The organism is Chryseobacterium sp. SIMBA_029 (assembly GCF_046535275.1).
In the GTDB taxonomy this organism is placed as follows: domain Bacteria; phylum Bacteroidota; class Bacteroidia; order Flavobacteriales; family Weeksellaceae; genus Chryseobacterium.
The window spans coordinates 460,434-518,104 of record NZ_JAWRXA010000001.1 but is presented as its reverse complement, the minus strand read 5'-3'; the positions used below and the strand labels follow the sequence as shown (position 1 = coordinate 518,104).

Sequence of the window (57,671 nt, the reverse complement as noted above, 5' to 3'; positions counted from 1 at the left end):
AAATGGATATATTTATGTTCATAAAAAAGCTATAAGCGAGGTAGCCTCGCTTAATTTTAATTTTACTTTAACTGATTCTGGGGGGCTTCCTGTTTCCAATTTTACATTAAATGATAAACCAGACGGGTTTAATTCATTTGATTTAGGAAACAGCCATGGGACAGGAGAAGGACAGTTATGGACTGTGGTTAATAACAGCATTAGCGTACCAGAAGTACATACTGTTGCAGGAACACTTTATACGAGGCCGGTGGGCAGCTCTGCCTGGCTCGCTACCACAGTTACCAATGTAAAATCTGTAGATGGTATAGGACAAAATACCGCAGTATATTCTGACGCATCAGGTGCCGTGGGATTATATAATAACGGGAGTTCTGCAGTGATTTGGTCACCTGCGTCCCATTCTAACGTGGCAATTCTGGATGTTGCTTCTGGAGGACCTGGGGGAATTATAGTTGCCGTAGGGAATGATGGAATGATTTATAAATATACAGGGAATGGAATTAATGATTCCTGGGCCGTTTTTTCTAATGTAATCAACAATGGAACGAATCTTCCGTTTCGGTTAGATGTATATCCGAGCACGGGAGATGTTGTTTTCATAAAAACTAATGGAGATGGAAATGTGTATAAAGTTGCTTCTTCAAACCCGGCTTCGGCAGTTCCGGCTATAGTAGCCAACGGATCTGCAGGAAACCCTCAGGATACTGCCCGTGATATTGCTATTAGCAATAATGGAAGTATATATGCAAATTATGGGGCAACCATTTATCAGTACAGCGGTAGTACATGGACTACCAGCCCTCAGTCAAGATTTTTATTCGGTCTTACTGCGGGAGCAGGTGATCAGGTCTGGTCTATTAATAAAAACAACCCACAAATTATTCAGCATACGATTTATGCTAGAACATCTACAGGCGACTGGCTGGATGATGAAAGAGTAAGAACCAGTGAAAATGGCAATTCTATTATGATTCCGGTTCCGGCGGGAGTTTACAAATTGTCTGAAATAATCCCTTCAGGATGGAATAATAGTGATATCAAATTATATGATCCCACGAATAACAGTTCTGCCAATCTGGCTAATTATACCTCTACAGTTAATGTTTCTGCTAATGAAGTGGTTAATGTAGTATATAGTAATGTTTTAGAAAATTCAATAGCAACTCCTGCTGTGTGTGCTACAAATTACATATTGTCCTTTGGACAGGGTTCCGGTACCTATGGCAGTCCAATAAATGGTTTTACAGCATACCATTATTTTAATAACGGGCAGGTTGCAGATGGTTATTATACCTTGGCTAAAACTAGCGCCGGTTGGTTTGCGGGCGGACCGGTACCTCCTTTATTAAACCATACTCCTAATGACCCTAATGGCTATTTTGCACTCTTTAATGCATCCTATGCAACAGACGATTTCTTTAGGCAAACGGTTACAGGACTGTCTGTAGGGACAAAGTATGAATTTGCCTTTTGGGTGGCAGATTTGGCCCCATCCTTCAATATACGTCCTAATGTTACGATGGGGATAGTAGATCCTGGTACGGGAACATTATTGGCTTCTATTAATACAGGGGATATTTCCTCAACTATCTGGAAGAGATATAGCTTCACATTTACTGCAACTTCAACAGTAGGCGAAATCTTTTTAAAGAATAATTCAATTGGAGGCGATGGAAATGATATTGCGATTGATGATATAACATTTGCACCGGCCCCTCCAACAATACCGGGCATTGGAATGGTAGGCGGTGTAACAACCATGTGCAGTAATATGAGCAGCAATCCTACACAGTATCAGTTTACCAATTCTCTGGCCGGAGGAATTTGGAGTTCAGATAATCCCAGCTTAATTACGATTAATCCTAATACAGGACTTGCTACTGCTGTTTATGGAGCAGTGGGTACCGCAGAAATTATTTATAATTATACAGATGTAAGCGGCTGTGTCAGCGAAGCAAAATTAGATGTAACTGTAGGAAACTGTTCTTGTTATAATCCTGCAACCAATATGACTACGGGCATAGATACGAAATATGGTATAACCCTACAGCAAAGAGCTGGAGCAGACACCGGAAATTGGCCCATGATTAGAAAATCAGCACATGCTGTTTTAGAATCCAATACCAAAGGGTTTGTAGTGTCGAGAGTTTCTACTGCCGGATTATCTGCGATCATTGCTCCACAAGAAGGAATGATGGTTTATGACACAACAGCAAAATGTCTGAAAATCTACAGTGATGGTGCATGGAAATGCTTTTCAACCCCATCTTGTCCGTAATTAACCTTTTAAATTAACAATAAACCATTACACATATGAAGAAAATAATAATAGTAAGTTCGATACTTCTATACAAAATATTTTTTGCCCAAGTTATTATAGGTGATGCAATAGGGACGGCAACTGATAAAACTTCGGTATTATTAGAATTTGCAAATACAAACAATAAGGGTATTATTTTACCTTATGTAAAAAGTCTGCCTGCCGGTGTGACTCCCGGAACGATATTACTGGATGCCTCCAATCCTTCACAGGCCAGAATTAAATATTACAATGGGATCTGGCAGGATTTAAGCGGGAGAGATGGCAATATCAATACGGCTCTTGCGCAGCAAACAAATAATAGTGAAAATGCTAACGCAAAAGTTATTATAGGTTCAAATACGAGTTCTGCAGACGGCGTATTGGTATTAGAATCAACAACACAGGCTATGGTTATTCCTGTTGTAAATGATGTGAATAATATTCCCAGTCCTTCTCCTGGAATGATGGTATACGTCAATAAAACAGGTGCTAAAAGGTTAGCTTTTTTTAATGGTTCTATTTGGTCTTTCTGGGCATCAAATTAAAGATTTACCATCTATTGTAAGAGCTTCGATTAGCAAAATCATATGATTAATATCTCTGCTGCTTATGAAGTGGCAGAGATAAATAAAAAATTAATTGCCTTCTTTTTTTTTCGTCAACATCTAAAAACACAACTTCAAATATAAATTAAATAAAGAAGGCAACATTTTAAAACATTAAGAGATTATAGTATCCTCATGAAGTTTAATAATTCTAAAAACGCAAGAACATTTTTATTAATAAACAGTTTTTTATCAATATTTACTTTTCTATGCCTCACTTTTTTTGTTGTTTTCTTTAATGCATCAGAAATAGTATTACTGCTTATTTTTCTTTTTTTAGTAATGGGATGGCTGCTCAAAAACCTGGTCGTTACTCATAAAATTGAGATTGATAGCACAAGTGAAGTTCTCAGTATTGTTATTTCGCATCCTCTCATTAAAAAACACATACATCATTCAAAATTATATACTGAATTCCCCAAAGCAAGACTTGTCAGATACAATATGAAAAGAACTTTTCTTACCACAAATCTTAAAATATCATTTAAACGAAGAGGAGCGATCACAGATTCAGTTCATAACCAGTCATTCATTTTCTACAGATTAAATAATGTTCAGCAGGTATGGCTGGAAAATGAGTTAACAAAGATTATAGATCAGAATAATGAGTTTATATAAAAACATACATATAGGAAATCTTATTCATTTAAGAGTTACTGAAAATCAGATAGAAATGACGAGGATATGTAATTTTTTCAACTTAAGTGCGGAAGAAATTGAATATATGTACACTCAGCAATCTTTAGATGCAGAAATCCTTCTTAGATGGTCGAAACTTCTTGAATATGATTTTTTCAGACTATACTCTCAACATCTTATATTATATTCACCACCAGCCTCCCTTAACCGAACTGAAATATCTGGTGAATATTCATTGCCTGTATTTAAGAAAAATATTTATACAAAAGAGATCATAGATTTCCTCGTAGAACTGGTAGAATCAGGAGATAAAAGTATAAAACAGGTGATAGAAGATTATAAAATTCCCAAAACCACATTACATAAATGGATAAGCAAATACAGAAAAAAGAATTAAAACCTGATTACAAGCGTATTTATAATGACCTGATTGACAGAAAATATCCTGAGAAAAGGGAAGAATTTAAATCTCTGCTGGAAAAGGATGCATTGTCTGTTTTAGATGTTATAAAATTAAATCAAAAAATTTTTGGAAAAGCAAGCCATGTTATTTTAAATCAAAGACACCGGTCATATGATAAAAAGGCCGTTTTGCAAATCCTTGATTACCAGAAAAAAAACAAGCTTAATAATAATCAGGTAGCATTAGAATTTAAAATGAGTCGTAATACCATTGCAAAATGGAAAAAAATATTTATGTAATTTAAAATTTAAATTCATTTAGAATTGGTGAATTTCTTTTACTACGCGATGGGAGTTTCCTATTTCTACAATACATCCGTTATTCATGACAACTATATTCAGCATGTTGTTAATGGTGGAGGTAGAAACGTTTTGTCATGGACAATTTTCAATCGCAGTAATAACGGTATCGTCCGTGATGTTAAACGACGCCATGTGGCAGTGTTTGGCTTCACACGGCGTTCTAGTAGCCCCGCCAAGAATCGAACTTGGATCTAAAGTTTAGGAAACTTCTATTCTATCCATTGAACTACGGGGCCGTTTCAATTCTAAAAATACAAATAATTTATAATAAATAAGAGTTTGGTGTATCCATCCTGCTGTTTTTAACCCAAAATAACAACAGATTATTTTGTTTTTTAAGCCAAAATAGGGTAATTCCGTTTTGGCTACATCTTTGTCCATTTTGGCAACTCCCGGCTTTTGTTGATTGCAGACCTTTGCTATGTAAAATGTAAACAACAACAAAAATGAAAACAATTTTTATAACAGGTGCTTCTACAGGATTGGGAAAATCAACCGCAAAATTATTTCAAAGCAGAGGATGGAATGTCATTGCAACGATGAGAAACCCTGAATCTGAAACGGAACTTACTGCATTAGAAAATGTAACCGTTCTTCCTTTAGATGTTACTAATATCGAACAGATCCAATCAACAGTTACAAAAGCTATTGAAAGCTATGACATCGATGTGGTGTTCAATAATGCCGGGTATGGTTTGATTGGACCACTCGAAGCATTAAAAGATGAGCAGATTGTAAAACAGCTGGACACTAATTTATTGGGAGTTATCCGTGTGACGCAGGCTTTCATTCCTTATTTTAGAGAAAAAGGAAAAGGAACGTTCATTACAACAACTTCAATTGGAGGATTGATCGCATTTCCATTAGGTTCTACGTATCATGCTACAAAATGGGCACTGGAAGGCTGGAGCGAAAGCCTTGCATTTGAGCTTAATGCCTTTGGAATTGATGTTAAAACAGTTTCTCCGGGAGGTATTAAAACAGATTTCGTAAGCCGTTCACTAGATTCAGCATCAAGTCCTGCCTATGATGGAATGGTCAATACCTTATTTTCTAAAATGGAAGGGATGATGGATGCCGCCTCAGCACCGGAAGTGATTGCTGAGGTAGTATACGAAGCTGCTACCGACGGAAAAAATCAATTACGATATGTGGCTGGTGAAGATGCAAAAGCATTGTATGCCCAACGTCTGGAACTGGGTGACGAGGCATTCAGACAACAGTTTGGAAAGCAGTTTATGTAATTTTTGAAAAGATCATAAAAAGTAAGCGGGCGGTTTTACAGTCTGCTTACTTTTTTAATAAAATTCTTACCTTTATAATCATGGAAAAGAAAGAAAATACCCCGTTGAAAATTTCATCCATATCAGAACTGCACCAGTTGCTGCAGCTTCCCAAACCCCTTCATCCCTTGGTAAGCCTGGTGGATAATACAGAACTGACGGTTAATAAAGAACTCCTTAACCGGAATTTTGTTTTGAATTTTTATAAAATTTCCTACAAGTTTTCTGAAAACGGTAAAATGGGCTACGGACAGGGATATTATGATTTTAATGAAGGCGGGATGATGTTTACAGCGCCCAATCAGATCCTGTCTACCAATGAAGAAGCAGAATACCATGGCTACACCTTATTAATGCATCCCGATTTTATCAGAAACTATCCTTTAGCGAAAAATATCAAGAAGTATGGATTCTTTTCCTATGATACCAATGAAGCCCTGCATTTGTCCGATAAAGAAAAAAAAGTAGTCATTGGACTTTTAAACAGTATTATGGAAGAACTGAATACCTCTATTGATGAGGTCAGCCAGGATGTTATCATTTCCTATATTGAAGTCCTGCTGAATTACAGCAACAGATTCTACAAACGCCAGTTTATCACCCGAAAAGCCGTAAGCAGTGATCTACTTTCTAAAATGGATTCTATTCTGGAAAATTACTTTAATCAACAGGAAACATTAAATAACGGTCTTCCTACCGTAGAATTTTTGGCATCAGCGCTTCATTTATCACCTCATTATTTAAGCGATATGCTCCGGAATATAACAGGCCAGAACGCCCAGCAGCATATTCATGAAAAATTAATTGAAAAAGCAAAAGAATATCTCACCACTACCAATTTTTCTGTCGCAGAAGTTGCTTACCAATTAGGATTCGAGCATTCACAGTCTTTCAACAAATTGTTTAAAAAGAAAACCAATACCACTCCTTTAAGCTATAAGCAGTCATTTAATTAATAAAAAAAGAAGCTTTCTTTATGCTTTGAATATAAATAAGTCGGAGAAATATTTTTTGCAATACTATTTTTATATAGTTTATCGTTATATTTATCGAATTATTTTTAATTCACTGAAAACGAATTGAAAGATTATAACTTTTAAATGACAAGCAAAATCATCGGAGTGGGTAATTATATCCCATCAAAAACCATTACTAATTTATTTTTTGACGAACATCATTTTATTAATAAAAGCGGAGAGTCATTAAAAGAAAGCAATGCAGTTATTGCGAATAAACTGAAAGATATTACAGGTATTGAGGAGAGAAGATATGCTTCCGATCAGCAGGTAACTTCCGATTTAGGTTTAATAGCAGCACAGGCGGCTATAGAAAATTCAGGAATTGATCCTGAAACACTAGATTACATTATATTTGCCCATAATTTTGGAGATGTCCGTGCAGGCACAGTGCAGTCGGATGCCGTTCCAAGTTTGGCTGCAAGGGTAAAGCATCTCTTAAGGATCAAAAATAATTTTTGTGTAGCGTACGATGTATTGTTCGGATGTCCGGGATGGATAGAAGGAATGATACAGGCGAATGCGTTTATCAGATCGGGTATTGCCAAGCGATGTTTGGTAATCGGTGCAGAGACTCTTTCCAGAGTTGTGGATGTTCATGACAGAGACAGTATGATCTATGCGGATGGAGCAGGAGCTGCCATTTTGGAAATGAGCAGTGATGAAAGTGGTATAAAATCCCATTTATCAGCTTCCTATACACTGAACGAAAAAGACTATCTGTATTTCGGAAAATCATATAATAATGATAAATGCCAGGATACGAAGTACATCAAAATGGACGGCAGGAAAATATACGAATTTGCACTTGTCAATGTTCCGGATGCGATGAAAAAATGTTTTGATGAAAGCGGATATACCATTGATCAGCTGAGTAAGATCATTATCCATCAGGCTAATGAGAAAATGGATGAGGCTATTGTAAAACGTTTCTATCAGCTGTATGATCTGCCAATGCCGGAAAATATTATGCCAATGGTGATTAGTAAATTAGGAAACAGCAGTGTAGCTACTATTCCAACGCTTCTTAAAATGATTCTGGACGGAGAATTACCGGCTCATGAAATCAAAAAAGGAGATATTCTTTTATTTGCATCTGTAGGAGCGGGAATGAATGTTAATTCATTTGTCTATCAATTCTAGTATCAGATTCGAATCTCTTTAATTACATTTAGATAAATTTCTTAAAGAAATTAATAATATTAACCTCTGCCAGATCTTGGCAGAGGTTTTTTATAATATACCATTTTATCAGCAATAGAGCCATTCTTCAGATGTTTGAATTATTTTTTTTGAATGTTTCATCCTTAATATTGTGTTAAGTTTTAATATTTCACGATTCTTGCTTGGGATAATATAATAAAATGATTATTTTTATAAGGATGAAACAATGCAGAGGTGTTTTAGAATTCTAGAATATTGATGTATTTTATTGTATACACAAATTTTAATATGATAAAAAATAGATGTGTCCTTTTCATTTCACTCATATTACTTTCATGCAGTGGAAAAAAAGAAAAGCCAAAAGAAAATGCTGTACAAAGCTATCAGGTTCTAACCCTGGTTCCCAAACAGGTTACTGTTTACAATGATTTTCCGGCCTCCATACAAGGAGAAAATGTAGTAGAGATTAAACCGATGGTATCTGGTTATCTCCAGGATATTTATGTGCCTGAAGGTGCTTCTGTAATGAAAGGACAGCTATTATTCCGGATTAAAAATCCCCAGTATGAGCAGGATATCATTACGGCAAAAGGAGCCATAAAAATCGCAGAAGCTAACGTGAATACCGCAAGGATGAACGTAGAAAAAGCAAAACCTTTGGTAGAACAGGAGATTGTGAGCAAGTATCAGCTGAGTTCAGCCTTATATGCATTACAATCACAGCAGGCGGCTTTATCACAGGCAAAAGCCACTCTTGCCAATGCACAAACCAATCAGGGATACACCTATATCAGAAGTCCGCAAAATGGAACGATCGGCCTTATTCCTTATAAAATAGGAGCTTTGGTAAGCAGTACAGCTACCGATCCGCTTACTACATTATCGAATACCACCAACGTATATGCTTATTTTTCTCTCAATGAAAAGCAGCTGCTGGGTTTTATGAATACTGTGAAAGGAAGCACAACGCTTGAAAAATTAAATAATATGCCTTTAGTAACATTGGTATTGGCTGATGGAACCGTCTATCCTGAAAAAGGAAGATTGGAAACAGCCAGTGGAGGGATCAATAGCAGCACGGGGACGGCAACTTTCAAAGCAATATTTAATAATAAATTAGGACTCATTCAAAATGGGGCGAGTGCTACGATCAGGATCCCTGTCAATATGGATAATGCTTTACTGGCTCCGCAGACTGCCATTTACCAGTTACAGGATAAATCATTTGTATATCAGGTGATGGGCGGTAATAAGGTCATGAGTACAGCTGTAATGACTACCCCTACAGATGACGGGAATTTTGTCGTGATCAAAAGCGGGGTGAAAGCAGGTGATAAACTTGTGCTTAACGGGCTTAATATCAGTGACAGTACCGTCATAAAGCAGATGCCGGCCAAAGCTGATTCTATCTACAGCACTATGAAAACCAACTCTAATTAATAGGTCATGCTAAAGCTATTTATAAGAAGACCTGTATTGAGTACCGTGATTTCCGTAATCATTGTTGTTCTTGGTATTTTAGGAGTAAGCAGTTTACCGGTCGCCCAATATCCTGATATTGCACCACCTACCATCCAGGTATCGGCTTCCTATCCGGGAGCGAATACAACGACATTAATTAATAGTGTGGTATTTCCTCTTGAACAGCAGATCAATGGGGTAGAAGGAATGACTTATATGACTTCTTCGGCAAGCAATACAGGTTCTGCGAGTATCAGTGTTTATTTTGCAGTAGGAGTAGATCCTAACCAGGCTGCTGTGGATGTACAGAACAGGATAAGTACAGTGTTGTCCAAGCTTCCGCAGGCGGTAACGCAGGCTGGGGTAACCGTTAGAAAACAGCAAAGCAGTAACGTACTTATTGTAGGATTATACAGTGAACGTCCACAATACGATCAAAAATTTTTACAAAACTATACTTCAATCAATTTAGTTCCCCAGCTGCAGAGAGCAAAAGGAGTTGGTGGGGCCAACGTATTTGGAGGCGCAATGACTTATGCCATGCGTATCTGGCTGCAACCTGATAAAATGGCCGCGTATGGATTAGTTCCTGCAGATGTCACGACCGCTCTCAATGCCCAGAATTTTAATGCAGCTCCGGGTAAGATTGGGGATAATATGGGACAGGCATTTCAATATGACCTTACATATTCCGGTACCCTGGCTTCGCTTGATCAATTTCAGAATGTTATTATTAAATCAATAGGAAGCGGACAATATCTGTATTTGAAAGATATTGCACGGATCGATTTAGGAACGCAGACTTATACCAGTGCCACAGCAATTAACGGAAAACCGGGGGTTGCCATTGCAATCAGTCAGACGCCGGGTTCTAATGCTCAGGAAGTGATCTTAGGAGCTCAGAAAGTAATGGCTGATGCTTCGAAGAACTTCCCGTCAGGAATTAAAATGATTGAACTTGTTAATATCAATAACTTCCTTAGTGAAAGTATTACCAAAGTACTTCACACGCTAGTCGAATGTTTTTTACTGGTATTTCTGGTGATTCTTATTTTCCTGCAGGATGTCCGGTCTACGATTATTCATGGGGTTTCGGTTCCTGTATCCATTATCGGGACGTTTTTCTTTTTATACTTATTCGGATACAGCCTCAACCTGCTTACTTTATTTGCATTGGTATTGGCCATCGGTATTGTGGTAGATGATGCGGTAGTGGTGGTAGAAGCGGTGCACAGTAAGCTGGAACATGGATATACTTCTCCTCGTAAAGCAGCCATTGACGCTATGGGAGAGATTGCTCCCGCTATTGTTTCCATTACCCTTGTAATGGCTTCCGTATTTCTTCCGGTAACGTTCTTAGGAGGTTCAGCGGGTGTGTTTTATAAGCAGTTTGGGATTACATTGGCGATAGCTATTATGATTTCCGCAGTGAATGCGCTTACTTTAAGTCCTGCTCTGGCGGCTATGTTTTTACGGCCTCCCAAACATGAGGAAGAAGGAAGTAAAAAAGGATTCTTTCAAAAGATAAAAAACGGATTCAATTCCAATTATGAAAAACTGATTAATAAATATACAGATTCTGTTGCCTTTCTAATCAGAAGAAAATGGCTCACCGCCTTTATTGTACTGCTTTTTGGCGGACTCTTTTACATTACCATTAAAAGTGTGGCTTCCAGCTTTGTTCCTTCAGAGGATATGGGAACGATTTTCGTTAATGTAACTCTTCCTCCTGCCTCCACGAAAGAAAGGGTACAGGCTATCAATCAACAGATCGATAAAATTGCCCATACCATTCCGCAGGTACAGGCAACCATGACTACATTGGGACAAAACCAATTGGGAGGAAGCGGAAGTTCTTATGGGATGCTTATTTTAAGGCTTACCCCCTGGAGTCAGCGCCCTGGTGTTACCGATAAAGATGTCATCAAACAGCTTACGGAAAAAACAAAAAATATACAGGGAGCTTCCATTAATTTTATGCAGCAGCCTACGATCAGCGGCTTCGGAACGAGTGGAGGATTTACCTTTCAGATAGAGGACAGAGGTGGGCATTCCATCAGTGATTTTTATGCAGTCGCACAAAATTTTTTAGCAGCATTAAATAAAAGAGGTGAAATACAATATGCTGCAACAGCATTCAACCCTAATTTTCCGCAATATGAAGTAGATGTTAATATCGCTAAATGTGAAGATAACGGAATTCAGCCTTCAGATATCTTAAGTCTGATGAATGTTTATTATGGTAGTTCATATGTGAGCAATTTCACCGAATTTGGACAGCAGTATCAGATTATTCTTCAGGCTGATAATCCTTACAGAGGAAATATAGAGCAGATGAATAACATTAAAATACGTACCGGAAGCGGAACAATGAGCCCCATTTCAGAGTATATTACGATGAAAAAGGTGTATGGACCTTCTTCGATATCACGTTTTAATATGTATAATGCGATTTCAGTGAACGGTTCACCCAATATCGGTTACAGTACAGGCCAGTCTATGGAAGCCATCAATGAGGTTGCTGCCAATGTTTTGCCCCCCGGTTACAGTTTTGAATACAGTGGGATAAGCAAGGAAGAGCAAAGTTCGGGATCTCAGGCCAGTATCATATTTTTATTAAGCCTTTGTTTTGTATATCTTTTGCTCAGTGCTTTATATGAAAGCTATATTCTTCCACTTGCAGTAATTCTTTCGCTGCCTGTAGGACTGAGCGGTATATTTGTGTTTGCAAAATTATTTGGAATAGATAATAATATATATGTACAGATCTGTATGATCATGCTGATAGGGTTACTCGCGAAGAATGCCATTTTGATGGTAGAATTTGCTTTAGAAAAGAGGCATGAAGGGATGGATCTCCTTGAAAGCGCACTCGCCGGAGCCAAGATCAGAATCCGGCCTATTTTGATGACGTCACTGGCTTTTATTTTCGGTTTGATGCCTTTAATGTTTTCAACAGGTGTTGGGGCTAATGGGAATAAGTCGATTGGTATCGGTTCCATCGGTGGAATGTTGTTCGGAACCTTACTCGGAATATTTGTAATCCCTGGACTTTATGTAATTTTTCAAGGATTACAGGAGAAAATCAAAGGAAATAAATATGACGAAAATGACGAGTTGATTGTAAATGAAAAAAAATAATAGTACAGTGGAACGTATAACACCTTGGAGAAAACGATATCATTTTTTTGTACAGATTACAGCTTTTTCACTTGTACTGTACAGCTGTGATGTTACGAAGCCGTATACAAACAAGCAGACTGTTCCTGATCATTTATATGGTGATACAGCAGCGGATGCAAATGCGAACATGGCTGTACTTTCATGGAAAGAAATTTTTAAAGACCCTTTGCTGCAAGATCTTATTACTGAAGGAATTGAAAATAATCTGGATCTAAAAACAGCTGCTGCCAATCTTAAAGCTGCAGAAGCTAATTTTGTGCAGAGCAAGCAGGCATTTTTACCCTCACTTTCAGGGAATGCCTCAGCAGGCGCCTACCATCCCTCTGATGCACAGGCTTCCAATACACAGGTGTATCAGTTATATGCACTTTCATCTTGGCAGGCTGATATCTGGGGCAAACTAAGAAGTACAAAAAGATCTATGTACGCCAGCTATCTTGCGAGTGAAGCGTATCAACAGGCGGTGAAAACCCAGCTTGTTGCCAATATAGCAGTTACCTATTATCAGCTTTTAGCGTATGATGAGCAGCTGAATATTGTTCAGCAGTCTTTAGAAGTGTATTCGAAAGATACCGAAACAATGAAGATACTGAAGAACAGCGATGTGGTTACAGGTGCTGCTGTAGTACAGAGTGCAGCGAATTATTATGCCGTAAAATCTACCGTTCCGGATATAAAAAATAATATCCGCCAGGCTGAAAACACAATGTCTTTGTTATTGGGCAGAACTCCGGGAACCATTAAACGGGATTCTCTTTTTAATGAGCAGGTCTATAGTGAATTATCGACCGGGCTTCCTGTACAGCTTCTGGCCAACAGACCTGATGTAAAACAGGCGGAACTGCAGCTCAGAAGCTATTTCGAACAGGTAAATGTCGCTGAAACTTCTTTTTATCCGGCTCTTACCATAACAGGACAGGCTGGTTTATACGGGACGCAGTTAAAAAATTTTTTCAGTGCAGGAGCTTTTCTAGCTAATATTGTGGGTGGTTTAACACAACCGATTTTTAATAACGGACTTAACAAACAAAAATTGAAAATAGCACAGGCTAATTACGAAGCCGCCGAATATAATTACAGTAAAGTATTGCTTACTGCAGGACAGGAAGTTTCCAATGCCCTTTATCAATACCAGATGGTAGATGAGAAAGCGCTGTCCCGGCAAGAGCAGATAGCGAATCTTGAAAAAGCAGTGCATTTTACCAAGGAATTATTAAAATATACAAGCGACACCAACTATACCGATGTTCTTACTTCAGAGCAAAGTCTTTTAAGCGCCAGACAGAGTGCAATTACCGATAAGCTTCAGCAGCTGCAGGCGGTAGTTAATTTGTATGCCGCTTTAGGCGGTGGCTGGAAATAAAAGTTTGAAATTTCCAATGTTCTTGAAGAATAAATGCTATCAAAGAATATTGGATTTTCTATCATTAAATTTTTTAGGATCTGGATTTTTATACACATATCCTAAATCTGATTCTAAGTTTTTAGAGGATATTATTCTTTGGGACCTTTTGTCAGCAGATGATATGTTAGCAGTAATATTTTTTTGGTAATTGATGACTTCCTGCTTGGTTGGATGTTCCGGGGCAACAACATTATAGGTTTTGGAGTTGATATTCATGTCGATCATCTTTTCAATAATGAGACAGATATCTTCGTAATGAATATGATTCACCACCTGATCAGGATCTGAAATGGTGTAATTACTGAATACTCTATTGTCTCCCATAAGTCCGCCTAATCTTAAAATATTAATTTCCGGGTAATTGGACTTCATTACTTTTTCTATTGACAGGAGGGTAGGTTCCAGGTGCTCTTCTGGGGTATAGCTTTCATCCATAGATATATTCATCTGGGGATAAATACCAATAGAGCTCATTAGAAAAATAGGTTTTTTACATTCACCGATAAACAGGCTGATGTTTTCAAACCGGTTTTTTAACTGGTTAATAGGAGTTCTTTTAGAAAAAGGAACTGTAATGATTAAGGCATCCATTTCCTGGATTGTATCATTATTTTTAAGTTCCTCCGTAACCTCATCATCTGAAAATTGAACTGTGACGGAATTTAATCCCATTGCAATTAATTCTGATTTCTTTTCCTCAGAAGTAGTTGTTGTATAAATCTTATATCTGGGCTGCAAATGTTTTGAAATGCGTATTCCCAACCAGCCGCAGCCAATAATTCCTATTTTTTTCATGATATTCACTTAGATAAGCTTAAGACTCGTTTACTGTTTCCCGCATAATTCAGGGGAATCCAGACTTATATTATTGGGCTACAAATATAGAAGGATTTCTTTTACTGTAGAGAGAATTATAGATTTAGTATTTTAATTATAGGGGTAAATGATCTAAATAATCTGGCAACAAAAGAATCCGCTCTTTAGGAACGGATTCAATAGATAAGACATCTCATTTTTTTAATTAGACAACAATAAAAAGCACAGCCGACAATGCTGTGCTTAAATTTTTATTTCAAATTTAATTGCAATTTCTGGTCTGAAAAAAGCAAAAAATGATTTCATTTCAGTTCTATTACATAGTAAATTTAGGAATTAATTTAATACGAAGTATGAATTAAATGTTAAAATTCACAAGTTATCCACATTTTTTTGTGGATAACTTGTTGGTTAGTGTTGATCAAGATAACTTACTATAAAATCATTCAGCGTTTTTCTCTCTTCAATACTGCCTTTATCATCCATTTTTCCATGATTGATTGCAGTGTTCTGGATCACTATATGATATTTTTTCTGTTCTTCAGCAGTGGGTAAAACCCCTTCATCGGCAGGGTAGTCGTTAGATCGTAATGTATAGACTTTCGGAATGGCAGTTCTTGGAAGATACATTCTGCGGTTATCCATCGTGATAATCTTATAAACCAGATTCGGATATTTGTTGGCAAAAAGTGCTGTCATGTCACCACCGTTTGAATGTCCTATTAATGTCAGATGTTTATAATCCAGATCAGGTCTTGTTTTTTTAAGTTCGTTTAAAACAAATAAAATATTTTCAGCGCCGCTTTCCCAGAATGGCATTCTTACCATTTGGGGTTTTCCTTCTTTCGGAATTAACTGATCGGTAGGGAGCTCATGCTGTATACTCACGGTAAAATATCCTTTTGAAGCCAGATTTTTTGTCAGATACGAATAGATCATATAATCGCCACCCTGATTAGCACCATATCCATGACTGAAAATAACAATCTGTTGAGATGGATTTTTTGTTACAGGAATATAAAAAGCCACTGGAATCTTGCGGTTTCTGCTTTGATCAAATAGAGTCAGAGTATCTATATGTACTTCATTACTTGCAGTTGTACTGATATTCTTTTTCAATAAGCAGCTGCACAAGGATAAAGCAATAGGAAAAATGAATAGAGCGCTATATTTCATTTAGATTAACAGGTTGTTTAGGATTAAAAAGAGACTATTTTTTCTTTCGAAGATAAAAATTTAAGCTCTAAAAATGAACGGTTTGTATTTTAAAATAAATGTATATATTTGGCTCATTAATATCTCTTTATAAATAGTATCCCATTATCAGGCACGTTTCTAACTGCCTGAAATCTTAAGGTTCACATGTTCTGAACCTAATTCAACTATTAAATAAACTGTAAACCTAATTTGACAATGTACATGAAGTACTCTTGTTCATTATTGGCAATACATTTTCACAAACAAAAGAGATCATTATGAAAACAAATACAATTGCCGTGATAGGCGGCACAGGAAAATCCGGGCACTACCTTGTTCAACATCTTCTGGAAAAAGGACTTTCAATGAAATTATTACTGCGCACTCCTGAAAATTTCACTTTGAAAAATCCTTTAATTGAGGTGATCAAGGGAGATGCAAGAGATTTTGATGCTGTAAGCTGTCTTATTAAAGATTGTAGTGCAGTCATCAGTAAAATAGGACAACCTGTTGGAGAAAAATCAATATTCACGGATGCTACCAATAATGTTATCCGGGCGATGCATTTGCATGGAATCAAAAGATATATTGCCATTACAGGCTTGAATGTAGATACCCCTTTTGATCATAAAAATGATAAAGTAAAAGCAGCCACAGACTGGATGTATCAGAACTATCCCAAAACAACAAAGGACAAACAGGATGAATATGAAATTCTTGTCAACAGTGATTTGGACTGGACGTTGGTAAGGCTTCCTTTGATTATCCCAACTTCTGAACATTGTAAAACAGAAGCCAATCTAACAGACTGTGTAGGGGAAAAGATCAGTGCTGCAGACCTGTCAGAGTTTCTGGTTGCTCAGATTCTTGATGGAACCTATCTTAAAGCAAGTCCGTTTTTGTATAATATCTAAATCCTGGTTTTTAAACGAGTAGATTTTAGAAATAAAAAGAATAGAGAGTCAAATACTGACTCTCTATTTATATTTAGCTTTCAAGCTTTTCTTTAATGTATTTCGCGGTATGCGATTTTTTATCTTTCGCCAGTTCTTCCGGTGTTCCTGCAAAAACAACTTCGCCACCATATTTTCCAGCCTCGGGACCAATATCAATAATATGATCTGCCGATTTGATAATATCCGGCTGATGTTCTATAACAATTACGGAATGTCCAAGCTCAATCAAAGCCTGTAACGATTTTAGTAATTTTTGAATATCATGGAAATGAAGTCCGGTTGAAGGTTCATCAAAAATAAATAAAGTTTTATCTGTAGTTACCCCTTTTACTAGGAATGAAGCCAGTTTCACTCGCTGTGCTTCACCACCGGAAAGGGTAGAAGAGCTTTGTCCCAGCTGAAGGTATCCCAAACCAACTTCCTGTAAAGGTCTGAGTTTGGTTACAATTTTCTCCTCATTATTGTCTTTAAAAAATGCCAATGCTTCATCTACCGTCATATGAAGGATATCGGAAATGCTTTTTTCATCAAATCTTACTTCCAGGATTTCATTTTTGAAACGGGTTCCTTTACATACTTCGCACTCAAGTTCAATATCAGCCATAAACTGCATGGAAACATTGATCACTCCTTCACCTTTACATTCATCACATCTTCCGCCGTCTACGTTGAAAGAGAAATGCTTGGGTTTGTAGCCCATCATTTTAGACATCTTCTGCTTAGCAAAAAGATCCCTGATGTCATCATACGCTTTAAGATAGGTAACAGGGTTTGAACGGGAAGATTTTCCGATAGGGTTTTGATCAATCAGTTCAATATGCTTAATGAGCTTTTTAGGAAATTCTACCGAATCATATTCTCCTTTTTTTCCGCCCATTCCCAGTTGGATCTGGATGTCATTGGTTAAAATCTCCTTCATTAAAGTAGACTTTCCACTACCGGAAACCCCTGAAATAACGACAAGGCTTTCCAAAGGAACATCTACATCGATATTTTTAAGGTTATTTTGCCTCGCTCCCTTAATATGGATCCACTCTTTTGCTTTTCTGCGTTTGGCGGGAACTTCTATTTCCAGCCTTCCGGTAAGGTATTTTGAGGTCAGTGTATCAGCATCCTTTAATTCCTTATAATCACCGGCAAAAACCAATTCACCACCGAGATAACCCGCTTCCGGGCCGATATCTATAATATAATCGGCAGCACGCATGACATCTTCATCATGTTCAACCACAATAACGGTATTTCCTAAATCTCTAAGATTTTTTAAGACTCCAATTAGGTTTTCTGTATCCCTTGAATGCAGTCCAATGGAAGGTTCATCTAAAATATAAATAGATCCCACCAGGGAACTTCCCAGGCTTGTGGCCAGATTAATTCTCTGGCTTTCCCCTCCGGAAAGGGTATTGGATGTTCTGTTTAACGTTAAATATCCCAGTCCTACTTTTAATAAAAATTGGATACGGGTGGTAATTTCGTATAAAAGTCTTTTAGCAACTTCCTTATCGTGTTCTGATAACTTTAATCCCTCTATCATTGGGAAAAGCTCATCCAGAGGGAGTTCGATCATCGATTGGATGTTGTGTCCGTCTACTTTTACCCAGCTTGTTTCTTCACGCAATCTCAATCCTTCACAGGTAGGGCATAAGGTTTTTCCTCTGTAACGGGAAAGCATAACGCGATACTGGATTTTATAGAGATTTTCTTCAAGCATTTTGAAGAAATTATTGACAGAAGGGAAGCTTTCTTTACCGTCTCCTTTCCATAAAAAGTTTTTCTGCTCTTTGGTAAGCTGATGGTAAGGCTTATGGATCGGGAAGTCACCTGCTTTTTTGATGAATGATTTTTTCCATTCGCTCATCGTTTCGCCTTTCCAGGAAGCAATTGCATCTTCAAAAATAGAAAGTGCTTTGTTGGGAACCACAAGATCCTCATCAATACCGATTACTTTACCATACCCTTCACAGGTAGGGCATGCACCGTAAGGATTGTTAAAGCTGAAAAAATGAACGTTAGGCTCAAGGAATTCCATCCCGTCCAATTCAAATTTATTCGAAAATTCTTTAACAACTCCTGTATCTGCATCTTTAAGCGAACAATACCCGTGACCTTCATAAAACGCCATTTGAATAGAATCTGCTAATCTTTGAAGAAAATTTTCATCTTCTTCGTAAGAAAAACGGTCAATGACAAGATTAATGGTCATTCCTTTTTCAGGAGTGAATCCAAAGCTCTCCAGATCTTCAATTCCTGCCAGGTTTCCATTGATTTCAAGTCGGGTAAATCCGGCCAGTTTCAGAACGTTAAGTGCTTCATTAAAATTAGCCGCATCATATTCTAAAGGTGCCGTTAATATAAATGAAGTATTTTTTTTGGAAGATTTAATAAAATCCACCACATCAGAAACCGAATCTTTCTTCACCTCTTCCCCGGAGACGGGAGAAAAAGTCTTTCCAACTCTTGCGAATAACAGCTTCATGTAGTCGTAAATCTCTGTGGAAGTTCCGACTGTAGAACGGGGATTTGAAGAAATTACTTTCTGCTGAATGGCAATGGAAGGTGCCAAACCTTTAATATCGTCAACTTTTGGTTTTTCAAGTTTACCTAAGAACTGACGTGCATAAGAGCTTAAACTCTCAACATATCTTCTCTGTCCTTCTGCATAAATAGTGTCGAAGGCCAAAGAGGACTTTCCGCTTCCGGAAACTCCTGTAATCACGATCAGTTTATTTTTCGGGATCAGGACATCGATATGCTTCAGGTTGTTCAGGTGTGCGTTTTTTACGAAAACCTGTTTTTTTATATCTATTTCTATTGTTTTAGCCATGTCTTTTATTCATATAAAGTATATACTGACTGAGACTTCTCTGTATTCAGTGTGATTGTGTTCTTGCCGTAAACAATATCAATATTGGTAAAAATATTGTTTCCGGCTTTAGTCTTGATGTTGGCAAGCCTGTTTTGATTATCATAAGAAAAAACATCCGTATATGTTGCTTTTCTATCGTCAAATCCCTGTATTCTAATAATTTCAGAAATAAGATCGTTTTTGTAACGGTATTGAAATATTGCTTTATCCTTTACCACATTCGAGCCAAAATCATATTCTGTCTTTGTCATTCCGGTTAGCTTCCCGGTTGTATCGTATTCGTAGGTTCTTTGTTCCTTTATATTTTTCCCGATAGTATAAAGAAATGTTGCCAGTGAATTGTTTTTGTAGGTATAATGTTTTTCTATGATGCCACCATCACCCGGGTTTTTATATCTGTATACCAGTATGTTTCCGGTTTTATCATAATCAAAAGTTATGGAGCTTGATTTTGATTGCCCGTTTGGGAAAATAAGTGCATGCGTTGAAGAAATCATTTTTCCTGCAGCATTATATTGAAAAGAACTTTGTTGCTGAGAGGCTCCAATGAAAGTTATTGCTTTGGACAGTTTTCCTTTTTCGTAAAAATATTCAGAACTCTTATCAGGCTCCTTTATTTTCGAAATATTGTTTTCATCATCATAAAAAATTTCACTTTTATGAGGTCTGCCCTGATCTGAGGAATATTCATATGAGATGATTCTGCCATCTGACAGCGTTGTATTATATTCACTTTTCCCTGCCTGTGGAAAATCTACAAGGCCAGGAGGAATAAAGTTATCTCGTCCTGGAGGGAGCTCTGTAACTTTGCTGCTGAAAATAATGTTTCCGTTTTTGTCAAATTTTTTGATCTGGATCTCGGTCTTGCTGTCTGTTTTTTCTGTCGTCTGAATTTCCTTGATGGTTTTATTTCCGATAATCCTGTTTTCGAATACTTCCCGGGTATCCAATTCCTGTACAGGATCCTGAATTTTTACTTCAGGATACGTAAATTGAGCATTGATGGAAATGCCTGCAAAAAGTATGGAAAGAAAGATTATTCGCATCATAAAATTAAGACCCACAAAATTACGAAATTTTAGTGAAAATTTCATCTTTAAAATAGGGATGTGTACAACATCTGATCCGTTCTGAAAGGGTGATGCATAAAAGTAGAGTTAATGCGGGCTGCAAAGGAAAATAAGATAATAGACACTTGCTATTCACACCGTTATATTCTTCAGATTAAAAATAGAATTTGAGAAAAATGTAATTTTTTTATCTTTTTTCATTTTTCTATTGTTTTATATTTTAAAATTATTTAAAATTGTATTCATAAATATGTAATATAGAAATGAGAAAATTATTCAGAGATCTAGTTACACATTTAATGAGAAAAAGATAAAGATTACTTCCCAAAAAACAAGAGATGCAGTGCCTGGTGTACTGCATCTTTTTTTATGACAACTATCATTTGCCTATTTTAAGTAACGATGCTACTTTTGGGAAATCTTAACGAAATCTTAAAAAGTAAAATAAAGACATGATAAAAAAGCTGGGAACCGCTGTTTTTCTTGGAACCATATTGACCATTCAGGCGCAGGAAAAAACAACAGACATAGAAAGTATTGAATTTCAGGGTAAGTTCATTTCTACGCCTTATAAAAGTGCGAACCAGAATATTACAGTCATCACCAAAGAAGATATTATCAATTCTCCGGCAAACAGTATCGATGAAATTCTTCAGCAGGTTCCGGGAATGGATATCAGAAGGAGAGGAGCGAATGGAGTACAGAGCGATATCGGTTTCAGAGGAAGTTCTTTTGAACAGGTATTACTCCTGTTAAACGGAATCAGAATGAATGATTCCCAGACCGGACACAATTCATTGAACATTCCGGTGGATCTTGATGATGTTGAAAAAATAGAAATCATAAAAGGCCCTGCGGCGAGAAGATTCGGGCAGAATGCGTACGCGGGAGTCATCAATATTATTACTAAAATAAATCCGGGAAAGCATGTGAAGATCAGTGCCGATGGCGGAGATTATGAGACCTATGGTTTCGGATTCAATGCACAGCTGGGAAATGAAAAATTTTCCAACTCACTTCAGGCGAATTCCGCAACTTCGCAGGGATACATGTACAATACGGATTACGAGATCAGAAATGTATTTTATCAAAGTAGATTAAGCATAAAGAATGGAGATTTAAAGCTTCAGGTGGGTTTTTCGGAGAAAAAATTCGGAGCAAACGGTTTTTATGCTTCCAAAGCTGCAATAGATCAATATGAAGAAACCCAGGCTTCTATCGTAAGTGTCGCTCATCAGCAGACTTTCGGAAATCTGAAACTGAGTTCAAATGTTTACTGGAGGAGAGGACAGGATATGTACCTGTATCAGCGACAGAATCCTGATGGCTACAGAAATATGCACATTGGAAATAATGCCGGTGGGGAAGTTAATTCCAGCTACCAATGGGGATTAGGAATAACCGGAGTTGGCGTTGAGCTAAGAAAAGAATTTCTGGCGAGCAATAATTTAGGGGAAAGAAACCGTTTTGTATCACAAGTTTTTTTTGAACACCATTTTTCGCTGCTGGATAAAAAATTAAATATCAGTCCTGGGATTTCATGGGCTAATTATTCGAAAGAAGGAAATTTTTTCTATCCTGGATTGGATGTAGGATATAATTTCAATCAAAATAATAAAGTATACGGAAATGTTGCTAAAGTTCACCGTGTTCCTACTTTCACAGACCTGTATTATGTAAGCATGACAGAACATGGAAATCCCAATTTGCTTCCTGAAAATGCGATTTCATCAGAAATAGGATATCAGTTTCAGAACAGCAGAATCCTAGCCAAGGTTAGCGGTTTTATGAGGAACTCGAACAACTCTATCGATTGGGTGAAAAATGCGGCAAATGATCCGGTATGGTATGCCCAGAACGTTGGAAAAATAGATACCAAGGGAATAGAAGCAGAAGTGAATCATAAGGTATTGGACTGGCTGAAATATTCTGTAGGATATACGTATCTGGACAGTAAGTTTAAAGAGTCTAACGGCTTTGTTTCACGATATATTCTGGACAACTTGAAGCATCAGTTGGTTACTAAACTGGAGACGAAATTTTTGAAATATTTTACCAATGAATTAGTCTACCGGTACAATGAAAGGGTCAACTTAGGAACTTATAATCTTCTTGATGAAAAGCTTAGTTTTTCCAAGAAAGATTTTTCGGTCTATGTGTTAATCAACAATATTACCAATACACAGTACACTGAAGCTTTTGGAGTAGCAATGCCACAAAGGTGGTTTCATGTAGGATTTTCTTATAATATCAATATTAAGTAGATGTTACGTTGATATTAATAAAAGTTAATATTAACAAATTGTTAAATAAATTAGATTTGCAAAAATTTTTTATGAAACTTTTTTTAAGCTTGAGTTTAGTTTTAAGTATGTGTTTTTTTAAAGCGCAGGATCACATTTCCAGCTTCAATGCCGTGACTCTGACTTATAAGTTTCATCCCAAATTTTTCCTGTATGGGGAAGGCCAGCTCCGTGGCAATGAAGATTACACGTACCCCGATTACTATGAGATAAAAGGAGGAGTAGGATACAATCTCACCAAAAACCACAAACCATTTGTAGGTCTTGGAAGATATGTTAACTATAAAAATCACGATTTAAGCAAAGAGGAATTCAGAATCTGGCTTCAGGATGTGATTGATCTGAAAAAAGGAATCGTAAAATTTGAAAACCGTTTCCGTATTGAGAAAAGCTGGTTTTATGAGCCGAATACCGATAAAACTTCTCAGAGAATGCGTTATCGTTACCGTCTGAACGTAAGTGTCCCTTTAAATTCAAAAACGATTCAAAAAGGGACTGTATTTGCGAACGCCTATGACGAAATGTTCTTGGTAAGTCCAATGAAGCCTACTTTTGCAAGAAACAGAGTATATGCCGGATTCGGATATCAGATCGACGATTATTTCGGAGTTCTTACAGGATATCTTTGGCAGCGTGAATTTGACGCTGCTGGAAACAGAAATTTGCATTTTATCTATCTTGCTTTAAATATCAATATAGACGGAACCAAACATCCTGTAAAAACGTATGATTTCCCTGGGGCAGATTAATATTTTTCAGTCAGATAGCGATACGCTTTCAAATATTTATTAAATCTTTTAATATCTTTCGGAGTCAGCTCCCGGTTGACTCTTCGCAGATCCATATTGTCACGCAGATCATTCAATTTTACCGCAACGGAAAGAGGTGATCTCTCAGTTCTTTGGATAAATTCATCATAATCTTCTTCCGGATCATATTTCGTAAGGCAGCTTACTGCAAAAATGATGTTTTCAGGGAAGCCTTCGCTTCTTAGAAATTCAAGACTGAATTCTTCAGGATGGTCTTCTACCACATCATGTAAAACTCCAACGATTTTTTCGTCCATCGTTTTTCCGTACTCCATTACTCGCATTACATGGGCAATGTATGGGGCATGGTATTTATCAGTTTGTCCTTTATGTGCCTTATCGGCTATTTTTATTGCTCTGTGGAGCATTTCTTCTTTTGTCATTCCAAGGGAAAATAGGATACAAAAATAAAAAATGTAAGAAATAATAACGCATTTTTTAAAGAAATTATTTTTACCTGTTCTTATCGCTCTGTTTCATTTGATAAATAAGTAGCTGAACTCTTGTAGTTTGAATATTATCTTGTCTAAATTTTGAAGAATTAACAGGGAAGTTCAATCAGCAACAATCATTAAGAATTGTATTATTGTTAAAAAAACCTTAAAAAATATGATTAAAATCATAAAAAATGTCTATTGTATTGATATAAAAGAAGTTATTTTTGTTCCTCAAAATTTAAAACACTTTATGAAAAAATTATTCTTAACCGGGGCGATTGCCTTTTTCGGGTTAGCTAGTGCTCAAAAAAACACATTATTAGTAGGAGGTAACATTGCATACAGTTCTACCAAAAACACGGATGTACTCAACAATTCAGACACTACAAACAAGTTCGAATTTTCTCCTACAGTAGGATATCAGTTTGCAGATCATTGGACTGCAGGGGTTAGCGCTTCTTTCGGTACGAATAAAATATCGGATGCGTATAAAGTAAATACAGACAAAATAGGAGGGTTTGTAAGATATGCCCAGCCTTTTAACGAAACATTTGCTATATATGGAGACCTAGGGATTGGATACCAGGGTCAGAAAGCTACTCAGACGATATTGAACCAGGATTTTGTTTCTAAAGCTAACGGGATGTATGTACAATTCACACCGGCTTTATTCATCAATTTCAAGAACAGTTTCGGACTGAACTTTAATATCGGAGGAATTGGGTATAACAATTTGAACGATAAGAATTCTGATGCAAAAAGCAGTACATTCGATTTTTCTTTTGGTAAATCTGTTAACATCGGTATTTCTAAAAACTTCGGACTTAGAAAATAAGAAGTGGTACTTTATTAAAAAAGAGCTGTCTCCATTGAGGCAGCTCTTTTTTTACGCCTGTCCGATATTTTATAATATTGATTAAAATAAATAAAGTTTTTTAAAAATTACTGAACGACCTCAAAGAAATAAAGTACTTTTATAGCGCCTGTTTTGGCTGATATGATGGGCATTTTACAAATTTTAAACTAAAAAAAAGAAATTGTTGAATTATGGAAATTAGGAATTTAAAAGGTACTTCAACAGAAGAATTGGTTGTTGTTTTTAATCGGTCATTTTCAGATTATATTGTGCCTTTCAGATTGACTGTTGAGCAATTGAAATCTAAAATTACAGCGGAAGATATCAAACCTGAATTATCTCTGGGTGTTTTTGAATCTGGTAAAATCGTAGGATTTATGCTTCATGGCTTAAGAAATAATACAGCTGTACCAACGGTTTATAATGCCGGAACAGGAGTAATACCCGAATACAGAGGAAAAGGATTAGTCGGTGCGATGTATGAAGAACTGCTTCCACAATTACAGGAGCTACATATTAAAAAGATGATTCTTGAAGTGATACAGGAAAACAAGCCTGCCGTTAGAGCGTATGAAAAAATGGGGTATGCCGTTTCGAGAAAACTAGACTGTTTTTCAGGAAAACTGGATATTCTGAAATTCAATAAAGAAGTCATTATACAATCGGTTTCTGAATTTCAATGGGATACATTTATGTCTTTCTGGGATATACTTCCATCCTGGCAGAATACGGTTCAGACGATAGAAAATGGTAAAAGTCTTTGCAGTACTGTCGTAGCGTATATGGATCATGTACCTGTAGGATATGTCATTTTCAATGCGGAATCAGGGAAGATCCATCAGTTTGCAGTGTCTGCTGAGTACCGTAGAATGGGAATTGGCAGCAGTTTATTTGAGTGGGTCAATACAGCAAGAAAAGGGCAGGAGATATATGTATATAACGTAGATCATGACTCTGCTTCTTCCCTTGGTTTTTTACAGAAAATCGGACTTTCAGAAAAAGTGGTACAGTTTGAAATGAGCAAAGAGATTTAATAATAATCAACTCAATTTTTTACCATCAACAATATAAAAAAGCGTCTCATTTGAGACGCTTTTGAAATCAAATATATAAAGACTAATAAGCTCCTTTTTCTACATAGTGAGCGGCAATTTTTTCAGTTAAAGCCACTACATTCGGATGGTTGGTATATTTTGTAAACCTTCTTAATCCGGAAAGCATCATTCTCTGTTCGTCACCCTCAGCGAAAGAAATAATTCCTTCTTTAGCGGCCACATTGATTTTCTCTACTGCTTTGTAAAGGTTTAACTGAGCCATTGCTGCTTCCACAGAATCCTGAGAGAAGTGTTTTTCCGCTCTTAATACTGCTGATTCTGCCATGTAGATCTGGTTAAGAATTTCAGAAGCATTCAATAATAAATGCTGCTGTTTTTCAATATCCATCATGAATTTTTGAAGCGCTGCACCGGAAACCATTAAAAATACTTTTTTAAGGTTCGCGATAATTGCCTTTTCTTCACTCATGAACGCTGAATAATCCGGAACTTCAAATGAAGGGATTCCGATCAGTTCTTTGCTGATAGCCATTGCAGGAGAAAGAAGGTCTAATTCTCCTTTCATTGCTCTTTTTATTAGCATTCCAACCGCAAGAAGTCTGTTGATTTCATTTGTACCTTCATAGATTCTTCCAATTCTTGCATCTCTCCATGCAGCTTCCATTGGAGTGTCTTCTGAGAATCCCATTCCACCATAGATTTGGATTCCTTCATCGGCTGTATTTTGAGTAAGATCAGAAACAAAAACTTTCAGAATAGAAGCTTCTACCGCGAATTCTTCAACTCCTTTTAGTTCAGCCTCTTGATGGTCCATTCCGCCGGAAACCAATTCTTCAATTTTGTCTTCAACATTTTTTGCTAAACGGTAAGAACCAGCTTCACTTACAAAAACCCCAGTTGACATTTCTGCCAATTTCTTTCTGATTGCTCCGAAAGTTGAGATTGAAACTCCAAACTGTTTTCTCTCGTTTGAATATTGAATCGAGTGATTTAGGATTCTTCTTTGTCCGTCAAGATTTGCTGCAGCTAATTTAATTCTACCAACATTCAATGCGTTCAAAGCGATTTTGAAACCATTGTTTCTTTCACCCAACATATTCTCTACAGGAACTTTCATATCATTGAAGAAAACCTGACGAGTAGAAGATGAACGAATACCTAATTTATGCTCTTCTTCACCAAATGTTAAACTGTTTGGATCTTCTAATTCTGAACGATTTATGACAAAACCAGTGATGTTTTTATCATCATCAATTTTAGCAAACAAAGTGAAAGTATCTGCAAAACCTGCATTTGAAATCCACATTTTCTGCCCGTTGATGATGTAATGTTTTCCATCTTCGGATAATTTTGCTCTTGTTTTTCCTGAGTTTGCATCAGACCCAGCATCCGGTTCAGTCAAACAATACGCTCCGAATTTTGTACCTGTAGCTAAATCCGGAAGATATTTCTTTTTTAATTCTTCACTTCCGTAAAGAAGAGTTGGTAGTGTTCCAATTCCGGTATGGGCTCCATAAGCTGTTGCTAATGAACCGTTTCCTCCTGAAACATAATCACAAGCCAACATTGTGCTCACAAATCCCATTCCAAGACCGCCGTATTCTTCAGGAACGGTAATTCCTAACAATCCCATTTCGCCTAATTTGCGCATTGCTTCTTCTGTCAATGCATAGTCTTTTTTCTCGAAACGATCGTGGTGCGGAATAACCTCTCTCTCAATAAATTCTTTCGCAGAATCACGAAGCATTTTTTGTTCTTCACTTAGTTCTTCAAGACTGAAAATTTCGTTTGCAGGGATTTCCTTGATCAGGAATTCTCCTCCTTTTAATGTAGCCATATGTTTTTTTGTTTTTTAATTGGATTTTTTGATTTTGTATTAACGTATTCATGTAAAATGTACTAATGATTTTGGCTTGCGCCTCATGAATACATTTTACGTAAATACATCAATACATTTTAAAGAAGTTCGAAAATCGAAGCTGCTCCCTGTCCCGTCCCTACGCACATAGAAACCATTCCGTACTTGTTTCCACGTCTTCTCATTTCGTCAAGAAGCTGAACGGTTAATTTAGTTCCTGTACATCCAAGCGGGTGGCCAAGAGCGATAGCACCACCGTTGACGTTAAGGATATCAGGATTTAGTCCCAATTCCTTTTTGATTGCCACAGACTGTGATGCAAAGGCTTCGTTCAATTCAATTAATTCAATATCTTTTAATTCAAGACCAGCCTGTTTTAAAGCTTTTGGAATCGCATAAATAGGTCCCATTCCCATGATTCTTGGCTCAAGACCTGCAGCAGCATATGCTACTAATCTAGCTTCCGGCTCAAGGCCTAATTCTTTCACCATTTCTTCGCTCATTACCATTACAAAAGCAGCTCCGTCACTCATCTGAGAAGAGTTTCCGGCTGTTACGCTTCCTCCGTTGGCAAATACAGGTCTTAATTTTGCTAAACCTTCTAAGCTTGTATCTTTTCTTGGACCTTCATCGACTGAAAAATCAAACTTTTTAGTCTGCATTTTCTGATTTTCATCCAGAAAATTATATTCTACAGGAATCGAAACAATCTGGTTGGCAAATTTACCCTCAGCATTCGCTTTTAAAGCTTTCATGTGAGATTCAAAAGCGAACTGATCTTGTTCCTCTCTTGTAATATTATATTGTTTTGCAACTTCTTCGGCAGTATAACCCATTCCCCAATAATAATCAGGGTTTGTTTTTGCAATTTCCGTTTCAGGAACTGGTTTGTAACCACCCATCGGAATATAAGACATTGATTCTGTACCTCCTGCAATAATACAATCAGCCATTCCTGCCTGAATTTTAGCAGAAGCAATCGCAATCGCCTCACTTCCTGATGCACAGTATCTGTTTACTGTAACTCCGGGAACTTTATCTGTATTTAAACCCATTAAAGAAATTAAACGGGCAACGTTTAAGCCTTGTTCAGCTTCAGGCATTGCATTTCCTACAATAAGGTCATCGATTCTGTTTTTATCTAATTGCGGAAGTTCAGCCATTAATTTTTCAATTACGGTTGCCGCCATTACATCGGGACGAGTAAAGCGAAGGGAACCTTTAGGTGCTTTTCCTACCGCTGTTCTAAATCCTTTTACTATATATGCTTGTTTCATTTTTGTTGTATTACGTATTAATGTAAAATGTATTTATGATGTTAAAATGTTTGAGTATTAATTTTTTGCTTCAATTTAGCGAGCATATTCTGTATGTGCTTAATTTCTGAATAAATGATATTAAAGTCTTCCTCTTTAAAGAAATTTAAATCTTTCGCTATTAAAATCTGCGTTTCAAATTCAAACGAAGAGCCTAATGCAATATTTAAAAAATGTGAAAATTGAGCATTTGTATCACGACCCGCACCTTCAGCAATATTAGAAGGAATTGAATAAAGACTTCTTCTTGACTGTGATGTCAATCCAAATAATTCATCTTTAGGAAAATTGCCTGATGCTAAATAAAATATTTTACAAAGCTTCATCGATTTTATCCAAACTTCTAAATCTCTAAAATTGTGCATCGTGAATACATTAATACTTTTTACATTGTACAGAAAAAATTAATTCCTCAATGGTTTTCCGTTTTGTAACATATACTGAATTCTCTCCAATGTTTTTCTTTCCCCGCAAAGCTGCAGGAATGTTTCTCTTTCAAGATTCAATAAATATTGTTCAGTTACGACTGTTGGTTCAGAAAGATTTCCACCAACCATTACATTGGCCAGTTTATCGGCAATTTTCTTGTCGTGTTCAGAAATAAATTTTCCGGTTAACATTTGGTCTGTTCCTACATAGAACATTCCTAATGCGTCCTTACCTAATACTTTTACTTTCTGTTCAATAGGTTGTGTATATCCTTGTTCTGCTAAGAGTTTTGCTATTTTTTTAGCTTCTGCAATCTGTCTGTTTTTACTTACGGAAACGATGTCTTTTCCTTTTTCAAGAATTCCCATATCGTAGGCTTCGTATGCTGAAGTGGCTACTTTTCCCATTGCGATATTCATGAAAGCTTCACGAAGTCTGTTGTTTTTCACATCATCACTGTGGAATTCTCTTGAAGTTCTTAATGTTAATTCTTTCGTTCCACCACCACCAGGAATTACTCCAACTCCGGTTTCTACTAATCCGATGTACGTTTCTGCTGCGGCAACCACTCTGTCTGCATGCATGGTCATCTCGCAGCCACCACCAAGAGTCATTCCGTGAGGAGCCACTACTACTGGAATAGAGGAGTAACGTACTCTCATCATTGATTTTTGGAAGTAAGCAATCGCCATATTCAAATCATCCCAATCCTGCTCAATCGCCATCATAAGGATCATTGCCAGATTGGCCCCTACAGAGAAGTTTGTTCCCTGGTTTCCGATCACTAAACCGTCGTATTCTTTTTCAGCTAAATCAATGGCTCTGTTTAATCCGTCAAGCACTTCTCCTCCAAGAGAGTTCATTTTTGACCGAATCTCAAAGTTAATAATTCCGTCTCCAAGATCTTCTATGGAAGCTCCGGAATTACTCCAAAGCGTTTTGTTTTTTCTGATATTATCTAAAATAATGAAGGCATCCTGACCCGGAATTTTGTTATATTCGCCGGAATTTTTATCAACATAAATGCTTTGTCCTTCATCATTAACTTTATAGAATGTTTCTACATTTTTAACCCAATCGGAAACTTCATAACCTGCATCTTTGGCTAATTCAATACCTTTTTGAACACCAACGGCATCCCATATTTCAAACGGCCCGTTTTCCCATCCAAAACCGGCTCTCATGGCATCATCAATTTTATAGATGTCGTCAGAGATTTCAGGAACTTTATGAGAAACATAAGCGAATAGGGCACCAAGGGATTTTCTGTATAATTCTCCTGCTTTATCTTTTCCGCCGATCAACACTTTAAATCTGTCGATGGGTTTATCAATTGTTTTTGTTAATTCTAACGTAGGGAATGAAGATTTTCCCTGAAGTTCATATTCTAAAGTCTCAAGGTTTAATCCATGAATTTCAGATTTTCCATCTGCCGTTTTCACTTTTTTATAGAATCCCTGCTGCGTTTTAGACCCCAGCCACTTATTATCCATCATTTTCTGGATATAATCAGGAAGGGCAAATACATCATTGAAATCATTGGCTTCAGCACCGCTTTGACGTACGCCGTTGGCAACCATCACCAAAGTATCAAGACCTACCACATCCGCTGTTCTGAACGTTGCTGATTTAGGACGTCCGATAACAGGACCTGTTAATTTATCAACATCAGAAACATTTAAGCCTAATTTCTGAACGTTATGAAGCAGATCCATAATAGAGAAAACCCCAATTCTGTTGGCAATAAACGCAGGCGTATCTTTTGCTAAAACAGTCGTTTTACCTAAAAATTTAGCACCATAAGTCATATAGAAATCTATGATCTCTGGATCCGTATCATTAGTTGGAATAATCTCTAAAAGAGGAAGGTATCGTACTGGATTGAAAAAGTGAGTTCCTGCGAAATATTTTTTGAAATCATCGCTTCTTCCTTCTGTTAAAAAGTGAATAGGAATTCCTGAGGTATTAGAAGAAATCAAGGTACCCGGTATTCTGAACTGTTCAATTTTTTCGTACACTGATTTTTTGATGTCCAGTCTTTCAACCACTACTTCAATAATCCAGTCTGTATTTTTTATCTTTTGTAAGTCATCATCAAAGTTTCCCACTTTAATTCTATCTGCAAATTTTGGAGAATAGAGCAGTGCGGGGCTTGCTTTTTTCAGTTTTTCAAAGTTTTCAGCAGCGATTCGGTTTCTTACTGCTTTGTCATCTTTGGTCAAACCTTTTTTTTGTTCTGCTTCGGTCAGTTCAAAAGGAACGATGTCTAACAGCAATACTTCTACGCCAATATTGGCAAAGTGAGCTGCAATACCGCTTCCCATAATTCCTGAGCCAAGAACCGTTACATGTTTGATTCTTCTTTTCATATGTAAATTTTTATTATTTCTAAAATCATAGATAACCTTGCGGCTTCTTTATAATTTATTTTCTGTTGTTCAATAATTCGTTGGCAATTTTCATGATTTCATGCATTACATCCTTAAATACTTCTATTTTCTCAGGAGCAATTTTTTCCATCACTTTTTTATTGAAATTGACAACAACTTCTTTAGACATATTTCTTGAATTCAATCCCTTATCTGTAAGTTTAATGATCACTTCTCTTTTATCAGTGGTCGTTTTTTCTTTATAGATATATCCATTGTCTTCCAATAATTTTATGATCCGTGTTAAAGAAGTAGGCTCAATGGCCATTTTAGGTCCCAGATTGGTACTTCTGGTTCCTTCTTTAGGATCGATCTTTAGGAGGGTAAGGGCCTGAACGGCCGTAGAATCATGCTCTTGGGCAAGTTCTGTGTACATTTTAGAAACAGCTAACCAGGTCTGTTTTAATACTAAATCTACATTTTCAATTTTATCTTTGTTGTGATCCATCATTTTTGCTGAAATGGTTTTACCCAAATTTAGTAAATATTATGCATGCATAGTATTTATTAACGTTAAATTTTGTTAATAACCTGATATGTAGATGGTTAAATTGTATGATTAGCATAATACTATGCATGCATAGTATATCGATACATCAATGAAAACTAAGTATTAATGAATGTTTTTGATGAAATTAACGATATCTTCAAAATATTCGCATTGGTGTCTGGTGCTTTCCTTAGAGATTGTCCAAAATGGATTCTGGAACTCAAAATGGAAGGAAGAGAGGTCTTTTTGGAAGTTTTTTTGCAACAAAGAATAGAGCATTTCCTTATAAAAATCAGGAGCTGTAATTTTAGGAGGGATAAAATTCTCGTTTACCTGAAAGAGAGAAGCGTTGGTAAGTTCTTCATGTTGTAACAGGACATCTTCAACAATTCCTGAGTGTAAATGACCGTCTTTTACATACCATATCTTATCTGCAAATTCTTTTGCCAGCCGCCAGTCATGGGAAGAAAACAAAATAAGTTTTTGCTGGTCTTTTGCTAATTTTCTAAGGGTTTTGAGAATGATTATTTTATTCTTTTCATCAAGATGTGTCGTCGGTTCGTCCAGAATGATGATAGGAGAGTTCTGCGTTAATGCTCTTCCTATAAATGCTTTCTGAAGATTTCCATCGGATAGGTTTTTAAGAAGTGTGTGTTTATATTGACTTAAGTCCAGCTCATAGATAATAGCAGAAACTTCATTCCGGTCTTCTTTTTTTAATTCAAAATAGAAAGGATAGTAAATGTATTTTCCCAGTGAAATCAAGTCTTCAACCGTATAATTCTGAGGAACAACAGATTTTGAGAAAACAATAGCAATATGTTCAGCGATTTCTTTTACAGAAAGATTTTTTATGCTTTTATGATGAATAAAGATCTCACCATTCAATAACGGAATCTGATGTAAAATAGATTTAATCAGCGTTGTTTTTCCTACTCCGTTATTGCCGATCAACAAGCATACATCTCCTAAATTCAAACTTGCCTCAGCATTTGAAATTAAAGTTGTATCATAACCGATGTTTGCTTGTTTGATTTGTAGATGCATTCTTATTGGTTTATCGCAAAGGCGCAGATTTGTTTTACAAAAATAGTGTTTTTAGGAAGGAATAAAATTTTAGAAAACTTAAATTTTAATTCTATTTTATAAATTTTTTTATTTTTTTTAATTTGTGTTTGTTATTGTTCTGAATGCTGATTTTAACCACAAAAGTCACAAAAGTTTTTAAACGCTTTAGCTTATTTTAAAGTTAAAATTATACTGCAAAAAGTACACTTAAGGTTAAAAATCTACGATTTTATTTATCATGAGAAAAAAAATTGCCCGGTTTCCATCATCTGCGCGAATTTAACGCTATCATCTGTGTCAATCTGAGAAATCTGTGGTCAAAATCAGTCACAAAAACTTTTAGCTGCTATAATTTTTTGTTTATTGAAATGTTTTGCGTCTTTGCAATTTACCAATAAATTCATTTTCAAAACATCATACTTTATTCTGCTTTAAAAGCATCATGAGGATTACCGGAATTCCAAAGATAGAGCTAATCACATTCAAAGGTATTTGAGTTTTTTCTGCAACAGTAGAAAATAACAACATAATCAACATTCCCAATAGCATATTCAGAATCCATTGCTGCCACAGTTTTGCCGGATTATAGATCAGTCTGCAGAAATGAGGTACAATGATTCCAATAAATAAAATAGGTCCTAAAAATGCCGTAATAGAGGCGGAAAGCAGGGAAGAGGCAAGGATGATCAGAAGTTTTAAGTGTTGCAAATTCACTCCCAAACTTTGAGCATATGAACTTCCCAATGAATTGCCAATTAAGGGTTTTATAGTTTTAAAACAGATAAACATACCTATTGACACTAAAATGAGTAACACGAAGATTTGATTTCTCGTCACCATATTATTCGCCCCGAAAGACCATAAAATGTAGTTTTTCAAACTTTGATTCTCAGCATAAAACTGAAGCAGAGAAACAATAGCTCCTGCAAATGCCGAAACCAGAAACCCGAAAATAATAAGATATGATTTATCCTGAAATTTATTAGACATGGATAACAAGACAAGCATCAGTGCCAAACTTCCGGCAATAGCTGATAAACTGAGAAAGCTGTTCTGAAGAAATTCAGGAAGTAGGAAATCATGGGAGAAAAAAATGTAGAATGCCACAGATAAACTGGCTACCGAAGTAATTCCCAGAATATCCGGTCCTGCTAAAGGATTTTGAAAATACTCCTGCATTAAAAATCCCGATGTAGGAATTGAGATTCCTGCCAGGAGCATGACTAGAATACGGTTGACCCGGATTTCAGCGATCTGGCTATGGTCTGAATTTTGAAAAAAATCCTGAAAATGTAAACTCAAAAATCCCGTGTTCATATTCATAACCGCGGCAATAATAATTGCGATTAAAGAAAATAAACACAGGATTTTAAATTTTTTTGACATTATTTTAAATAAACGATGTAGGTTTTATTTTAAAAGAGACGCGATCTTGGCATTTAAGGTCTCTTCTGTCATCATTCCCAAAAATTCATCAGTTGTATTGCCTTTTCTCATATAAGTAAAAGGTATTGAACCACCATCCCATTGCTTAAAGTTCTTTGCAAAGAAGGTATGATCCAGTTTTTTACCGTCTAATAAAACAATATTATGAGCAAGTCCGTTTTCATCAGCGAATTTTTTCACAGCACCGGACCAGTCAGATTTTTCATCCAGGTTTATGAAAGTAAATTTTACAGGTTTTCCTTTCAGTTCTGCCATTTTATTCTTAAAATGAGGAATTTCTTTCATACACGGTCCGCACCAGGTTGCAAAAAAATTAGTAACATATAATGTGTCATTATTTTTCGCTAAATATTGGCCTAGTTTTTCAGAAGAAATTTCAGGAGAAACAAAGGCATTTGATTCTGAACCAGTTTTTTCTGTGGTAGAAAGTGAGTCAGACGGCTTAGTGTTTGCATCTGTCTTCTGAGTTTCTTTTTTACAGCTTGAAAGGGCAAACAGAACAAGCGTTGCTAAAATTATCTTTCTCATAAATTATTTTTTATCTATTTTTGAATTGAAGTATGGAACAACAAATCTATAAAGGGAAACTGATACAGTTTCATTGGCTAAAAATAGCGAAAAAGGAAGAACTAACCAAAAATACTTTTTCTCTGGAGTTCGATATTCCCGGGAATTTACAGGATAATTTCAAGTTTGAGGCAGGTCAGTATGTAAGTGTGAAATTTCAATCTTATGGAGAGGAAGTGATTCATGATTATTCGATGACCTCTGCTCCGTATGAAAAAAAAATATGTCTGGGAATTAAAGTAAATTCTTCTGACGGAACAACTTCCCAACTTTTCAAAAATTATAATATAGGTGATCAGCTGCAAGTAGGAGAACCTAGTGGCAGATTCACGTTAGGATCTAAACCCAGTGAGTTCAGAACGATCATTGGTTTTGCTGCCGGTATTGGAATTACTCCGATCATAAGCCATTTCAAAAATATTCTTCACAATGAGCCGAGAACCAGACTTTTTCTATTCTTCGGAAACAAAAGCTCGGAGGAATTAATTTACAGAGATCTTTTGGACAATCTTACCAAAAAGTACGGAGACAGGCTGCAGATTTTTTATTTCTTTTCACGGGAAAATACGGCGGACCCATTTTTTTATGGAAGACTGGACGCGAAAAAGCTGAATTTAATCATCAATCAAATTTTGCATTTGGATGATACGGATGAAGAATCTACGATCTGGGATGCAGTAGACGAAGTTCTGATTTGCGGAAAAGGTGATATGATCAAAACATTGGCTAATGCCTGTTATCATCATGGAATTCCTAAAAAGAATATTCATTTTGAACTTTTTGAAGAATTTAATGACGATATTTACCCGGTCGAAAAAGAATTCCCTTTGATTGAACAGATCGAAGTAGAATGTAAAATGTTGGAAAAAACGTATCAGACAGTACTTCCTGATAATAAAGAAAAGATTTTGCAACAGTTACTGACCCAAAAATTTCCGGTTCCGTATTCGTGTAAATCGGGTATATGCGGCAGTTGTGAATGTTATCTTGAAGAAGGAGAAGTGGAGCTGCTCGAAAATGAATATCTAACGGAAAAAGAAGAAGCGCAGGGACGGATTTTAGCTTGCATGTCCATTGCAAAAAGTAAGAAAATAAAGCTTAACTTTGATCTTAGTTGAGAGCCGTAAAAAACATATTTAACTTAACTTTTATATCAATAGAAATAGGAATTCTGTTGATATGTTTTTGTAATGCCTGGGTTTTTGGCCTTACGAACGGAAGAACTTATACTAAAATATCAAAAATACCACCCCGTGAAATAGCTTTGGTGCTGGGAACTTCACCTAAAATGAGATCAGGTTTGTCTAATCCTTATTTTACCAAAAGAATGGATGCCGCAGCCCTTCTATACCATCACGGAAAGATCAAAAAAATTATTGTGAGCGGAGAAAAAAGCAAAGGTTATAATGAACCTGCTGCGATGAAAAACTATCTGGTATATCAGGAAGGGGTTCCGGGAGAAATTATCATTGAGGATCCTAAAGGGTTCAACACCTATAAAAGTATTTTACGCTGTAAAGACGTTTATAAAAAGAAAAATGTAATTATAGTCTCTCAGGGTTTCCATAATTTAAGAGCTTTATTTTTTGCGAGAAATAATAATATGAATGCGTTAGGATTTGATGCTCAGGATGTAACGAAGCCTGAAAGTTACTACAGGAATCAATCCAGAGAGATACTCGCCAGAGTGATTGCTGTAGTGTATTTTACATTGGGTATTTCTCCGGATTAGAAAGGATATCCGAAAGCAATGTTTAAGGTCGGTTTAAAAGGCTGGAAATTCTTGAATCTCCATTTGTCACCATCCGGTTTATTCGGATCGTAAATCTTATAAGCAAGATCCAGTCTGAATGTGATGTAGGCAACATTTACCCTCAATCCAAATCCACTACCGATACCCATCTGTCCTAAGAATTTATTGAATTTAAACTCGTCTCCGAATCCATCGTTATAATTACGGACACTCCAGGTATTTCCAATATCTGTAAATAACGCCCCTTCATACATATCGTTGAAAGGAACCCTGTATTCTATATTCGTAGTCAATTTTATATTGTCTGTCATATAGTTTCGCACTCTTTCATCTACCTGAGAGTCTGAAGGACCTAATCCTCCGAACGCTACCCAGGCTCTGATATCATTGGAACCTCCGTTAAAATATGATTTAATAACAGGCATGTTTTTAGAGTTTCCATACGGAATACCGACCCCAATAAATTGGCGTAATACCAAAGTTTGGTTACCGAACTTGAAGTATTTTCTGGTATCAATATCAAACTTTACAAACTGTGCATACGGTATCCCGAAAATAGTTCGTTGCGGGTTCGTTACAATTCCCCCTTCATCTCTTTTCTGGTTGAATATACTTAATATATTGCCCGCAAGCTCTAGCTTTCCATTGAAATAAAAAGCATTTGGATAATCTTTTTTACCGATTTCACTATATACAAAATTATAGATCATGGAAGAGATAAGGATATCTTGTGTCTGACGGTCTTTATTGACCAAAGTTCCTTTAAAGGCTGTGAAAAGATCAACACCCTGTTGGTTCAGCGTTGCATAGTATCCTTTATCTTCAACGATCATACGGGATACATTATCAATACTCAGTTCACCAGATTTATACTTTGCCTCGGTCTCAGGACTGTGTGCAAAATAATTATCAAATATTTCACTTCTTACTTTATCGTCATTTACAAAATAATCATAATAGGCATCTTTATTTTTGGTAAGACTGACCTGGGTATTGAAAAGGGTTAGTCTGTGTGATACCTGATCATTTACGTTAGCCTGATAATTAAGCCCTGTATTAAAGTTTACTCTTCCCAAACCAATATTATTCTGGACCGATGCCCCTAAAAGAATAGATGAAGTAGGAGTGTATCTCTTAGGCAGGAGTTTATAATAATCAAAAGGCAGCAATAGTCTTGGGAAATTAAGAGAAGCCTGTGCAGATATCTCATAAGCCAAAACTCTGTTACTGATATCTTTGGTACTTCTGATAGAACCAAAGGTCCCTGAAAGACTTGTTGAAAGGTTTTCTGCTCCTTTAAAAACATTTCTGGTCGTAAGGTCTACAGAAGGAGAAACCCCTAAGTTCAGAATCTGGGAATAATTAATATCTGTTCCCAATTTTAATTCATATTTAGGAAGTGGTTTCAATATATATAAAACATCAATAATACTGTCGTTAGGAGAAATTCCGCCGCCTCTTCTTAAGGAATCTCTGGCTTTTAGAATACTGAAATTATTCATTGCCAGGAAATTTCTTTTCGTAAGATCCAGCTTTTTTTGATCATATACCTGTTTGTGATCTACGATAACCGCTCTCCATAATGATGATGTCTTATAATTATTATTCATCTTATGGAATCTTACTCTTCTTAGACTATCTTTAATGGTGTTTTTAGGATAATCACCCGCCTCATCTACAATGGCGACATCTATATTTCCTATAGTAGCCACTTTATAAGGGTGATCTGCAGAATCTCTATGGATTTCAAGTGTTAAAGGAACCTGCTTTCTGCTCTTTAAGGAATCTGCTACAAAGAAGATTTCCTCATTGGAATTATTGAACCGGTAATAGCCCTTTTCCCTCATCAGCTCATTAATCCTTGTTACCTCTTTTTCGAGAACGGTCTGATCAAGAATTTTTCCGGATCTTACAAGACTTTTATCCAGCTTTTGCATATAAAGGCTTTTGATGCCGGGATCGGTAATATTAAAGTAATAGTCTTTGATATAGGTAGGATCATTATGCTTAATAAAGTACGTTACCGCAGCTTTTTTCGCCGTTGAATCCAGATCATGCTTAAAGGTTACCTGACCATCCCAAAATCCTCTGTATGTAAGTCTTTTATCGATAGATTCAGCACTTTTTGTAGTTCTTGTCTGGTCTAAAATGACAGGTAGACTTCCCCAGCTGTGCAGAAGACGATCTAAAAACAGGCTTTTTCCCACACTGCTTTTCATGTCATACTTAATGAAAAGAGAATCTCTGAGTTTTTGATTTCTCATTTCACTCGGGTAGGTCATGTATTCATTGAGAATGGTGTCATACTTCGGGTTGGCCATGTTATAGAATCCCAAACTTAGCGGCATGAAAAGGAGCTGCTTTTTGTTAGGTTTCTGTTGGACGTATCCTTTTAGCTCATCATCAAAAAATTCCTTTTTATCTTCGAATTCAAAATTGTTTTTGGTAAGCAGATATTCGCCGTTTGGAACTTTTTTTGTTGTACTACAAGCATAAAGGAGACCAACAAATGTTGCAAGTGAGATAATTTTATAATATTTTTGAGGAGAATTCTTAAAATGCTTACAGCTCATACAATAAAAGTTTTACAATCTTTAGATAAAAAGAAGTTCAGACAAAAATACAATTTGTTTTTGGTTGAAGGTAATAAAATCATTTGCGAACTTCCCAATTCTAATTTTAAAATTAAAGAAATATTCTCAACCGATCCGCAAAAATTGGACCGGACCGATTCCCCCATCACTCATGTATCTGATAATGAGCTTAAAAAAGTTAGTTTCCTGCAAAATCCAAAAGATTCTGTTGCGGTATGCTATCTAAAGCCGGAGGAAAAACTTGAAGATCAGAGTATTCAGCTTGTACTGGATGGAATTCAGGATCCCGGGAACCTGGGAACAATTATCCGTTTGGCAGATTGGTTTGGAATAGAGCAGATCATATGCAGTGAAGATACAGTTGATTTTTACAATCCAAAAGTAATTCAGGCCAGTATGGGATCTTTTACCAGAGTCAATGTTGTGTATTGCGATCTTGTGGATTATCTTTCCAATACAGAAAATATAAATATCGGGACCGATATGGAAGGAGAAAATATTTACCGTTTTGAAAAGCCGGGAAAAATGAATTTAGTTTTAGGTAACGAAGGAAGCGGAATGAGACCTGAAACGGAAAAATTGCTTCAGAAAAGTATAAGTATTCCAAGGTTTGGAAAATCCCAGTCTACAGAAAGCCTTAATGTATCTATGGCAGCGGGAATCATTTTAGGACAGCTTTTTTCAAAGTAAATCCTGGATTTTAGAGATCAGATGTCAGATCCTAGATTTTAGACTGTGCAGTCTTATAGTAAATCTATTATTTTACGATTAAAAAATCTGACATCTGATCTCCAATAAATTATATAAGTTGTTCCATACTGGAAACGCTTTTATTCTTTTGATAATTTTCTAATTTTTTTCTGACGAATTTCAACGCAATAGGAGCGAGGTAGATCATGGCTGCGCCCAAAAGTTTTTTCTTCCAGTTAGGACTTTTCATGTTCTTTTTGGCATAGTTTCCTACGAGTGCCGTAATTCCCAATTTGATAAGACCGTCCGCCACATTACCTTTGAATGCTGAACTTGCAATTCCTACCGCAGTGTTTTTACTGATCAGCATATCTTTTACTTCTGAAGTAAGCTGTCTTGCAATAACGTCTTTTCTTAGAGTAATTTTTTCATCACCGTCTTCATCTACATTTTCCTGTAGATACTGATCTGTTAAACCATTAGTAAAAGCACTTAAACTTTCTTTGGTATTTTTAAAGGTAAGAAGGTTTTCCAAATCACTGATCTCTTCTTTTAAAAGACTTTTCTTTCTTCTTAATTCTTCTATACTTTCGTACTTTCTACTCATAGCTTAATGATTCAAAAATTTAATAACCTGATCTGCCACAGAATTTACAATTTTATTTTTAAATACGATTACAAAAACCATTATTAAAAAATAGAATCCAGCAACAATTAAAAATCCATAAGAAGTATTATCCAGGGCTTTGCCGATAAGAAATGCAATTCCAAAATTAAAAAGGATAATAAAAAAAGCAAAAGCAACAAGCAGTACTATAAAATAGGTGATGAGCCCAGCGGAAAGAGAAGATTTTTCAGTAGCTTCAATTTTTAGAAGGTCTATTCTCTTCGACGCATATTCTTTAATAGTTTCTATCATTGTTTTTTTTTAAAGTTACAAAAAAAGGAACTTCTTGCAAAAAGTTCCTTCCCATAATTTACTCAAAAAAATAAATTACTTATTTTTTTAGATCATTCAATTCTGCTTCTACATCTTTCACTACATCTGCAGTTTTAGAAACAATCTGATCTTTGTATTTGTCATATCCATCCTTTACGGTATGAGCTACACTGCTTGCTGTTTCTTTGAAAGTAGAAGAAATATTACCATATTGGTCTTTTACTTTTTCAGAAACTTCGCCGTACTTGTCTTTTGCCTGATCTTTAAGGTCGTTGGCTTTGTTTTTTATTTTCTTTCTAGTTTCCTTACCTTCCTCAGGTGCATAAAGCATTCCTAAAATTACTCCTGCTGCAGCTCCTGCAAGAAGTCCTGCTAATATACCTGCTGTATTTTTCTCTTTTCTAGACATTTTTCGTTTTTTAATAGTTAATAAAAGATTAGTTTTTACAGTATATAAGATTACAATTTGTATACCAAATGGGGATATAGCCTTATTAAAAAGTGTTAAATATTTTTAAGATAAGATAAAATAAGATCTATTGTTTCCTTTTTATTTAATGTGGTATTATCTATAACAATAGCGTCTTCAGCCTGCTTAAGAGGGGCAATTTCCCGTTCGCTGTCTATTTTATCTCTTATAATAAGGTTTTGCTTAACTTGCTGTTCATCAGCGTCAATACCTAAGCTCAGCAGCTCTGAATATCTTCTCTTGGTTCTTTCGTCAATACTTGCGGTAAGGAAAAATTTAAAGTCAGCATTTGGCAGAACTACTGTCCCTATGTCACGTCCGTCCATCATAATGCCACCTTTTTCTGCCAAAGATCGTTGTGCCTGCAATAGAAAATCACGCACTTCCTTTTGTTTTGCGACAAGACTTACGTTATCTGAAACTTTATTGGAACGTATTTGCATAGAAATGTCGGTATCATTAAGATAGAGTACCAATTCTCCATGGTCATTTTTAAATTCAAGCTGAATATCTCCAAAAGAAGAAAAAAGCTTTTCAAAATCCAGGGTTCCATCTTCATTGGTACAGTTCTGTAGAGCAAACAAGGTTACTCCTCTGTAAAGCGCACCTGTATCCAGATGAATAAGTCCTAACTTTTCAGCAATGACTTTGGATATTGAACTTTTTCCGGTAGACGAGTACCCATCGATAGCTATTACAGGTTTTTTCATACCGCAAATTTCAAGATTTTTTTTAAAAAACCAAGAAAGACTAAGAAATTTTATGAATTATTTTGAGTATTTTTTGATGTTCCTTAATATTGGTGGCCGCTAAGATCCATAGAAACCCCTATCTGATTCACGTTTGAAGAGTTGTGATATCTTACATGGGCATAGTCTATACGGAACTTTGAAATTTTAATTCCAAATCCGGCGGACAGCCCTGAGAAATTTCTTTGGTCTGCCACTGCAAGTTCGTTTCCTCTCTTTACATTATAACCCAGCCTGATATTAAAGCCTTTTTCCGGGAATAATTCTGCTCCTAAAGAAAAGTGATCAGCAATTTTTCTTCCCAAATTAACTTCCTGTCCATTTACATTATAATCTGAAGAGATATTAAGCTTTTGAAGATCGTGGGCAGTAATGGTAATAGCAAGAGGAATTACTTTTAATATCCTGGTATATCCCAAATCTACCCTGAAGGGAAGATTTTCCTTCACTCCGTTAAAAGATTTCAGTTGAAACCCGAAGTTTCTAAGTACAAGGGAAAGTACTTCTTTATTTTTTTTGTTATAATAGGTAACTCCCATATTGCCTGAAATGGCAGAGGAGGTGTAATTATCAATTTTTGAGGTGATGAAGTTAAGGCCCCCGCCAATAGTCCAGTCCTCTTCAAACTGGTAGGCATATCCGGCACCCACGGCTACATCTGAAGCTTTAAACTCACCATTTTCATATCCGCTTTCATCAGTTCTTGGAATGCTTCCATAGCTCAAATACCTGGCATTTACGGTCACCATATGTCCGTTATCCAGATCTTTGGCAAAGCCGATGGTTCCATATTTTGAATCAGCAAGATAGGCGGCTCCGTTTACAGAAAGCTGTTTATCTGAATCTTTGTTTAACAACGAGGGGTTTGCAATAGCAAAGGAAACATCATAATCTCTTATGGAAATTGCATCTCCCCCTAATGCTGCCTGTCTGGCAGATACGGGGATATTTAAGAACGGATAAACATTTGTTCCCGTTTGTGCAAAAGAAACAATTCCTGATAGAAATAATGAAAGAATGACAATTTTCTTCAATTCAATTTATAATTAATGCAAAAATAATCCTTTTTCGTACTTAACAAAATATTTATCATATTATTTGAGTTAAATATTTTTCTTTTACCAATATTTTTAATGATTATATTTGCAAAATCAAATTTCAGGGAAATTCCCCTGGTAAAAGTTTATTAAAAATTAAAGATGAAATATAAAAGAATCCTTCTAAAACTGAGTGGTGAAGCCTTAATGGGAAACAGACAATACGGTATTGACAATGAAAGACTGCAGGAATATGCTGCGGAAATAAAACAAGTTGTAGACAAAGGCTGTGAAGTTGCAATTGTAATTGGAGGAGGAAATATTTTCCGTGGAGTAGCAGGTGCTGCAAAAGGAATGGACAGAGTACAGGGAGATTACATGGGTATGCTGGCAACCGTAATTAACGGAATGGCATTACAGGGCGCTTTGGAAGATGCTGGAATTAAAACCAGACTTCAATCTGCTATTGAAATGGATAAAGTAGCTGAACCTTTTATTAAGAGACGTGCTGTAAGACATCTGGAAAAAGGAAGAGTTGTAATTTTTGGTGCCGGAACCGGAAATCCTTATTTTACAACAGATACTGCGGCTACCTTAAGAGCCATTGAAATTGGAGCTGATGTTATCCTGAAGGGAACTAGAGTAGACGGAATCTACGATAGTGATCCGGAAACGAATGAAAATGCAGTAAAATACAATTCTTTATCTTTTGACGAAGTTTTTGAGAAGAATCTTAAAGTTATGGACATGACTGCTTTTACTTTAAGCCACGAAAATAAATTACCTATTATTGTGTTTGATATGAACAAGGACGGTAATCTGGTTAAGATTGTAGACGGAGAAAATGTAGGAACTTTAGTTGATTTATAAAGTAATAAAGGGCTTTTATCAGCGATGATAATCTATCCTGAAACTTGTACAATATAATCATTTTAACCCTCTTAAAAAAGAGGGTTTTTTGTTGGCTATTGTTTTTAGTTGATTAATTGTATAAAGGGCTACTCGCTCAATAGGAAGTAATTTTAAAGGTTATAATATTAAAAAAGGAATGTATCCAGTCATGACTAGGAAATTTTCAACAAATAATGATTAAAATAAAATTGATAAAGTTTTACTTAATTAAAAACAAATGTTATTTTTGCACAACTAAATAGTAAAAAATAGTAAAAAAACAGTGAAAAAAGGCTAATAAGTGAAAAATTAGAATGCTTAACTTGTTGATTTACAATACTTGTAGTAATATGTGTAATTTATCAAACTTTAAATATATAATGGAAGAATTAGATCTTATAGTAGAATCTGTAAAGCAGGACATGGATGCAGCTATTAAACATTTAGATCATGCATTTCAAAGAATTAGAGCAGGACGTGCCTCTACGTCTATGGTTCAGGATGTTATGGTGGAATATTACGGGGCTCCGACTCCAATCAATCAGGTTGCCAATGTTTCTGTTCCTGATGCAATGACGATTTCTATTCAGCCTTGGGATAGAACAGCGATCGGTGCCATTGAAAAAGCTATTATCAATTCTAACTTAGGTTTTGCACCTTCTAATAACGGAGAGAATATTATCTTGAATGTTCCGCCTCTAACAGAGGAAAGAAGAAGAGATTTGGCAAAACAGGCTAAAGGAGAAACTGAAGATACAAAAATCGTTGTAAGAAATGCAAGACAGAATGGTTTGAAAGAACTTAAAAGGCTGGAAGGTATTTCTGAAGATGTTATAAAAGGAGTGGAAGAAGATATCCAGGCTCTTACTGACAAGCATGTAAAGCTTTGTGAAGATCATCTTAAGACAAAAGAAGCTGAAATTATGAAAGTATAATTTTCAGTTTTTGAAAATAAAAAAAGACTTCTAAAGAAGTCATTGTAGTCGGAAGAAAAATCTTCCGACTTTTTTATTAAACAGTCAAAACTATTTTTTTCCTTTTGCAGGGGGCTGTTTTTTATCAGTATCAGTTTCAAAAGTTCCTTTCAATAGAAATTGTAATACTCTGTCCGTATAATCAAATGGTTTTTGAAGATAAAGAACATTGTTTCGGTTTTTATCCAGCATTGTATCTACTTTATTTCTTTCTGCTACAGCTGTAATGGCATTGTGTATCTGATCCTCAAAAGGGACCACTAGGTTTGTTTTAAGTTTATTAATTTCACCATTATTTCCAAATCTTAAACTCATTGTTGTTTTAACGTTTTTCTCCAAATCTAAGACTTCCTTTTCCCTCATTGCTAATTGAGTTCCGATTAATAGTACTTTTTCATTGTCAAAGGCTGATTTTTTCCGGTCATATTCAGATTGCAGATTTTGAAGTTCTGTTTGCCAGGTACTGATCTGTGCATCGAGTCTTGCTTCTGCTTCTTTATATTGTGGCATTTTCTGCAGTATAGCATCGGTATCTACAACACCTATTTTTTGAGCATTACTGAATCCAAAAGCCAGGAATAATGCGAGGCTGGAAATCATTTTAAAATTTTTCATGGTGTTTCATTAATTTATATCGTCAGATGTTTTATTCATCAAAAGTGTATGTAAGAGAACGGTTAGTAAAATGAATTATTATAAATGTGGTTATAAATATACCTAAAAAAAAGACAATTCAGTTTGTGAGGATAACGCATTTAATCAAAGGAAATATTTTTTTAAGCTTCAATAAAATAAAAGTGGTCGAAAGTTTCTTCCGACTACCACTATCTATATAAGAAGTTTGGTATGAATATACAATTTTACACCAGACTTTATTACTTACTTACTCTGCTGTTATTCTGAATGTAGCGAAGTGAAATGAAGAATCTACTCTATGAACGAGATTCCTTCGTCGGAATGACAATAGTATTTTTTCATAATTATGAATATAGCTTTTTATCATTTAGTCTAGAATGTAATAAATACCACATTGTAAATAAAAAAGACCCGAAAAAATCCAGGCCTTTTATAATCTTTTAATGATAGTTATTGATATCTTTTATGTTCTTTGTTTTTGCTGAATAGCTTCGTAATCGGTTTAAATAATGCTTTGTATTTTTCAGCATCAAAAAGCTGCGAATCGGTAAGTGCTTTATAAGTCATCCAGATTCCAAAAGGAAGAAGGATCAGGTTGGGAAGCCATGCCGCAAGATAAGGGCTCATTTTTCCGCTCCATGAGATGTTTTCAATTCCCAGGTTCATGACGTAGAAAATAATAAAAATTACGATCGCAATGATCACCGGAAGTCCCATTCCTCCTTTTCTGATGATGGAACCTAAACTCGCCCCAATAAGGAAGAAGATGATACAGGTAACAGAATAAGAAACGATTCTCTGTTGGTAAATAACAATTTTGCTGAAATATTTGATATTCGGGCTAAGCTCGTTCTTTTTTCCTTCTACTGTAGATTTTAGATTATCTAACCTGTTGTAGGCATTATAGATGATTTCCAATTTTTTTCCTCCTTTTACAGTGTCCAGTTTTATTTGAGGCTTTGCCACTGCTTTAGACTTGGTGTTTTTATCCATATAAGTAACAACAGCACTGGTTTGGTTTAACACATCGTTGCTGATATTGCTAAAAAACTTATCGTTGTCTTTCTTATTTTTATCAATAGTTTCATTCAGCTGACCATAGGTCTGAAAACGGTAGTCATCTGTAATCTGTTCCTTTTCGATGGCTTTACTAATGAGCTCACTCACATCAAAATGTAAAGTCAGAGAATCAAATTTAATGGCTTGATCGGGTTGTCTTAATTTGACATTTTCCGGTTTTCCTTCCAATTTATCTTCAAATACGTATCCGCTATACAGAACCAGTTTTAAAAAGTTTTTATTAGCGGCAGGTACAAACTTTCCTTTTTCAGCTACAATAGTCCGCTGATCTTCATATGTGCTGGCTTTTCTGTGTATAAAAACACCATCGATATTTTCTCCGTTTTCCCCGTAGATTTTATCGAATTTCACCATATATCCTGGGATCTGGTCAATAAACTGTCCCGGAGTAAAGTTCAGTGCCGGTTTGGTCTGGGCAATATTGAAAAGCATATTTTTAGCCTTCTTCTGGAAATCCGGAATAATATTATTGGAAAAGAAAAAAAGCATGACTGCAAGTACGGTGGCTACCCCCAGCAGAGGAGCCATTACTCTCGTAAGAGAAATGCCGGCCGCTTTCATGGCTGCTAATTCATAGCGTTCTCCAAATTCTCCAAAAGACATAATACTTGCCAAAAGTATGGTAAGCGGAAGTACCAAACTGACCACACTTACTCCAAGGTAGAAAAGAAGTTTAAGGATTTGCCAGTAGGTTAATCCTTTTCCCATAAACTGCCCCAATTGAACCCAGATAATGTTTACAATAAAGATGAAAAACAATACGCTGAATATAAAGAAAAACGGTCCAAAGAAGGTTTTTATGATATATCGGTCTAGTATTTTTAACATTTGCCAAAATTAATGAAAAAGCCACAAAGTTTACTTGTGGCTTTCTATATTTTATGATTTTTTAAATAAATCTGATTTGCATTAGATAATTTCTGCGTTTGCTGTTTGTCTAATGCTGTTTACAATTCTGTGATCACGTAATTTTTAAATTTATTCTTATCAAAAACAAACATATTCGGATCCAGAGTCTGGTTTTCTTTATATTCTTTGATCGCAATTACAGCTACATCATTGTTATTTCCGTGCTGTTCAAGCTTTACCATCTGCTTTTTTGCAGAATCTACAAAAAGATACACGTACTTGATTCCGTTTGCTTTTACAGGGGTTAATTTAATGAAGTCTGCATTCACTCCATTCACCATCTGTTTTCCGTTATAAGTTACATTATAGTCGTTTCTGTAGGTAGTAAGATAGTTGATAGGGGAGAACATACTGCTGCTTCCGTTAGGTTTTGCTGTTGTTACTTCCATATCATCTGCGTTGATATTATAGATTTTGTTTCCGTCAAAAATCTGCTCGGTATCCATAATTTTCAACTTGTATTTGTTGCCGGCTGAATAATAAATTCCGGGCTCTGTTTTAGAAACCTGTCCATTGGCTCCGCTTCCAAAAGAAAATTTGAAATAAGAATTCTTTTTGGAATTGTAATTGGCCGTGATGTCATCCAATATCTTTTTAGCTTTTGCATCAATTTTTTGTGCATTGGCTAATCCTACTGCTCCTACAACAAAACTTCCTAATATAACCTTTGAAATAATACTTTTCATTTTTTTAATTTAAATACTCTTAGATTTTTTTAACTGATAAGAATAAACATGTTGTTTTCCTTTATCTACGCAGATCTTCCAAAAACTGTTCCAAAGAATTAAGGTCACTGATGATCACCTCTCTTGCTTTAGCTCCGTTAAAGCCTCCAACAATACCGGTTGCTTCCAGCTGATCCATAATTCTTCCCGCTCTGTTATACCCCAATTTCAATTGTCTTTGAAGCATTGAAGTAGATCCCTGTTGTGTAGAAACGATAATTCTTGCCGCTTCTTCAAACAATGCATCCTTTTCATTAGGATCGAAGGTTCCTACTGTGCTTGAAGCATCTTCAGAAACATATTCAGGTAGTAAAAATGCTGATGCATATCCTTTTTGTTCTCCGATGTATTCTGCAATTCTTTCCACTTCAGGCGTATCTACAAAAGCACATTGAAGTCTTAATATTTCATTTCCATTAAAGTAAAGCATATCTCCTTTACCAATCAGCTGATCTGCCCCCGGAGAATCCAGGATTGTTCTGGAGTCTACACTTGAAATTACTCTAAAGGCTGCTCTTGCCGGGAAGTTAGCTTTAATCATACCGGTAATTACATTTACGGAAGGTCTTTGTGTTGCAACGATAAGGTGTATTCCTACTGCTCTTGCAAGCTGTGCTAATCTGGCGATCGGCATTTCAACTTCTTTTCCGGCAGTCATGATCAGATCGGCAAACTCATCAACCACCAACACGATATAAGGTAAATATCGGTGACCATTTTCCGGGTTTAATTTTCTTTCCGTGAATTTTTTATTGTATTCCTTCAGGTTTTTACAGAACGCATTTTTAAGAAGGTCATATCTTGTGTCCATCTCAATACAAAGAGAATTCAGTGTGTTGATTACTTTGTTCGTATCTGTGATGATGGCATCGTCTGTATCCGGAAGTTTAGCCAGATAATGTCTTTCGATTTTTGAATATAATGAAAGTTCCACTTTTTTAGGATCCACCATTACAAATTTCAGTTCACTCGGGTGCTTTTTGTAGAGTAGGGAAGTAAGAATGGCATTAATACCAACCGATTTACCCTGTCCTGTAGCTCCAGCCATCAGCAAGTGAGGCATTTTTGCTAAATCCGCCATGAAGACTTCATTAGAAATCGTTTTTCCGAAAACAACAGGTAAATCCATATCTGTATTCTGGAATTTATGGGAAGCAATCACAGAACGCATAGAAACCATAGTAGGATTTTTTCTCGGAACTTCTATTCCGATCGTTCCTTTTCCAGGCATCGGAGCAATAATCCTGATTCCTAATGCAGAAAGATTTAAGGCAATATCATCCTGTAGTTTTTTAATGGCAGATACCCTGATTCCTGCTTCCGGAACAATTTCGTATAAAGTAACGGTAGGTCCTATTGTTGCTTTAATTTCAGAAATTCCTACGTTGAAGTTTTTCAGAAGGCCTACAATTTTATTTTTATTTTCCTCTAATTCTTCTTGGTTGATAGAAATTTCTTCATTTCCATAATCTCTCAATAAATCAATGGTAGGCATTTGGAAACCTGCCAGATCTAAACGGTGGTCATACAAACCGTGCTTGTCAACAAGCTCCTGAGATTTTTTATCCGACTCGTCCAGTACATCAATAACTGGTGCTACTTCTACATTAAACTTAATGTTTTCCTGTGGCGGAGTCATCACTGGTGTAGAAATCGGAGGCTTTATATCAAAAGCTTGTTCCGGAGTGGAAAGCGGAACCTGAGGTTTTGTGTTAAGATGTACATTAAGAGGTTGGGAAAAATTTTTCTCATCCTCAAAAGAAGTATGATTAGGAGTTACAATCGTAGTTTCTACTGTTGGAGCAATAGGAACTTCAGGAAAACTTTTTGGGACTTCCACAGGTTCCTGAACTTTTACAGGTTTAGTAGTATCTGTTACAGTGACATTGGATGGAGTTTCATGAACTTCTTCCTCCAGCTCCTCGTCGGCCTCAAAGTTTTCATCAGAATTAGGCATAATGGATTTTACCTTTCCGATGGTATTTTCATTAATACTGTTGAATTTCGCTTTAATAGAACTTGGGCGAAGATTAAATTCTAAAATGAAATATAAAAGAATGCTTGACGCTAGAACCAGCCAAAGGCCAACCGTTCCAATAATGGCATTCAGATAATCCATAATCTGGTATCCGTATACACCTCCTAAAACGCCCTGTCCTTTCGTTAATGCTCCCATAAATATAGGAAGCCAGCAAATGAAGAACAAAGAATGTCCTATGGTTTTCCAGGGTTTGAATATTTTCTTTTTCAGTATCAGTGTACCCACTACTAAAAATAGGAATGCAATGATAAAGGAAGCGATACCGATGCTTTCGAATATAAAAATATTCCCCAGCCAGTCGCCGATTTTCCCAAATATGTTTGAAGATTTTATACTCTTGTCAAGCATTGTCCCGGCCTGGCTTTGGTCTGCTTTCCAGTTCATTAAATATGAGATGAACGAGAAGGCAAGGACAACGGAAAGAAGTACAAAAGTAAGCCCGAAAAATATACGTGGCTTAGATAAAATTCTGCCTGTTTCAGGTGATTCTGTTTGCTTTGTTTGTGTCTTTTTATCCATAATATCAATGAGGCAAATTTAATGTTTTTTCAATACTAAAAGAATCTTTTTTCATCAAAAAGAAAGGTTACTACATATTCAGTTTCTGAAAGTTGATCTTCTTTATATAAAGCATTATTGTTTAAAAATATTGAAAATAAATTAAAAAAGCACTTCATTTTTTTTAAACCGGTTCAGAATACATCCTAAAATCTACCATACATTTCTATAAAAAAATAAGATGGAAAATGGATGAAGGAAATAGACTGACTCAATAACAGATATAGCTATTTTTCATACGCTTTATCAGGTGTTTTTGATATTGAATTTTCGCTATTATTTTTTATATTATTAAGAATAATTCAAAATAACGGTTATGCGGTTTAAAATGATAAAAAACAGTTTTTTTTATCGACCTTTTATTTAATCATCCTTATTTTTGCATGTCAAGTAAAAAAAATTCATGAAGAAGCTCCAAGATATTCTTATCTCAACCAGAACGATGGCTGTGTTGCTGTTGATCTATGCATTTGCGATGGCATATGCTACGTTCTTAGAAAACGATTACGGAACGCCCACGGCGAAAGCATTAATTTATGAAGCAAAATGGTTTGAATTAATCATGGTGCTGCTCATTCTTAACTTTATCGGAAACATCGGAAGATACCGACTTTGGAAAAAAGAAAAATGGCCGGTTTTAGTGTTTCACCTTGCATTTATTTTCATTTTCATTGGGGGTGCTATCACAAGATACATCAGTTTTGAAGGACAGATGCATATCAGAGAAGGGGAAACTTCAAATGAAATTGTAACCGACAAAAATTTCTTTAAGATTCAAATTGAAGAGAAAGGAGATGTCCTTAATTATCAGGATGTTCCTTATTTGATGTCTCCGTTGCATAAAGATTTTAATGCATCGTATGATTTCCACGGAAAAGAAGTGAAAGTTTCTGCAGTACAATACATTCAGAGAAAAAAAGACAGTCTGATTGCTGATCCAAATGGTGCGGAATATCTTCATTTGGTGTCGACAGGGCAGACTGGAAGACAGAATATTTACATTAAACCGGGAGAAACAAAATCTGTGAACGGAACATTGGTTGCCTTCAACAGATCAATTGACGGCGCTGTAGAATTTAAAAATGAGGGCGGAAAATTATTTGTTAAAACTCCTGTTGATGCTACTTACATGACCATGGCTACCCAAGCTACGGGAAATACAGTTAAAGATCAATTCCAGCCTCTTGCATTAAGAAGCTTATACAGCATCAATGAATTGAAACTGGTAGTTCCTGAAGGTCTTAAAAAAGGAAGACTATTGGCTTTTGAAGGTGACAGAAAGAAAGATCAGGCTGTTCCGGATATGCTGACAGTTGAAATTCAGGGGCCGAAAACAAAACGTCTTGTCGATTTATCAGTAGAAAAAGGAAATCCTAATGCCTTCAAGCAGGTAACAATGGATGGATTGAATATGATGGTAGGGTACGGTCCTAAAGTATACAATACTCCGTTTGCCCTGAAACTGGATGATTTCGTTATGGAAACATACCCGGGAAGTTCATCACCAAGTGCTTATGAAAGTCACGTTAAAATTATTGACGGAGGTAAAGAAACTCCTTATAAAATCTATATGAACCACGTTCTTAATCACGGAGGATACCGTTTCTTCCAATCCAGTTTCGATCCGGACAGAATGGGAACCGTACTTTCTGTTAACCATGATTTCTGGGGAACTTTAATCTCTTATATCGGATATACGTTTCTGTTTTTAGGAATGTTTGTTATTTTCTTCTGGAAAGGAACTCATTTCTGGAAATTGAATAAAATGCTTACCGATGTTAATAAGAAAAGAGCTGCCGGTGTACTTTTACTGTTCTTAAGTTTAGGTTTACAGGCTCAAAAAATTGAAACTCACGGAACAAGTGATGGGAGCAGAGAGCATGTACACGTAGAAGGTGACGGACACACCCATGCGGTAGCTCCTGAAACTGCACATGCGCAGGAAGGGGCAGCGCCAAAACAGAATTCTCTGGCAGCGCCGTTGAGCAAAATGAAACTGATTTCTGCGGATGAGATCATTGCGAGAAATAAAATAAGTGAAGAACATGCTGATAAATTTGGGTACCTTTTGGTTCAGAATTTTGATGGTAGAATTGTTCCGATCAATACAGAAGCTCTTGATGTTTTAAGAAAACTCTATAAAAAAGATGCATTCAGAGGAACGGATGGAAAATACCTTACGGCTAACCAGTGGTTCCTTTCAATCAATACAGATACTCCGAGCTGGACGATGGTTCCAATGATCAAAATCGGTTCAAAAGGAGGTGATGAATTAAAGAATAAAACGAAGGCTGACGAAGATGGGTACACTTCATTAATGAACCTGTTCCCGGCTGATGCCAACGGAAATCTTGTGTACATCCTGGAACACGATTATAATACGGCATTCCGTAAGAAACCGGCTGAACAGACGAATTATGATAAAGAGGTGATTTCGGTCAACGAAAGAGTACAGATCTTTAACGAATTTTTCAGTGGTCAGTTTATGAGAATTGTTCCCGTGAAAAATGATGCCAACCATACATGGCATTCTTGGCTGGACCAGAAATTCGAACCGGATATGGAGTCTCAGCAAGTGATGGGACCTTATTTCGCAGAAGCTCTGGCAGCTCAGAAATCAGGAGATTGGAGCAAAGCGGATGCTGAACTGGCAAAACTTTCAGACTATCAGCAAAAATGGGGGAAAAGTGTAGTTCCTGCAAAATCAAAAGTAGATCTTGAAGTATTCATGAATACCGTGAACATCAACTTCAAATTACTTATTTTCTATACCATCATTGGTGGATTGTTGTTAATATTAGGTTTTGTTGAACTATTTAAATCTAATAAGCTCTTAAATAAAATCATCAAAATCATCATTGCTTTAGGGTTAATCGGGTATATCTGTCATTTCTTAGGATTGGTAGCAAGATGGTATATTTCTGGACATGCGCCTTGGAGTAACGGATATGAAGCAATTATCTTCATCTCGTGGGTAGGAATTTCAGCAGGTTTAGTGCTGTACAGAAACTCCAACGCTTTAATTCCGGCAGCCGGATTTATGGTGGCAGTTATTATGATGGGATTTGCGCACGGAGGTTCAGCACTTGATCCTCAGATCACACCGCTTGTGCCTGTATTGAAGTCATACTGGCTGATTGTTCACGTAGCAATTATTACTTCCAGTTACGGATTCTTTGCCCTGTCGATGATCATCGCAGTAATCTGTCTGGTATTCTTTATCATTGCCAACAAAGAGACTTATAAACTTCACCATGATACTACCTTGAAAGAATTGGTCATTGTATCTGAAATGTCTCTTACGATAGGTCTGTTCGCATTAACTGTAGGAAACTTCTTAGGAGGAATCTGGGCGAATGAATCATGGGGTAGATACTGGAGCTGGGACCCGAAAGAAACATGGGCTTTCATCTCGATTATGGTATATGCTTTCGTACTCCACATGAGATTGGTTCCGGGCTTAAGAAGCAAATGGGCTTTCCACGTTGCAACAATGTTTGCATTCTGCTCAATGGTGATGACTTATTTCGGAGTTAACTATTACTTAAGTGGTCTTCACTCGTATGCAGCAGGAGATCCGGTTCCGGTTCCGGCTTGGGTATATATCGGATTATCTTCAATGCTTTTATTATCTGTTGTTTCTTACTTTAAGTTTAAAGTTTTAAATCAAAAATAAGACAACTTATTATATCATATAAATCCCGGAAATCATATTTCCGGGATTTTTTTGTGCTATACTTTAATCAACTTAGGAAAATGAAGCGTTAAAAATTCCCACTGTTTTGAGTATGGGACAGAATTTAGGACCGAGGAATAAAACGCAGATTCGCACAAGTTTTGGAGATTTTAGCATTCATTTTTCAGTCTTCAACTTTTGTTTCTTTTGCTTCAAGATGAAAGAAATTTGATGAAAAATGCATTCACACTACAAAATCTTATAGTAAAAAAAATCAAAATTTATATTTCATAAACCAAAATTTATATTTAGCTTTATGATATCAAATTAATATCATTATAAATTACACTTATGGAAAAAGTTTTAAAACCAATGTCAGGCTACTTAGCTTTAATTATTTGTTTAGTACTGTTTGTAGCTGCAGTATATTTCTTCATCAGCGGAGTTGATCAGAGCATTACTTTTGTGGTACTCTCGGTACTTTGTTTTCTGCTTTTCTGTTTTTTCATGAAGGGCCTGATGATCATTCAGCCGAATCATTCCAGAGTATTGAATTTTTTTGGGAAGTATGTAGGAAGCGTAAAAGATAATGGGCTTTTCTTCATCAATCCATTGTATTCATCACAAAAAATTTCGCTTCGTTCGGAAAACTTACAGGGCCAAACGCTGAAGGTTAATGATAAAATGGGTAATCCAATCGAGATTGCTGTGGTAATGGTTTGGAAGGTAGGAGATACCTATAAAGCGGCTTTTGATGTAGAACGGTATTCAGATTTCGTAAGAATGCAGAGTGAAGCAGCAGTACGTCATCTAGCAATGAGTTTCCCTTATGACAACCTGGAAGATGATCACGCACCGATTACTTTAAGAGAAGGTGGAGATAAGATCAATTCTATCCTGGAGCAGGAATTGACTGACCGTCTTTCAAAAGCGGGAATTATCATTCAGGAAGCGAGAATTTCACATCTTGCCTATGCTTCCGAAATTGCCGGCGCCATGTTGCAAAGACAACAGGCTACAGCGATCGTTGCAGCAAGAACAAAAATTGTAGAAGGAGCCGTAGGAATGGTTGAGTTGGCGTTGAACAAACTTTCAGAAAAAAACATTGTAGAGTTGGATGATGAAAGAAAAGCAGCGATGGTAAGCAATCTGATGGTTGTTTTATGTGGCGAAAAAGCAGCAACACCTATTGTGAATGCCGGAACTTTATACAACTAAATTTAAACTGGATAGCAATTAGAATATAATGAAAGAACAAAAAGCTCAAAATCCATCTGAAAGCACCTCAAAAGGTAAAAAATCTTTTGTGTTGAGGATTGATGAGTCTACCTACAAACTCCTCGAAAAATGGGCTAGTGATGAATTCAGGAGTGTAAACGGGCAGATTGAGTATATGCTTCACCAAAGTCTTATAGATTCCGGAAGAAAAAAGAAAGAAGGATGAAAAAGGTCTAACGATTTATAAATAATACAATTACTTAATAAAAAAAAAGGAAAGCAGAGAATATTCTCTGCTTTCCTTTTTTTATGTTGAATGTTTATAAGCTTATTCAAAAATCGACGAAAAATACGAGCTGATAATAGTCCAGAAATTTTTACCCAGGAAATAAATCAAAGTCGAAGTGATAATACCTTTTACCGTAAAAAAGATGATTCCTCCTACGCCAAAACGCTTAACCCATTGTTTCCATTTCGAATGATTTTCTTTTTCTACAGGTTCTTTTATAGGTGCATTACTTTCCATCACTGAAATTATAAAATTACTGTACAAAGGTAATCATGTTTATAACTAGTCCAAATAAAAATTTGTTAAAAAAATTAAAATTTTGTGATTCACATAATATTTTTATCTTTAGAGGAAACGAAAAGTAACATTTTATGTCTAAAAAAGTAAAGGATTTCGGGATCGAAAAGACTCTGATCAATCTAGGTATTAAAGATGAAAATAAAGGAACTTCGGTAGGTGGAAAGTTTTTTGCATCAGGAAAAACTATCGAAAGTTATTCACCGTCAGACGGAAAATTAATTGGTACCATAAAAATGTCCGGAGAGAGTGATTATGAAAAAGTAATTACCACTGCTCAAAAGGCATTTCAGGAATTCAGATCAATCCCGGCACCGAAAAGAGGAGAGATTGTAAGACAGTTAGGCCAAA

Annotated in this window: 49 protein-coding genes and 1 tRNA gene (2 of these 50 cut by a window edge); 25 read left to right on the top strand and 25 right to left on the bottom strand. The window is 36.1% G+C overall.

Annotated elements, in window-relative coordinates; genetic code table 11:
* The 5 genes from SB679_RS02500 to SB679_RS02480 all read left to right on the top strand — a co-directional run.
* Positions 1-2,281, top strand: partial view of a hypothetical protein gene (locus SB679_RS02500; RefSeq protein WP_410700657.1) — the 3' portion only. 62 nt of this gene lie to the left of the window's left edge; only the last 2,281 of its 2,343 coding nucleotides appear in the window; the start codon falls outside the window, past its left edge; its stop codon occupies positions 2,279-2,281.
* Positions 2,282-2,316: 35 nt separating this feature from the next.
* Positions 2,317-2,850, top strand: a complete 534-nt coding sequence (locus SB679_RS02495; RefSeq protein WP_034713150.1) for a hypothetical protein — start codon at positions 2,317-2,319, stop codon at positions 2,848-2,850.
* A 504-nt stretch (positions 2,851-3,354) separates the two neighbouring features.
* Positions 3,355-3,528 (top strand): hypothetical protein, encoded by a 174-nt coding sequence (locus SB679_RS02490; RefSeq protein ID WP_410700656.1) that lies wholly within the window; start codon positions 3,355-3,357, stop codon positions 3,526-3,528.
* Complete coding sequence (locus SB679_RS02485; RefSeq protein ID WP_410700655.1) at positions 3,515-3,946, top strand: transposase; 432 nt, start codon at positions 3,515-3,517, stop codon at positions 3,944-3,946. Before SB679_RS02490 ends, SB679_RS02485 begins: the two co-directional genes overlap by 14 nt.
* Entirely contained in the window at positions 3,916-4,251 is a 336-nt protein-coding gene (locus SB679_RS02480; protein ID WP_410700654.1) for a helix-turn-helix domain-containing protein, read from the top strand. The genes SB679_RS02485 and SB679_RS02480 overlap by 31 nt, the downstream gene beginning before the upstream one ends.
* A 227-nt stretch (positions 4,252-4,478) precedes the next feature.
* Here the strand turns inward: SB679_RS02480 and SB679_RS02475 are convergent.
* Positions 4,479-4,550 (bottom strand) — tRNA-Arg (locus SB679_RS02475).
* A gap of 210 nt (positions 4,551-4,760) precedes the next feature.
* Between SB679_RS02475 and SB679_RS02470 the strand changes: the two genes are divergently transcribed.
* The 6 genes from SB679_RS02470 (at position 4,761) to SB679_RS02445 (ending at position 13,784) form a co-directional block, all read left to right on the top strand.
* A complete protein-coding gene (locus SB679_RS02470; RefSeq protein WP_410700653.1) occupies positions 4,761-5,558 on the top strand; it encodes an SDR family oxidoreductase in 798 nt (265 codons plus the stop codon).
* 80 nt (positions 5,559-5,638) lie between these two features.
* Positions 5,639-6,553 carry a helix-turn-helix domain-containing protein gene (locus tag SB679_RS02465; protein ID WP_410700652.1) on the top strand — a complete coding sequence of 305 codons (915 nt, stop codon included), beginning with the start codon at positions 5,639-5,641 and terminating at the stop codon, positions 6,551-6,553.
* A gap of 144 nt (positions 6,554-6,697) precedes the next feature.
* Positions 6,698-7,756, top strand: a complete 1,059-nt coding sequence (locus tag SB679_RS02460; RefSeq protein WP_410700651.1) for a 3-oxoacyl-ACP synthase III family protein — start codon at positions 6,698-6,700, stop codon at positions 7,754-7,756.
* Between the two features lie 309 nt (positions 7,757-8,065).
* Positions 8,066-9,217, top strand: coding sequence for an efflux RND transporter periplasmic adaptor subunit (locus SB679_RS02455; protein ID WP_410700650.1), 1,152 nt, complete (start codon positions 8,066-8,068; stop codon positions 9,215-9,217).
* A gap of 6 nt (positions 9,218-9,223) precedes the next feature.
* Positions 9,224-12,379 carry an efflux RND transporter permease subunit gene (locus tag SB679_RS02450; RefSeq protein ID WP_410700649.1) on the top strand — a complete coding sequence of 1,052 codons (3,156 nt, stop codon included), beginning with the start codon at positions 9,224-9,226 and terminating at the stop codon, positions 12,377-12,379.
* A gap of 7 nt (positions 12,380-12,386) precedes the next feature.
* A complete protein-coding gene (locus SB679_RS02445) occupies positions 12,387-13,784 on the top strand; it encodes an efflux transporter outer membrane subunit (RefSeq protein ID WP_410700648.1) in 1,398 nt (465 codons plus the stop codon).
* A 39-nt stretch (positions 13,785-13,823) separates the two neighbouring features.
* Here the strand turns inward: SB679_RS02445 and SB679_RS02440 are convergent, their stop codons facing one another.
* A complete protein-coding gene (locus SB679_RS02440) occupies positions 13,824-14,621 on the bottom strand; it encodes an epimerase (protein ID WP_410700647.1) in 798 nt (265 codons plus the stop codon).
* Between the two features lie 432 nt (positions 14,622-15,053).
* The gene (locus SB679_RS02435) at positions 15,054-15,818 is read right to left on the bottom strand and encodes an alpha/beta hydrolase family protein (protein WP_410700646.1); all 765 of its coding nucleotides are present in this window, start codon (positions 15,816-15,818) and stop codon (positions 15,054-15,056) included.
* A gap of 299 nt (positions 15,819-16,117) precedes the next feature.
* Here SB679_RS02435 and SB679_RS02430 point away from each other — a divergent pair, with 299 nt between their 5' ends.
* Positions 16,118-16,753, top strand: a complete 636-nt coding sequence (locus SB679_RS02430) for an NAD(P)-dependent oxidoreductase (RefSeq protein WP_410700645.1) — start codon at positions 16,118-16,120, stop codon at positions 16,751-16,753.
* A gap of 73 nt (positions 16,754-16,826) precedes the next feature.
* On the opposite strand, the gene uvrA is transcribed toward SB679_RS02430, so the two are convergent.
* Both uvrA and SB679_RS02420 read right to left on the bottom strand, forming a co-directional pair.
* On the bottom strand, positions 16,827-19,619 hold the full coding sequence (uvrA, locus tag SB679_RS02425) for an excinuclease ABC subunit UvrA (protein ID WP_410700644.1): 2,793 nt from the start codon (positions 19,617-19,619) through the stop codon (positions 16,827-16,829).
* Positions 19,620-19,624: 5 nt separating this feature from the next.
* Positions 19,625-20,710, bottom strand: a complete 1,086-nt coding sequence (locus tag SB679_RS02420; protein WP_410700643.1) for a hypothetical protein — start codon at positions 20,708-20,710, stop codon at positions 19,625-19,627.
* A gap of 473 nt (positions 20,711-21,183) precedes the next feature.
* Here SB679_RS02420 and SB679_RS02415 point away from each other — a divergent pair, with 473 nt between their 5' ends.
* Both SB679_RS02415 and SB679_RS02410 read left to right on the top strand, forming a co-directional pair.
* Complete coding sequence (locus tag SB679_RS02415; protein WP_410700642.1) at positions 21,184-22,995, top strand: TonB-dependent receptor plug domain-containing protein; 1,812 nt, start codon at positions 21,184-21,186, stop codon at positions 22,993-22,995.
* 71 nt (positions 22,996-23,066) lie between these two features.
* Positions 23,067-23,783: a DUF2490 domain-containing protein gene (locus SB679_RS02410; RefSeq protein WP_410700641.1), complete on the top strand. Its 717-nt coding sequence runs from the start codon at positions 23,067-23,069 to the stop codon at positions 23,781-23,783.
* On the opposite strand, the gene SB679_RS02405 is transcribed toward SB679_RS02410, so the two are convergent.
* Positions 23,780-24,226, bottom strand: a complete 447-nt coding sequence (locus SB679_RS02405) for a phosphohydrolase (protein WP_410700640.1) — start codon at positions 24,224-24,226, stop codon at positions 23,780-23,782. The two genes, SB679_RS02410 and SB679_RS02405, sit on opposite strands and share 4 nt — an antisense overlap.
* Before the next feature lie 304 nt (positions 24,227-24,530).
* On the opposite strand from SB679_RS02405, the gene SB679_RS02400 reads away from it, so the two are divergent.
* Positions 24,531-25,115, top strand: coding sequence for an outer membrane beta-barrel protein (locus SB679_RS02400; RefSeq protein WP_410700639.1), 585 nt, complete (start codon positions 24,531-24,533; stop codon positions 25,113-25,115).
* A 212-nt stretch (positions 25,116-25,327) separates the two neighbouring features.
* Positions 25,328-26,170: a GNAT family N-acetyltransferase gene (locus SB679_RS02395; RefSeq protein WP_410700638.1), complete on the top strand. Its 843-nt coding sequence runs from the start codon at positions 25,328-25,330 to the stop codon at positions 26,168-26,170.
* Between the two features lie 82 nt (positions 26,171-26,252).
* On the opposite strand, the gene SB679_RS02390 is transcribed toward SB679_RS02395, so the two are convergent.
* The 8 genes from SB679_RS02390 to SB679_RS02355 all read right to left on the bottom strand — a co-directional run bounded on the left by SB679_RS02390 (position 26,253) and on the right by SB679_RS02355 (position 35,755).
* Entirely contained in the window at positions 26,253-28,028 is a 1,776-nt protein-coding gene (locus SB679_RS02390; RefSeq protein ID WP_410700637.1) for an acyl-CoA dehydrogenase family protein, read from the bottom strand.
* 119 nt (positions 28,029-28,147) lie between these two features.
* The gene (locus SB679_RS02385; RefSeq protein WP_317739666.1) at positions 28,148-29,326 is read right to left on the bottom strand and encodes an acetyl-CoA C-acyltransferase; all 1,179 of its coding nucleotides are present in this window, start codon (positions 29,324-29,326) and stop codon (positions 28,148-28,150) included.
* 41 nt (positions 29,327-29,367) lie between these two features.
* Complete coding sequence (locus SB679_RS02380; RefSeq protein WP_410700636.1) at positions 29,368-29,730, bottom strand: four helix bundle protein; 363 nt, start codon at positions 29,728-29,730, stop codon at positions 29,368-29,370.
* 39 nt (positions 29,731-29,769) lie between these two features.
* Entirely contained in the window at positions 29,770-32,163 is a 2,394-nt protein-coding gene (locus SB679_RS02375; RefSeq protein ID WP_410700635.1) for a 3-hydroxyacyl-CoA dehydrogenase/enoyl-CoA hydratase family protein, read from the bottom strand.
* Positions 32,164-32,218: 55 nt separating this feature from the next.
* Positions 32,219-32,671, bottom strand: a complete 453-nt coding sequence (locus tag SB679_RS02370) for a MarR family winged helix-turn-helix transcriptional regulator (protein WP_034714785.1) — start codon at positions 32,669-32,671, stop codon at positions 32,219-32,221.
* A 165-nt stretch (positions 32,672-32,836) separates the two neighbouring features.
* Positions 32,837-33,760 carry an ABC transporter ATP-binding protein gene (locus SB679_RS02365; RefSeq protein WP_410700634.1) on the bottom strand — a complete coding sequence of 308 codons (924 nt, stop codon included), beginning with the start codon at positions 33,758-33,760 and terminating at the stop codon, positions 32,837-32,839.
* A 435-nt stretch (positions 33,761-34,195) separates the two neighbouring features.
* Positions 34,196-35,167: an iron chelate uptake ABC transporter family permease subunit gene (locus SB679_RS02360; RefSeq protein ID WP_410700633.1), complete on the bottom strand. Its 972-nt coding sequence runs from the start codon at positions 35,165-35,167 to the stop codon at positions 34,196-34,198.
* A gap of 24 nt (positions 35,168-35,191) precedes the next feature.
* Complete coding sequence (locus tag SB679_RS02355) at positions 35,192-35,755, bottom strand: TlpA family protein disulfide reductase (protein WP_410700632.1); 564 nt, start codon at positions 35,753-35,755, stop codon at positions 35,192-35,194.
* A gap of 32 nt (positions 35,756-35,787) precedes the next feature.
* Between SB679_RS02355 and SB679_RS02350 the strand changes: the two genes are divergently transcribed.
* Positions 35,788-36,912: a 2Fe-2S iron-sulfur cluster-binding protein gene (locus SB679_RS02350; RefSeq protein WP_410700631.1), complete on the top strand. Its 1,125-nt coding sequence runs from the start codon at positions 35,788-35,790 to the stop codon at positions 36,910-36,912.
* Complete coding sequence (locus tag SB679_RS02345) at positions 36,909-37,526, top strand: vancomycin high temperature exclusion protein (RefSeq protein ID WP_034714656.1); 618 nt, start codon at positions 36,909-36,911, stop codon at positions 37,524-37,526. Before SB679_RS02350 ends, SB679_RS02345 begins: the two co-directional genes overlap by 4 nt.
* Here SB679_RS02345 and SB679_RS02340 read toward each other — a convergent pair.
* A complete protein-coding gene (locus tag SB679_RS02340; protein WP_410700630.1) occupies positions 37,523-40,120 on the bottom strand; it encodes a BamA/TamA family outer membrane protein in 2,598 nt (865 codons plus the stop codon). The genes SB679_RS02345 and SB679_RS02340 overlap by 4 nt on opposite strands.
* Here SB679_RS02340 and SB679_RS02335 point away from each other — a divergent pair.
* The gene (locus SB679_RS02335) at positions 40,106-40,831 is read left to right on the top strand and encodes a TrmH family RNA methyltransferase (protein WP_410700629.1); all 726 of its coding nucleotides are present in this window, start codon (positions 40,106-40,108) and stop codon (positions 40,829-40,831) included. The genes SB679_RS02340 and SB679_RS02335 overlap by 15 nt on opposite strands.
* Before the next feature lie 109 nt (positions 40,832-40,940).
* Here the strand turns inward: SB679_RS02335 and SB679_RS02330 are convergent, their stop codons facing one another.
* The 5 genes from SB679_RS02330 to porQ form a co-directional block, all read right to left on the bottom strand.
* Positions 40,941-41,438, bottom strand: coding sequence for a phosphoribosyl-ATP pyrophosphatase (locus SB679_RS02330; protein WP_317739674.1), 498 nt, complete (start codon positions 41,436-41,438; stop codon positions 40,941-40,943).
* A gap of 3 nt (positions 41,439-41,441) precedes the next feature.
* The gene (locus SB679_RS02325; protein WP_410700628.1) at positions 41,442-41,750 is read right to left on the bottom strand and encodes a phage holin family protein; all 309 of its coding nucleotides are present in this window, start codon (positions 41,748-41,750) and stop codon (positions 41,442-41,444) included.
* A gap of 79 nt (positions 41,751-41,829) precedes the next feature.
* Entirely contained in the window at positions 41,830-42,180 is a 351-nt protein-coding gene (locus tag SB679_RS02320) for a YtxH domain-containing protein (RefSeq protein ID WP_034714671.1), read from the bottom strand.
* Positions 42,181-42,275: 95 nt separating this feature from the next.
* Positions 42,276-42,950, bottom strand: a complete 675-nt coding sequence (cmk, locus tag SB679_RS02315) for a (d)CMP kinase (protein ID WP_410700627.1) — start codon at positions 42,948-42,950, stop codon at positions 42,276-42,278.
* Positions 42,951-43,033: 83 nt separating this feature from the next.
* Positions 43,034-44,023 carry a type IX secretion system protein PorQ gene (porQ, locus tag SB679_RS02310; protein ID WP_410700626.1) on the bottom strand — a complete coding sequence of 330 codons (990 nt, stop codon included), beginning with the start codon at positions 44,021-44,023 and terminating at the stop codon, positions 43,034-43,036.
* Between the two features lie 165 nt (positions 44,024-44,188).
* Between porQ and pyrH the strand changes: the two genes are divergently transcribed.
* Both pyrH and frr read left to right on the top strand, forming a co-directional pair.
* Positions 44,189-44,896, top strand: a complete 708-nt coding sequence (pyrH, locus tag SB679_RS02305; protein ID WP_410700625.1) for a UMP kinase — start codon at positions 44,189-44,191, stop codon at positions 44,894-44,896.
* Positions 44,897-45,297: 401 nt separating this feature from the next.
* A complete protein-coding gene (gene frr, locus SB679_RS02300) occupies positions 45,298-45,852 on the top strand; it encodes a ribosome recycling factor (protein WP_034714679.1) in 555 nt (184 codons plus the stop codon).
* Between the two features lie 90 nt (positions 45,853-45,942).
* Here the strand turns inward: frr and SB679_RS02295 are convergent, their stop codons facing one another.
* The 4 genes from SB679_RS02295 to SB679_RS02280 form a co-directional block, all read right to left on the bottom strand.
* The gene (locus tag SB679_RS02295; protein WP_410700624.1) at positions 45,943-46,506 is read right to left on the bottom strand and encodes an OmpH family outer membrane protein; all 564 of its coding nucleotides are present in this window, start codon (positions 46,504-46,506) and stop codon (positions 45,943-45,945) included.
* A 471-nt stretch (positions 46,507-46,977) separates the two neighbouring features.
* A complete protein-coding gene (locus SB679_RS02290; protein WP_410700623.1) occupies positions 46,978-48,435 on the bottom strand; it encodes an LptF/LptG family permease in 1,458 nt (485 codons plus the stop codon).
* Positions 48,436-48,554: 119 nt separating this feature from the next.
* Positions 48,555-49,202: a LolA family protein gene (locus tag SB679_RS02285; RefSeq protein ID WP_410700622.1), complete on the bottom strand. Its 648-nt coding sequence runs from the start codon at positions 49,200-49,202 to the stop codon at positions 48,555-48,557.
* Positions 49,203-49,263: 61 nt separating this feature from the next.
* Positions 49,264-51,801 carry a DNA translocase FtsK 4TM domain-containing protein gene (locus tag SB679_RS02280; RefSeq protein ID WP_410700621.1) on the bottom strand — a complete coding sequence of 846 codons (2,538 nt, stop codon included), beginning with the start codon at positions 51,799-51,801 and terminating at the stop codon, positions 49,264-49,266.
* A 442-nt stretch (positions 51,802-52,243) separates the two neighbouring features.
* On the opposite strand from SB679_RS02280, the gene ccsA reads away from it, so the two are divergent.
* The 3 genes from ccsA (at position 52,244) to SB679_RS02265 (ending at position 56,960) form a co-directional block, all read left to right on the top strand.
* Positions 52,244-55,516 (top strand): cytochrome c biogenesis protein CcsA, encoded by a 3,273-nt coding sequence (ccsA, locus tag SB679_RS02275; protein WP_410700620.1) that lies wholly within the window; start codon positions 52,244-52,246, stop codon positions 55,514-55,516.
* A gap of 351 nt (positions 55,517-55,867) precedes the next feature.
* A complete protein-coding gene (locus SB679_RS02270) occupies positions 55,868-56,734 on the top strand; it encodes an SPFH domain-containing protein (protein WP_410700619.1) in 867 nt (288 codons plus the stop codon).
* A 28-nt stretch (positions 56,735-56,762) separates the two neighbouring features.
* Positions 56,763-56,960 (top strand): hypothetical protein, encoded by a 198-nt coding sequence (locus SB679_RS02265; protein ID WP_034714693.1) that lies wholly within the window; start codon positions 56,763-56,765, stop codon positions 56,958-56,960.
* A 102-nt stretch (positions 56,961-57,062) separates the two neighbouring features.
* On the opposite strand, the gene SB679_RS02260 is transcribed toward SB679_RS02265, so the two are convergent.
* Positions 57,063-57,260 carry a hypothetical protein gene (locus SB679_RS02260; RefSeq protein ID WP_410700618.1) on the bottom strand — a complete coding sequence of 66 codons (198 nt, stop codon included), beginning with the start codon at positions 57,258-57,260 and terminating at the stop codon, positions 57,063-57,065.
* Positions 57,261-57,394: 134 nt separating this feature from the next.
* Here SB679_RS02260 and SB679_RS02255 point away from each other — a divergent pair, with 134 nt between their 5' ends.
* Positions 57,395-57,671, top strand: the beginning of a protein-coding gene (locus SB679_RS02255; RefSeq protein WP_410700617.1) for an aldehyde dehydrogenase family protein. 1,274 nt of this gene lie beyond the right edge of the window; 277 of the gene's 1,551 nt are visible here — the first part of the coding sequence; its start codon is at positions 57,395-57,397; the stop codon falls past the right edge of the window.

Coding starts and splice junctions, on each gene's coding strand:
- SB679_RS02495 (WP_034713150.1), top strand. CDS start 2,317: ATGAAGAAAATAATAATAGTAAGTTCGATACTTCTATACAAAATATTT.
- SB679_RS02490 (WP_410700656.1), top strand. CDS start 3,355: ATGAAAAGAACTTTTCTTACCACAAATCTTAAAATATCATTTAAACGA.
- SB679_RS02485 (WP_410700655.1), top strand. CDS start 3,515: ATGAGTTTATATAAAAACATACATATAGGAAATCTTATTCATTTAAGA.
- SB679_RS02480 (WP_410700654.1), top strand. CDS start 3,916: ATGGATAAGCAAATACAGAAAAAAGAATTAAAACCTGATTACAAGCGT.
- SB679_RS02470 (WP_410700653.1), top strand. CDS start 4,761: ATGAAAACAATTTTTATAACAGGTGCTTCTACAGGATTGGGAAAATCA.
- SB679_RS02465 (WP_410700652.1), top strand. CDS start 5,639: ATGGAAAAGAAAGAAAATACCCCGTTGAAAATTTCATCCATATCAGAA.
- SB679_RS02460 (WP_410700651.1), top strand. CDS start 6,698: ATGACAAGCAAAATCATCGGAGTGGGTAATTATATCCCATCAAAAACC.
- SB679_RS02455 (WP_410700650.1), top strand. CDS start 8,066: ATGATAAAAAATAGATGTGTCCTTTTCATTTCACTCATATTACTTTCA.
- SB679_RS02450 (WP_410700649.1), top strand. CDS start 9,224: ATGCTAAAGCTATTTATAAGAAGACCTGTATTGAGTACCGTGATTTCC.
- SB679_RS02440 (WP_410700647.1), bottom strand. CDS start 14,621: ATGAAAAAAATAGGAATTATTGGCTGCGGCTGGTTGGGAATACGCATT.
- SB679_RS02435 (WP_410700646.1), bottom strand. CDS start 15,818: ATGAAATATAGCGCTCTATTCATTTTTCCTATTGCTTTATCCTTGTGC.
- SB679_RS02430 (WP_410700645.1), top strand. CDS start 16,118: ATGAAAACAAATACAATTGCCGTGATAGGCGGCACAGGAAAATCCGGG.
- uvrA (WP_410700644.1), bottom strand. CDS start 19,619: ATGGCTAAAACAATAGAAATAGATATAAAAAAACAGGTTTTCGTAAAA.
- SB679_RS02420 (WP_410700643.1), bottom strand. CDS start 20,710: ATGATGCGAATAATCTTTCTTTCCATACTTTTTGCAGGCATTTCCATC.
- SB679_RS02415 (WP_410700642.1), top strand. CDS start 21,184: ATGATAAAAAAGCTGGGAACCGCTGTTTTTCTTGGAACCATATTGACC.
- SB679_RS02410 (WP_410700641.1), top strand. CDS start 23,067: ATGAAACTTTTTTTAAGCTTGAGTTTAGTTTTAAGTATGTGTTTTTTT.
- SB679_RS02405 (WP_410700640.1), bottom strand. CDS start 24,226: ATGACAAAAGAAGAAATGCTCCACAGAGCAATAAAAATAGCCGATAAG.
- SB679_RS02400 (WP_410700639.1), top strand. CDS start 24,531: ATGAAAAAATTATTCTTAACCGGGGCGATTGCCTTTTTCGGGTTAGCT.
- SB679_RS02395 (WP_410700638.1), top strand. CDS start 25,328: ATGGAAATTAGGAATTTAAAAGGTACTTCAACAGAAGAATTGGTTGTT.
- SB679_RS02390 (WP_410700637.1), bottom strand. CDS start 28,028: ATGGCTACATTAAAAGGAGGAGAATTCCTGATCAAGGAAATCCCTGCA.
- SB679_RS02385 (WP_317739666.1), bottom strand. CDS start 29,326: ATGAAACAAGCATATATAGTAAAAGGATTTAGAACAGCGGTAGGAAAA.
- SB679_RS02380 (WP_410700636.1), bottom strand. CDS start 29,730: ATGCACAATTTTAGAGATTTAGAAGTTTGGATAAAATCGATGAAGCTT.
- SB679_RS02375 (WP_410700635.1), bottom strand. CDS start 32,163: ATGAAAAGAAGAATCAAACATGTAACGGTTCTTGGCTCAGGAATTATG.
- SB679_RS02370 (WP_034714785.1), bottom strand. CDS start 32,671: ATGGATCACAACAAAGATAAAATTGAAAATGTAGATTTAGTATTAAAA.
- SB679_RS02365 (WP_410700634.1), bottom strand. CDS start 33,760: ATGCATCTACAAATCAAACAAGCAAACATCGGTTATGATACAACTTTA.
- SB679_RS02360 (WP_410700633.1), bottom strand. CDS start 35,167: ATGTCAAAAAAATTTAAAATCCTGTGTTTATTTTCTTTAATCGCAATT.
- SB679_RS02355 (WP_410700632.1), bottom strand. CDS start 35,755: ATGAGAAAGATAATTTTAGCAACGCTTGTTCTGTTTGCCCTTTCAAGC.
- SB679_RS02350 (WP_410700631.1), top strand. CDS start 35,788: ATGGAACAACAAATCTATAAAGGGAAACTGATACAGTTTCATTGGCTA.
- SB679_RS02335 (WP_410700629.1), top strand. CDS start 40,106: ATGCTTACAGCTCATACAATAAAAGTTTTACAATCTTTAGATAAAAAG.
- SB679_RS02340 (WP_410700630.1), bottom strand. CDS start 40,120: ATGAGCTGTAAGCATTTTAAGAATTCTCCTCAAAAATATTATAAAATT.
- SB679_RS02330 (WP_317739674.1), bottom strand. CDS start 41,438: ATGAGTAGAAAGTACGAAAGTATAGAAGAATTAAGAAGAAAGAAAAGT.
- SB679_RS02325 (WP_410700628.1), bottom strand. CDS start 41,750: ATGATAGAAACTATTAAAGAATATGCGTCGAAGAGAATAGACCTTCTA.
- SB679_RS02320 (WP_034714671.1), bottom strand. CDS start 42,180: ATGTCTAGAAAAGAGAAAAATACAGCAGGTATATTAGCAGGACTTCTT.
- cmk (WP_410700627.1), bottom strand. CDS start 42,950: ATGAAAAAACCTGTAATAGCTATCGATGGGTACTCGTCTACCGGAAAA.
- pyrH (WP_410700625.1), top strand. CDS start 44,189: ATGAAATATAAAAGAATCCTTCTAAAACTGAGTGGTGAAGCCTTAATG.
- frr (WP_034714679.1), top strand. CDS start 45,298: ATGGAAGAATTAGATCTTATAGTAGAATCTGTAAAGCAGGACATGGAT.
- SB679_RS02295 (WP_410700624.1), bottom strand. CDS start 46,506: ATGAAAAATTTTAAAATGATTTCCAGCCTCGCATTATTCCTGGCTTTT.
- SB679_RS02290 (WP_410700623.1), bottom strand. CDS start 48,435: ATGTTAAAAATACTAGACCGATATATCATAAAAACCTTCTTTGGACCG.
- SB679_RS02285 (WP_410700622.1), bottom strand. CDS start 49,202: ATGAAAAGTATTATTTCAAAGGTTATATTAGGAAGTTTTGTTGTAGGA.
- SB679_RS02280 (WP_410700621.1), bottom strand. CDS start 51,801: ATGGATAAAAAGACACAAACAAAGCAAACAGAATCACCTGAAACAGGC.
- ccsA (WP_410700620.1), top strand. CDS start 52,244: ATGAAGAAGCTCCAAGATATTCTTATCTCAACCAGAACGATGGCTGTG.
- SB679_RS02270 (WP_410700619.1), top strand. CDS start 55,868: ATGGAAAAAGTTTTAAAACCAATGTCAGGCTACTTAGCTTTAATTATT.
- SB679_RS02265 (WP_034714693.1), top strand. CDS start 56,763: ATGAAAGAACAAAAAGCTCAAAATCCATCTGAAAGCACCTCAAAAGGT.
- SB679_RS02260 (WP_410700618.1), bottom strand. CDS start 57,260: ATGGAAAGTAATGCACCTATAAAAGAACCTGTAGAAAAAGAAAATCAT.